This is a genomic window from Glycomyces halotolerans, from assembly GCF_054779575.1.
Window position 1 is genome coordinate 172010 of record NZ_BAAGXZ010000004.1, and the last position, 56307, is coordinate 228316.

Sequence of the window (56307 nt, forward strand, 5' to 3'; positions counted from 1 at the left end):
CTCGGGCCCCAACCTGGAGCTGCTGCGGAGCGTGTGCGAGGCGACCGACAAACCGGTCATCGCCTCCGGCGGGGTGTCGTCGCTGGACGATCTGCGCGCGTTGGCGGGCCTGACCGAGGCCGGTGTCGAAGGCGTGATCGTCGGCACGGCGCTGTATGAGCGTAACTTCACCGTCGCTGAAGCGTTGAACCTGCTGAAGGAGTCGTAGGCACAGGGGAGGCGCGCATGGCTCTGGTCCACAGGGTCGAGGAGTCGGGACCGTGGGCGCAGCTCTACGGCTATTCCAGGGCCGTGGCGGTCGGTCCGCTCGTGGTCACGAGCGCCTGCACCGCCGACGTCGACGGGCGGCCGAGTCTCATCGACGATCCCGGCGCGCAGGCGAAGGAGGCGTTCAGGACGGCGCTGGACGCGATGGTGCACGCCGGAGGGAGCGTGGCCGACGTGGTCCGCACCCGGCTGTACGTCACCGACCCGGCCCATGCCGACCCGGTCGGCCGGGTCCACGGCGAGTTCTTCGGGGTCGTGAAACCGGCCGCGACCGTGGTGACCGTCGCGCAGCTGTTCCACCCGGGTCAGCTGGTGGCCGTGGAGCTCGAGGCGTTCCGGGCCTGGCGCGAACTGTGACCGGCCGCCTCGCCCGCGTCGGGAACGCCGACCCGAGTGCGTTAGCCTCGGGTCCTTAACGCTCGTTCAGCCGCCGGGTAGGCTGGAGACCGGAGCGTTTTTCAGTCCGAACGCCGCGGCCGGACGAAGGTGCCGACGCGAGCTTCGCCGAAGACGATGATGAGGTGTCGACGTGGACCCTGAGGAGATCGCCGCAGCCCGCAAGCGCTGGCGGCAGCGCTACGAAGCCGCCCGCAAGCGGGACGCCGATTTCACCACCCTCTCCGGCATGGAGGTCGACCCGGTCTACGGGCCGCCTGATGGCACGGCCGATCCGCGCATGGAGCGCATCGGCTGGCCCGGCGAGTACCCGTTCACCCGCGGCCTCTACCCGACCGGATACCGGGGCCGGGCCTGGACGATCCGCCAGTTCTCCGGCTTCGGCAACGCCCGGCAGACCAACGAGCGCTACAAGATGCTCTTGGGCGCCGGCGGCGGCGGGCTCAGCGTCGCCTTCGACATGCCGACGCTCATGGGCCGCGACTCCGACGAGGACGCCTCGGCCGGCGAGGTCGGGCACTGCGGCGTGGCGATCGACTCCACCGCCGACATGGACCTGCTCTTCGACGGCATCGACCTGGGCGAGAACACCACCTCGATGACGATCTCGGGCCCGGCCGTGCCGATCTTCTGCATGTACCTGGCCGCCGCCGAGCGCCAGGGCGTCGACCTGTCGACCCTGGACGGCACCCTCCAGACCGACATCCACAAGGAGTACATCGCCCAGAAGGAGTGGCTCTTCCCGCCCGAGCCGCACCTGCGGCTCATCGGCGACCTCATGGAGTACTGCGAGGCCAACATCCCCCGCTACAAGCCCCTGTCGGTCTCCGGCTACCACATCCGTGAGGCCGGCTCGACCGCCGCGCAGGAGCTGGCCTTCACGCTCGCCGACGGCTTCTCGTACGTGGAGCTCGGGCGCTCCCGCGGCCTGGACGTCGACCGGTTCGCTCCGGGGCTGTCGTTCTTCTTCGACGCCCACATCGACTTCTTCGAGGAGGTCGCCAAGTTCCGGGCCGCGCGACGCATCTGGGCCAAGTGGATGCGCGACGTCTACGGCGCCGAGACCGAGCGCGCCCAGTGGCTGCGGTTCCACACCCAGACCGCCGGGGTCTCCCTGACCGCCCAGCAGCCCTACAACAACGTCGTTCGCACCGCCGTCGAAGCGCTGGCCGCGGTCCTCGGCGGCACGAACTCGCTGCACACCAACGCCTTGGACGAGACGCTCGCGCTGCCGTCCGACCAGGCCGCCGAGATCGCCCTGCGGACCCAGGCGGTCCTGCGGGACGAGACGGGCGTGACCAGCGTGGCCGACCCGCTGGGCGGCTCCTGGTACGTCGAGGCCCTGACCGACCAGATCGAGGCGGCCGCGGAGGAGCTGTTCCTCCAGATCCTCGCGCTGGGCGGCGAGGCGGGGCCGGCCGACGCTCCCGGTGGCGATGACCCGGCCGAGATCACCCGGGCGGCGCTGGCCGAACCGGGGCGGCACGAGATCGGGCCGGTCACCACCGGCATCCTGCGCGGTATCGAGGACGGCTGGTTCAACGCGCAGATCGCCGAGGCGGCGTTCGTCTATCAGCAGCAGCTCGAGGAGGGCGCCAAGCACATCGTGGGCGTCACCGAGCTGACCGAGACGATCACGCCCGAGCTGGAGATCCTGCGGATCTCGGGGGAGATCGAGCGGGAGCAGCGCCGGATCCTGGAGCGCCGCCGAGTCGAGCGCGACGACACCGCCGTGCGCCGTGCGCTGGAGGGCGTGGTGGCCGCCGCGCGAGGCACGGGGAACCTCATCGAGCCGATCCTGGAGGCCGCCCGCGCCGAGGCGACTCTCGGGGAGATCTGCGGTGCCCTGCGCGAGGAGTGGGGCGAGTACCGGGAACCGGCCCGAATTTAGGCTGTCCTTTCTTTCAGTGGTTATTCTAAGCGACCCCTCGCTCGTGCGCAGAATGAACACGAGAGTAATCGCTCTCTACTTCGAGATGTCTCCAATCGGATTTGTGGGGAATCGATGAATAGCCATTCGAATGGCCGTGGCGGTGTGGGCTCACGAGGTTGGAATTACGACGTTGACGCCAGTCCCGGTTGCTGATTCCCTTGTTATTCGCTGTTGCGGAAGTCCCCATACCTCGCCTGTTGTCCTTATTTGGGGCCAGCATGCTCCAAGGTGATTCCCAGCTTGTTCTCATATTAATAGTATTGTGATTGGGATCACTTTCGCTTCTCGAAAAAACCCGCCAAGGAATCCCCTGACAACCTGATCTTGCCGTAGTAGGCTGACTTCATCGCCGGGTGCCGAGTCACTATAGAGCTCGGACGACCGAACGGAACACAACTCGACGAACGCTCTTGTCCCCGGATATTCCCAATACGGCCGCGACAGCGGCCCGCCCACAAGGGCCGGCGACGCCGCCGGCGGTCAGCAGACAGTACGGGCAGGAAGGTGATCCCATGGCGGACAAAGAACCTGAGAAAGGGCGCCTGAGCTCGAACGAGTACGGCCACCTCGCGCCGTTGTTCGCCGAGCTGCAGAAGCTCGAAGGCGACGACCCGAGGCGGGCCGCGATCCGTGACGAGCTCGTCACCGGATACCTACCGCTCGCCGAGCACATCGCGCAGCGGTTCTCCGGCAAGGGCATAGCCAAGGACGACCTGGTCCAGGTCGCCTCGGTCGGCCTGATCCACGCGGTCGACCGATTCGACCCCGACCAAGGCGCCGACTTCCTCTCATACGCCGTTCCGACGGTCATGGGCGAGGTCCGACGCCATTTCCGCGACACCAGCTGGCCGATGCGCGTCCCGCGCAGGCTCCAAGAGCTGCGGCTGTCGCTCAACCAGGCCAACGGCGAACTCGCTCAGCGCCTCGGCCGTCCCCCCACGACCGCCGAACTGGCCGACCACCTCGACATCTCCGAACGGGAGGTCCAGGAGGGCTATGAGGCCCGCCAGGCCTACCGGGCCGTCTCGCTCGACGAGCCGCCCTTCGAGGACGACGAGCGGGCCCCGCTCGCCGAGTCGGTGGGGGAGGAGGACGCCGCGCTGGAGTTCATCGACAACCACGAGTCGCTGGTGCCGCTCATCCAGGAGCTGCCGCAGCGCGAACGCCGCATCCTGGCGCTGCGCTACTTCGGCGACATGACGCAGACGCAGATCGCCGAACAGGTCGGCATCTCGCAGATGCACGTCTCCAGGCTCCTCAACCGCATGCTCTCGGAGCTGCGGGAAGGTCTGACGAGCGCGTCGCCATTAGCGCTCGTCGTCGGCCGACGGACCGGACTTCGGCGGACGCCGCCGCTTCCGCTCGGCGCGTTCCTCGGCCCCGGTGGGCCGGCCGAAACCGGGCTCGTCGGAGGACTTGTACCCGACGTGAGGGTCGTCGTGGGCCCGTTCGTCGCCGTGGGTCCGCGGTCCCTCCGAGACCCAGCGGCGCACGAGGTCGGCGACCGCACTGAAGATCCGAGGCATGAAGCGGCTCCTTCCAAGAGGCGAGAGTGTGGAGTACCCGCCGCCGATCGCACTCATGCGGCGCCGAGCCGCCGCTTCACCGCGGCGGCTCCGAGACCGCTCACCACCCGCCGCTCGAACGCCCCTCACGACCCGGCAGGACCAGCCGGTGCTCCATGGTCGGCCCCAGCGTGCCGACGATCGGATCGCGATCGCCGTGGCGGTGGCGCAGTCTCGCGAACGCGTCCTGAACGAGTCCGAACAGCGCCGACAGCGGCCTCGCGGCGGCGTCGACGCCGATCTCACCGCCGGGCGACTTGACGCACGAGAGCACCGCCCTCGCGCCCCGCCGCGGATCGAGGACATGGTGCAGGGGAGCGAACTGGTCGTCCTCCACCTCGGTCTCGGGCGGCTCGACCGGGCCCGGCACGACGGTGCTCACCCGGATCCCCTCGACGTCGGCGACCTCGCTCCTGAGGCAGTACGTCACCGCCCGCATCGCATCCTTGCTGGCCGTGAACGCCGAGTGGAACGGCCTTCCCGAGCGGCTGAGGACCGACGGCACGTTGACGACCGTGCCCGAACCCTGCCCGCGCATGAACGGCAGCACCGGCCGGACGCCGTAGTAGGTCGCGAACAGCCGCTGCTCGAGCCGGCGGCGCCAAGCCGAGTCCGGGTAGCGCTCCGAAGTGGAGAGCATGTTCACCGACGCGGCGTTGACCCACACGTCGATGCGACCGAAGCGCTGATGCACATCGGCGGCGACCGCCTCCATCGCCGCGGGGTCGGTCGGGTCCGCCGGGCGCACGAGCACCGCGGTGGCGGTCTTGCGGCACTGCGCGGCCACGTGTTCGAGCGCGCCCTTGCGGCGCGCGACCAGTACTACCACGGCTCCCTTGTGCGCGAACGCGAGTGCGGCCTCACGCCCCACCCCGCTGGAAGCCCCGGTGACGGCTACGATGCGTCTTCTCGTCGTTCTCATAGGACGCTCGTACCCGTACACACGAGGAATATGCGCATCCTCGTGTGCCATTCGCTCCCATACCGCTCAGACGTTCCGACCGCTGAGCGCGTCCCGAATGTTGTCGATGAGACCGGCGCCGGGATCGAGGATGCGGTTCGCCGGGGGCTTGTCCGGGGCGCTCGGGTGCGGCCGGGTCGGGGCGTACGCCTTGGCGTAAAGGACCTTCTGTCCCAGCATCTGCAGCTGGTCGGTCGAGCACGCCTCCTGCAGCCGCGGCAGCAGGTCCGTCTCCTCCTCCTCGACGTGGTGCCTGACCGCCTCCATCAGCTCGCCGAGCAGCCGCTCGAAGTCCGGGTCGTCCGGGTCGAGCCCCTCGAGCCGCTTCATGATCTCCTCGGCCTCGGTGTGCTCCTCGATCTCATGGTCGGCCTCCTCGTCGCCGTCGGGCAGCAGGTCCCGCACCGCGGGGTACATGTGCTGCTCCTCGGCGACCGAATGCCGCACGAGCTCGGCGATCACATGGTCGACGAGGTCCTTGCGGGTCTGCGGGTCCAGCGTCCGGCTCTCCAACTCGGCGAAGACGGCCTCCACCTCGCGGTGGTCGTTGACGATGACGCTGATGAGATTGGTGCTCTCCTCGCTCGGCTGCATCGATCCCCCTGCGCTCGGCTGCATCGGTCCTCCTGGTGCGATCGCGCGATACGGACGGAACAGTGCATACCCCGGCCGCTCCCGGCGAAACCCGCGCCCGCCCCCGCGCGGCCGCGGCGATCGACGTGTCGCGACCGGCCCGGCCGGGTACCCGTGCGAGGCCGCCGCCGCGGCCGACCGAATCCCTACCGAGGAGCACGACGATGACGCCACGCCAACCGGGCGCCGAGCGGTGGGTGCCGCCGGAGGCCGACATCGACCGTCTCAGCGAGGCCGCCGAGACCTGCGAAGGGTGCGACCTGTTCCGTGACGCCACCCAGACCGTATTCGGCGACGGACCCGAAGACGCCCGCATCGTCTTCGTCGGCGAGCAGCCCGGGGACGACGAGGACCGCTCCGGAAGGCCCTTCACCGGCCCCGCCGGGGGACTGCTCGACAAGGCCCTGGAGCAGGCCGGCATCGACCGCTCCGAGGTCTACGTGACCAACGCGGTCAAGCACTTCAAGTTCGCCCAGCTCCAAAGCGGCGGGCGCCGCATCCACAAGAAGCCCACCCGCGGCGAGACCGTCGCCTGCAGGCCCTGGCTCATCGCCGAGCTCAACACCGTCCGTCCCGAACTCGTCGTCGCCCTCGGCGCGACCGCCGCCCAGTCGCTGATGGGCCCGGAGTTCCGGATCACGACCCACAGGGGAGTGGTCCAGGATCTGGTCTTCGACGGGCTCAAGGAGTCGACCCGCCTCATCGCCACCGTCCACCCCTCGGCCGTGCTGCGCCTGCGCGAAGCCGAGCGCAAGGACGCCTTCGCACAGCTCATCGTCGACCTCCGCAAGGCCGCCGAGGCCGTGCGCTCCGACCAGAGCCGCTGACGGACCCGCCCGGCACACGACGACGGGCGCCACGTCCCCTCCGCGCGGCGCCCGTTGGTCTCCGTCACCCGACCCGATGCGGCTCCTACGGCTGCGAGATCGACTCCACCAGGTCGCCGACCTTGTCCTCCGACATCCTCCGCGCCACGTCCGCGAGCGCGATGATGCCGACCAGCCGGCCCTCGTCGATCACCGGGACCCGGTGGATCTGGTGCTCCTTCATCTTCGCGATGGTGACCTCGGCGTCCTCGTTGGCATCGGCGAGGATCAGGTGATCCTGCGGCAGCCGGTCCACCGTGTACTCCTCGGGGTCCTTGCCCGTCGCCATCACGCCGACCACCAGGTCGCGGTCGGTGACCATGCCGTGGATCTTGTTGTCCTCGACCCCGCAGATCGGTAGGACGCCCACGTCCATCTCGGCCATCATCCGGGCCGCGTTCGCAGCGGTGTCGTCGCTGCGCACGCAGGTCACGCCCGGGTGCATCAGGTCTCTTGCCGTCGCCATACTCCATCAGCTCCTCTCGTCGCCCCGCTCGCGCCCGACTCGGGCGCCGAGCCGCTGCGATGGCGAAGTGCGGGTACCCACGGCCAGGGCATCTATGCGCTACGCCACAAGCTGCTGAGCCGCCTGGACGATCGCGTCGGCGTCGATGCCGGCGGCGGCCATCTGCTCGGCCGGGCTGGCCGAGGCCGGCATGCCGCGGACGCCGAGCTTGGTGAACCGCAGCTCCGGAAGCTGGCCCCCGACGACGTCGAGCACCGCGTCGCCGAGCCCGCCGACGGGCCAGTGGTCCTCGACGGTGAGCACCCGGCCGGTCTCGGCGGCGGCCTGCCGCAGCGTGGAGGCGTCGATCGGCTTGACCGAGTAGGCGTCGACGACCCTCGCGGGGATGCCGAGGTCCTCCAGCCGATCGGAGGCCTCGAGCGCCTCCGACACGGTGATGCCCGCGGCGACGATCGTGATCCGGTCGTGCGGGGAGGAGACCAGGGTCCGGCTGCCGCCGACCGGGAACAGCTCGTCGTGCCGGTAGATCACCGGCGTCTCGGCGCGGGTCGTGCGCAGGTAGCTGATGCCCGGCAGGTCGACCATGGTGGCGGTCAGGTGCGCTGCCTGGTTCGCGTCGCACGGGTAGAGCACGACGCTGCGCCAGAGCGGGCGCATCATCGCCATGTCCTCCAGACCCATCTGACTCGGTCCGTCGCGCCCGATCGAGACGCCGGCGTGGGAGCCGACGATGCGCAGATCCGCGTTGCTGATCGCGGCCATGCGCAGGAAGTCGTGGGCGCGGGTGAGGAACGCGGCGAAGGTGGACGCGTACGGCACCCAGCCGAGCGCCTGCATGCCCACGGCGTTCGCGATCATCTGCTGCTCGGCGATGTAGCACTCGAAGAACCGGTCCTCGTGCGCTCCGGCGAACTCCTTGGCCCGCGTGGAATCGGCGACCTCGCCGTCGAGCAAGACCACGTCGGGGCTCGCGTCGCCCACCGCGGCCATGCCCTTGCCGAAGCCGTCGCGCGTGGCGACCTTCGAGCCGACGTCGAACTGCGGCAACTGGACCGGCCTGCCGGGCTGCTCGGACCGGGAACCGCGGAACTCCGGCTCGGCCACCCGGACCCGCAGGTTCCTCGGGCCGCCGAGCTCGGCGAGCGCGTCGTCGGTGGCCGGCAGCGGCTTGCCGTGCGCGCCTTCGCGGTCTTCGACCGCGGCGACGCCCCGCCCCTTCTTGGTCCTGGCCAGGATCGCCGTCGGCCGGTCGGGCGTCTCGGCGGCCTGCGTGTAGGCGCGATCGATCTGCTCGGGGTCGTGGCCGTCGATCTCGACGGTGTTCCACCCGAAGGAGCGGATCTGCGCCGCGTAGGCCGCGGTGTCCCACCCGTACCGGGTGGGGCCGCGCTGGCCGAGGCGGTTGACGTCGATGACGGCGGTGAGGTTGTTGAGGCCCTCGTAGCCGGCGGCGGCGAAGGCCTCCCACATCGAGCCCTCGGCGATCTCGCCGTCGCCGCAGAGGACCCAGACGCGGTAGGGCACGCGGGAGAGGCGCCTGCCGGCGAGGGCCATGCCCGCGCCGATCGGCAGGCCCTGTCCGAGCGAGCCGGTGGCCACGTCGACCCACGGCAGGCGCGGCGTCGGGTGGCCCTCGAGGGCGCTGCCGAGCCTGCGGTAGGTGAGCAGCTCCTCCTCGTCGATGGCGCCGGCGGCCCGCAGCATCGCGTACAGCAGCGGCGAGGCGTGTCCTTTGGAGAAGATGAGCCGGTCGTTGCCGGGCAGTTCGGGGTCGGTGAAGTCGTACCTGAGGTGCTTGGCCAAGAGCACCGCCATCAAGTCGGCGGCGGACATCGAGGACGTGGGGTGGCCCGATTCGGCTCTCGCGGAGCAGCGCACCGCGTCCGCGCGCAGCTGCTGGGCCAGCTCGGCCAGATCGACGGTGCGGCTTTCCATGGTGGTCATGCCCGTCTCCTACGCGTGCAAACTTCGGCCTTGCGGCCCTGACTCGGGGGCTACCCGAGGCGGGGAGGGCGAAACTGATCCGGCCGACGCGAGCCGACGTGTCAGCTCGGCCGGCTCGGGTACTCCGGTGTCGACCGGGGCCGGGCCGTGTATCGCGGCCGGCCGGCAGCGCGCGCCATGAGGAGGGCACGACGATGACGAGGACTCCCGAATCCGGATTCCGACGCATGCGCGGGCAGGTCACCCCGGTGCAGGACGCGACGGTGATCGTGGCGCTGGGGTTCGTCGTGATCGGTGTGCTGGGCTTCCTCCCCGGCATCACGACGAACTACGACGGGATGGAGTTCGCCGGGCACGAGTCCACCGCGATGCTGCTGGGTCTGTTCCAGGTGTCGGTGCTGCACAACGTCTTCCACATCGTGCTGGGCCTGGTGGGCGCGTTCATGTCGTGGTTCCTGCGGGGCGCGCTCATGTTCCTGGCGGCGGGCGGCCTGCTGTACCTGCTGCTGGGCGTCTACGGGCTGTTCGTCAGCGGCGAGGACGCGGCGAACTTCCTGCCGATGAACACCGCCGACGACCTGCTGCACTTCGGTCTGGGCATCTTGATGCTGGTGCTGCTGTTCGTGATGCGCCGGACGCCGACCGCCCACAGCTCCCTCGGCGGCGACGCGTCTAGGGTTTGAGCACGACCTTGACGCAGCCGTCGTCCTTGTCGTTGAAGATCCGGTAGGCGCGTTCGGCCTCGGCCAGCGGCATCCGGTGCGAGGCGAGGTCCTCGGTGCCCAGCGGGTCCGAGTCGTTCAGCAGCGCCGGCCAGATCTCGTCGATCCACCGTTTGACGTTGCACTGGCCCATGCGGATGGTCAGTCCCTTGTCGAACAGATCCATCATCGGCATCGGGTCGGCCTGACCGCCGTACACGCCGACGATGGAGACGGTGCCGCCGCGGCGTACGGCGTCGAAGGCGGTCATCATGCCCTCGAGCCGGTCGGTGCCGACCGATTCGGCGACCTGGCTGCCGACCGGGTCGGGGAGCAGGTCGACGCGCTGCTGGAGCCATTCGCGCACCGGTGAGCCGTGCGCCTCCATGCCGACCGCGTCGATCACCGAGTCGGCGCCGCGTCCGTCGGTGAGGTCGCGGATCCGCTCGGCGACCTCCTCGGGCCGGTCGGTGTCGACGGCCTCGACGCCGTACCGCGCGGCGAGCGCCAGACGCTCGGGGACGGTGTCGACGCCGATGATCTTGCTCGCCCCGAAGTAGGCCGCGACGCGGCAGCAGAACTGGCCGACCGGTCCCAGTCCGACCACGGCGACGGTCCCGCCCTTCTCGACGTCCGCGTACCGTGCCGCCTGCCAGGCGGTCGGCAGGATGTCCGAGAGGAACAGGAAGCGTTCGTCGGTGTACTCGTCGGGGACGCCGATCGGCCCGAAGTGGGCCTGCGGGACGCGCAGGAGCTCGGCCTGGGCCCCGGGCACGGAGCCGTACAGGGAGGTGTAGCCGAACAGCTTGCCGCCCTTGCCGGCCTCGCGCATCTGCGTGGTCTCGCACTGGGAGGTCAGGCCGCGCTCGCACATCCAGCACGATCCGCAGGCGATGTTGAACGGGATCACGACCCGGTCACCGGGCTTGACGTGGGTGACTTCCGAACCGGTCTCCTCGACCACGCCCATGGCCTCGTGGCCGAGGATGTCGCCCGGCTCCATGTATTCGGCCAGGACGTTGTAGAGGTGCAGGTCCGACCCGCAGATGGCCGTCGAGGTCACCCGGACGATCGCGTCGGTCGGCTCGCGGAGTTCGGGATCGGGCACGTCGGCCACCCCGACGCTTTTGCGGCCCTTCCAGATCACTGCCTTCATGGGGTTTCCTCCCCGAATAGCGCCGCCGGCCCGGCGAGGCCTCCCCCCAGAGCCCGCGCCGAGCCGGCGGTCTTTCCCCGGTGTTGGTCTGTTCAGCCGGTCGGTTCGGAGACCGACTCGACGAGTTCGCCGACGACCGGCTCGGGCAGCTGCCGTGCCACGTCGGCCTGCGCGATGATGCCGACGACGCGCCCGTCCTCGACCACCGGCACACGCCGCACCTGCTCCTCGGACATGCGTCCCAGGACGGCGTCGGCGTCCTCGTCGGGTTCGGCGAGGATGAGGGTGTGCGACTGCGGCAGGTCGCCGATCTCGTAGCTTTCGGCGTCGAATCCGGCGGCCATGACCTGGACGGCGAGGTCCCGGTCGGTGCACATGCCGATCACCCGGTCTTCGGCGTCGCAGATGGGCAGTGCACCGATGTCGTTCTCGGCCATGAGCCGGGCGGCGTTGGCCGCCGTGTCATGGCTCTGTACGCAGATCGTGTTCGGATGCATGATGTCGCGTGCGGTTGCCATCAGCGCCAACTCCTCTCGGATCGAAGTGACGGCCCTTTCGGGGCGTCCGCGACCTGGCTACCCGCCGCGGGACGAATATATGCGCGTCGGCTCTGATTCCTCACGGGCCGCTCGGGGCCGGGACGAATTCGAGCCCGAAGGGGTCGAGCGTGGCCGGGACGGGCCGCGAGGAGTACAGCGGGCCGTCGGAGGCGAGCCGGTACTCGCGTCCGCGGAGGATCCGGGCCAGAGCGGTGCTGAGGCAGTACAGCACCAGGTTGCGGGCCGGGCAGCGGGCGGCGCCGCCGCTGAACGGCACGAGCGACGGCTCCTCCTGCGCGGTCCCGTCGGTCCACACCTCCGGGCGGAACTCGTCGGCGTAGTCGAGGCGTTCGCCGTCGCGGTGGAACAGGGGCGTGTAGATCATGAATCCGGTGCCGGCCGGCAGGGTGGCCCCGCCCCAGTCGGTCTCGGCGGTGCCGTCGCGCAGCAGCAGCGGCGTGGTCGGCCACAGCCGCAGCGTCTCGAGCACGCACGCTCGCAGGTACGGCAGCTCCTCGGGGCCCTCCTCGCCGGAGGAGGCCAGCTCGAGTTGAGCGGCCAGGCGGTGCCGGCGGTGGACCGCCAGGAGCGCGAGCGTGCGAGGGAGCGTGATGCCGGCGGCGTCGAAGGCGAACAGCCAGTGGGCCACCTGGTCCTCGGGGCGGTCCCGCGGTCCGTGCGCGGCCTCGGCGAGCGCCGAACCCAAGGTCCCGTCGCCGGCGTCGGCGATGTGGCGGCGCAGCCGCGCATGGAGCGCCTCGCGGGTCCGGGCGCGCCTGCGGGAGAGGAACAGCCAGTTGCCGCTGCGGCGCAGCGAGTCCAGCAGTCCGATGAGTTCGCGGTCGTCCCGTGCTTCGTCGCCGAAGACCACGCGGCGGACGATCCGCCACCACGTTCGCTCGAAGTCGCGCCAGGTGAGGGAGCCGCGCCGGTCCGCGGCCTCGGTCAGCTCGTCGCACTCCTGGAGGATCGGTGCGAGCATGTCGCCGGCCAGCCGGTGCAGCGGCCGGGGCTCGTCGAGGACCGCCTCGCTGTACCGGCGGCGCCGCTCCCGGTCCTCTCCCCGCGAGAGCAGCAGACCGTGCGGCTGGAACTTCGACAGCGCCGCGTGCTTCTCGAGCGTGTCGGTGGTGAACAGGTCGGGCGTGTCCTCCAACAGGCGTGCCACGTCGCCGCCGGACAGCGGCAGCGCCACCGTCCTGCCTCCGACGCGCAGTACCAGCGGACCCGGACCGTGCTTCGCGCGCAGGCGCTGCAGCAGCCGGATCGCCGAGCGGTCGACCTGGAACCGTTCGGCCAGCGCCATCGCCAGCGGCCGCCGCTTGATCACCCCGGCCGCCAACGTCGGGACCACCACCCGGCCGGCCACCTGGAGTGACTCGCTCAGGCTCGCTCGCGACGGGGCCGCCGTCCATCCGGGACGGTGCGTGGCCTCGGTCATGGTGACTCACCTCCGCCCGGGAGGTACCCGGCGGCGCGCCGAGGAAACCGACCGGCTCCGGCAAGCGCGGTTTCACCCCTGGTGAGCCCGGGTATCCGCCGCTTCCGCCGTGACCGCGACACACTGAGGAGTTCCGCCATGGCCCACGAACCCGCTCGCGACCCGAAGGACGAGCAGCTCGAGAACGCCAGAGTCCACGATGAGGAGACGGCGCTCACCACGCAGCAGGGGGTGCGGGTCGACCACACCGACGACTCGCTCGCGGCCGGCGAGCGCGGACCGACCCTCATGGAGGACTTCCACTTCCGTGAGAAGCTCACCCACTTCGACCACGAGCGCATTCCCGAGCGAGTGGTCCACGCCCGCGGCGCGGGCGCCTACGGCGAGTTCCAGCCGTACGACTCCTGGCTGGCCGACTACACGACCGCGCGGTTCCTGACCGATCCGGGCGTCGCCACGCCGACGTTCGTGCGGTTCTCCACCGTGGCCGGTTCCCGCGGCTCGGCCGACACCGTCCGCGACGTCCGCGGCTTCGCCACCAAGTTCTACACCGACCAGGGCAACTACGACCTGGTCGGCAACAACATGCCGGTGTTCTTCATCCAGGACGGGATCAAGTTCCCCGACTTCGTCCACGCGGTCAAACCGGAGCCGCACAACGAGATCCCGCAGGCCGCCTCGGCGCACGACACCTTGTGGGACTTCGTGTCCCTGCAGTCGGAGACCCTCCACATGATGATGTGGCTCATGTCCGACCGGGCGCTGCCGCGCAGTTACCGGATGATGCAGGGCTTCGGGGTCCACACCTTCCGCCTCGTGGACGCCGACGGCCGCGGCACGTTCGTCAAGTTCCACTGGACGCCGATGCTCGGCACCCATTCGCTGGTGTGGGACGAGACGCAGAAGATCGCCGGGAAGGACCCCGACTTCAACCGGCGCGACTTGTGGGACGCGATCGAGGAGGGCATGTATCCCGAGTACGAGCTCGGGGTGCAGCTGGTGCCCGAGGAGGACGAGTTCAAGTTCGACTTCGACCTGCTCGACGCCACCAAGCTCATCCCCGAAGAGGAGGTCCCCGTCCGACCGGTCGGGAAGATGACGCTGCACCGCAATCCCGACAACTTCTTCGCCGAGACCGAGCAGATCGCCTTCCACACCGCGAACGTGGTGCCCGGCATCGACTTCACCAACGACCCGCTGCTCCAGGCCCGGAACTTCTCTTACCTGGACACGCAGCTGATCCGGCTCGGCGGCCCGAACTTCGCGCAGATCCCGGTCAACGCGCCGGTCTGCCCGGTCCACCACGACCAGCGCGACGGATACGGCCAGCAGCGACTTCACACCGGGCGGGCCCCGTACTTCAAGAACAGCATCGACGGCGGCCATCCGGCCGCCGGCGAGCCGGGCTCCTACACGCACCACGCCGAGAAGGTCGAGGGCGCCAAGATCCGCAAGCGCTCCGAGAGCTTCAAGGACTTCTACAGCCAGGCGACCCTGTTCTGGAACTCGATGACCGAGCCGGAGGCCGAGCACATCGTCGCCGCGTTCCGCTTCGAACTCGGCAAGGTCACCGACAAGGCCATCAGGCGGCGGGTGGTCGAGGAACTGCGCCATGTCGACCTCGATCTCGCCGCCCGAGTCGCCGAGGGCATCGGCGTGAAGGTCCCCAGCGAGGCCGCGATCCCGAACCACGGTCGCTCCTCGCCGGCGCTGTCGATCCTGACCGACCCGGTCGAGACCGTCGCCACCCGCAAGGTCGCCGTGCTCGCCGCCGACGGCGTCGACGGCGCCGGCGTCCAGCGCCTGGTCGCGGACCTGCGCGAACGGGGCGCCGTGCCGGAGGTCCTCGCGCCGGCCGACGGCCTGGTCAAAGGCGTCGGCGGCAACGACGTGACCGCCGATCGGGCGCTGAACACCATGTCGTCGGTGCTCTACGACGCCGTCGTCGCCCCCTGCGGGCCCGACAGCGCCGCGACCCTCTCCCGCGACGGCTACGCGATGCACTTCATCACCGAGGCGTTCAAGCACGCCAAGGCCGTCGCCGGTTTCGGCGCGGGCCTGGACCTGCTGCGCGCCGCGGGGGTGACCGGCCGCTTCGCCGAGTCGGCCGGCCCGGTGACCGACAACGGCGTGGTCACCACCACCGCGTCCGGCGACCAGCTGCAGGGGGCGTTCTTCGACGCCTTCGCCGCCGAGGTCGCGAAGCACCGCTGCTGGAGCCGCGACACCGAGGACGTCCCGGCCTAGGGCCCGCCCGGCGCCAGGTTTCCGCCGCCGAGGGCGGGGAACCCGGGCACTGACGGGTCCACCGTGGAAGACCGACGACCGGACCCGCACGGAGGTGACTGACATGCCGCGGACCACTCCCAGAGACCAGTGGACGAAGAAGGAAGAGCGGCAGTACGAGCACATCAGGGACCAGGCCGAGGAGCGCGGCACCGGCGAGGGCCGGGCCGAGGAGATCGCCGCCCGCACCGTCAACAAGCAGCGGGCGCAGGCCGGCGAGACCAAGCAGGCCAGCAAGACCTCGACCGAGGACAAGTCCGCGTACGAGCGCGGCGGGAAGCGCTCGGGCAAGCGAATGGGCCCGCAGGGCCGCACCAGGGACCAGCTCTACGAAGACGCCAGACGCAAGGACGTCAAAGGCCGTTCCAAGATGAACAAGGACGAGCTCGCACGCGCCGTCGAGCGCAAGTGAGCCCGGCGGGAAGAGGTGAGGACATGGAGGTTCGACGCGATCCCGAGGGCATGACCTTCCGCAGCTCGGACCACGAGACCACCGGCACCGCGCGATGGGAGGAGCGCGACCGCTCGGTCGGGAACCTCGTCGGGGACCTGACCTCCCAGGTCGCCCACCTGGCCCGGGTCGAGGCCCGGCTCGCCGCCCGCGAGGTCGGTGAGAAGGCCAAGCGAGGCGCCGTCGGCGGCGGCATCGCCGCGTTCGCCGGGGTGCTCGCGTTCTACGGCGGCGCGGGGCTCGCCGCGGCCGCGGCGTTCGCCCTCGCCCTCGTCTGGCCGGCCTGGCTGGCGGCGCTGGCCGTCGGCGTCGCCCTGCTCATCTTGGCCGGGATCGCCGCGCTGATCGCGCGGGCGAGGCTGCGGCGCGCCGTGCCGCCGGTGCCCGAGGAGACCATGGACAGCGCCCGCGACGACGTGCGGGCCATGCAGGGAAGGATGGAGTCATGAGCGGGTGGAACACGCCGCCGAAGGCAGCGGTGCCTCCGCATCCCGGAGTCGAGCCGCCGCCCGGAGTGGGCATGTCCTCCGAGTCGCCGGAGGTCGAGCCGGAGGCCGAGCGCGCCGAGGAGCAGGCGCGCTGGGCCGAGGCCGCCAAGGAGGCCGACGAGCACCGCACGACCGAGGAACTCCGGCGCGACGCTGAGCACACGCGCGAGCGGATCAACTCCGACGTCGACCAGCTTCGCCACCGATTCGGCATCGACGACGAGTCCAGGGCCCGCCGGCAGTCGGCCACGGGCCCGTTCGCGCCGGCGAAGCGCCATCCGTTCACGGTCGCCATGGCCGGAGTCGGCGCCGCCTTCGCCGGTCTTTTCGCCTGGCGGATGTCGCGCAACCACCGCCGCAACGGGGGCCGGCGTCCTCGCAGCGGGACGCGCGTGCGCCGCATGGGCGACGCCAGGCGCGAGCTCATCGTGACGGCCGCGGACCTGGCGCCGCGCCGCCGCAAGGGCCTGCGGCGCCTGACCCACCGTTAGCGGCTATCCCGGCATCGTCTCGCCGCCCAACGGCGCGATGACCTCGCCGGTGTAGTACGAGGAGAGCCGCGGCGCGGCCATGAACACGAACGATGGGGCGATCTCGTCGGGCTCGGCGGGACGTCCCATCGGCGTCTGCTCGCCGAAGCCTTCGACGTGGCTCTCTTCGAGCGTCGACGGGATCAGCGGCGTCCACACCGGTCCCGGGGCGACGCAGTTGACTCGGATTCCTTTGGGCGCCAATGCCTGCGCCATCGAGTACGTCCAGGCGATGATCGCCCCCTTGGTCGCCGAGTAGTCGATGAGCTTCTTGTGTCCGCGCAGGCCGTTCACCGACGCGCAGTTGACGATCGCGCCGCCCTCGCCGAGATGCGCGAGCGCGGCGGTGGTCACGCGGTAGAAGCTGTGGATGTTCACGTCGAAGGTGCGCATCCACTGGTCTTCGCCGAGGTCCGCCGGGTCGTCCACCGGCGTCTGCGTGGCGGCGTTGTTGACCAGCAGGTCGAGGCCGCCGAGCGCCTGCACCGCCTGGTCGACCACGCTCCTGCAGTGGTCGCCGTCGCCGAGGTCGCCCGGGATGAGCGCGCAGCCGCGGCCTTGGGACTCGACCAGCTTCGCGGTCTTCTCGGCGTCCTCGTGCTCCTCGAGGTAGGCGATGGCCACGTCGGCGCCCTCCTTCGCGAAGGCGACCGCCACGGCCCGTCCGATGCCCGAGTCGCCGCCGGTGATCAGCGCGCGGCTGCCGCGCAGGAGTCCGCGCCCCTCGTAGTCCTCCATCGAATCGCGAGGCTCCGGACGCATGCGCTCGGTGCGTCCGGGCGGTTCCTGCCGCTGTCCGGGCTTGCTCATCGGCTCAGTCCTCTCAGGTCCGGGCCCGGCCGCGGGTCGGCCGGCGCCGTGAGCGCCCGAATACCCCTGGCCGTGGCGGCTAACCCTGCCCGGTCGTGAAGGCGTGTAGGCGCAACGGCGGCGGGTACCCGCCTCGCGTCAACGAAGGGGGAGCCATGAAACACGATCAGTTCATCGGGAAGGTGCAGGACCGCGCCCACCTGCCGAGTCGCGGCGCGGCCGAGGGCGCCACGAGGGCCACGCTGGAGACCCTGGGCGAGCGCATTCCCGACCACCTGGCGAACAAGCTGGCCTCGCAGCTGCCGCCGGAGATCGGCGAGCACCTGCGCCGGTCCATGGCCTCGGACCAGAGCGGCACCGGCCAGCACTTCGGATTCGACGAGTTCGTGCACCGGGTCGCCGAGCGCGAGCACACCGACGAGCCGGACGCGACCTACCACAGCCGCGTGGTGCTCGAGATGGTCTCGCAGGCGACCACCGGCGGAGTGATGGAGAAGGTCCACGACAGCCTGCCGGAGGACCTGCGCCCGCTCATCGACGCCGGCGCCTCCGGTCGGCTGCACGAGGCCGAGCCGGACGGGCGGTCGCAGAGCCAGGCCCCGCCCAGGGACTGGACCCCGCAGAATCCCGATTAGGTCCGCGCCGATCGGGTACACGGGCGCCATGAATGGCATGCGCATCGCCGTCACCGGCGCCACCGGCAACATCGGCACCAGCCTGGTCCGCGCCCTCTCCGGGGACGACCGGGTCGACTCGATACTGGGGATCGCCAGACGGGTGCCCGAGTGGTCGGTGCCCAAGACCGATTGGGCCGCCGCGGACCTGGCCGAGGACGACCTCGACGCCCTGTTCGCGGACCGGGACGCCGTGGTCCACCTCGGATGGCTGCTCCAGCCGATGCGCGACCCGGTCACCACGTGGCGCGCCAACGTGATCGGCAGCAAGCGGGTGTTCGAGGCGGTCGCGCGCGCCGGGGCCAAGTCGCTGGTCTACAGCTCGTCGATCGGCGCCTACTCGCCACGGGTCGACCACCGACCGGTCGACGAGTCGTGGCCGACCGACGGATGGCCGGGCGCCGCTTACACCCGCGAGAAAGCCTATGTGGAGCGGCTGCTCGACCTGTTCGAGTCGCGCCACACGGAGACCCGGACGGTCCGGATCCGCCCGGCGTTCGTCTTCAAACGCAAGGCGGCCGCCGAGCAGCGCCGCCTGTTCGCCGGCCCTTTCCTGCCCGGCCGGCTGGTGCGGTCCCGGACCGTTCCGGCAATGCCGGTGGTCGACGGCGTGCGGCTCCAGGCCGTCCACGCCGACGACCTCGCCGAGGTCTTCCGCTCGGCGCTGTTCGGCACCGCCTCCGGCGCCTTCAACGTCGCCGGGGAGTCGGAGATGGACATGCGCTCCATCGCCGCGCTGCTCGGCGCCAGGCCCGTCCCGATGCCGTTCGCCGCCGCGCGCGCCTCGCTGGCCGCCGCCTACCGGGCTCGGCTCGTGCCCGTCCCCCCGCAGCTGCTCGACGTGCTCGACCGCCTGCCGGTCATGGACACCTCGCGGGTCCGCGAGGAGCTGGGCTGGGTCTCGCACCACTCCGCCGACGAGGCCTTCCGGGAGTTCATCGAGGGTCTGCAGACCGGCGAGGGCATGGAGACCCCGCCGCTGCGCTCCAAGGTCGAGGGCGGCCGGCTCCGCGAGCTCGCCACGGGAGTCGGCAGGCGTTCCTGAGAGACCCTCATCACACTCCATGGGGCAACGGTGTTCCGATACGCGGGCGCCGGGCCTCCCGCCTGTGGTCTCACGGGCTCGAATGAGTTAGGTTGTGGGAGATTCACCAACGAGCAACGACCGGAACGCTGTCCGTTTTATGCCAGTGTTAACGGTCAACACGACCTGTGGACCACTCAAGGAGGCCTAATGACCGGCAGCGACCAGGATGCCGTTGCTATCGGGATTGACTTCGGAACCCTCTCCGGCCGAGTAGTGGTGGCCGCCGTCGCCGACGGGCGCGAGCTCGCCAGCGCCGAGCACGTCTACCGGCACGGCAGCATCGAGGAGACCCTCCCCGGGACCGATCTCCGCCTGCCCCGAAGCTGGGCCCTGCAATCCCCCGACGACTGGCGCGACGTCGTGCGGCACGCCGTCCCCGAGGCCCTCGCCGCCGCAGGCGTGAGCGCCGACCAGGTCATCGGAATCTCCACCGACTTCACCGCCTGCACCGTCCTGCCGACCACCGCCGACGGCACCCCCCTGTGCGAGATCGAGGAGTTCGCCGGCCGCCCCCACGCCTGGCCGAAGCTCTGGAAGCACCACGCGGCCCAGCCCCACGCCGACCGCATCAACGCGCTCGCCGCCGAGCGCGGCGACGACTGGCTGGCCCGCTACGGCGGCAAGATCTCCAGCGAATGGGAGTACGCCAAGGGCCTGCAGCTGCTCGAGGAGGACCCCGAGCTCTACGAGCGCGCCGAACGCTGGATCGAGGCGGCCGACTGGATCGTGTGGCAGCTGTGCGGCAAGGAGACCCGCAACATCTGCACCGCCGGATACAAAGGCATCTACCAGGACGGCAAGCGCCCCGGCCGGGACTTCCTCTCCGCGCTCAACCCCGACTTCGCCGACTTCACCGAGAAGCTCGAGCACCCGCTGTCGGCCCTCGGCGACCGCGCCGGCGGGCTGACCGCCGAGGCCGCGGCCTGGACGGGCCTCAACGAGGGCACCACCGTCGCGATCGGGAACGTCGACGCCCACGTCACCGCCGCTTCCGCCAAGGCCGTCGGCCCCGGCCAGTTCGTGGCGATCATGGGCACCAGCACCTGCCACGTCGTCAACGGCGAGAACCTGACCGAAGCCCCCGGCATGTGCGGAGTCGTGCGCGACGGCATCGTCCCGGGCCTGTGGGGCTACGAGGCCGGCCAGTCCGGCGTCGGCGACATCTTCGCCTGGTTCACCCGCAACTGCGTGCCCGGCTCCTACCAGGAGGCCGCCGCCGAACGCGGCATGTCGATCCACGAGCACCTGACCGAGCTGGCCGAGCGCCAGAGCGTCGGCGAGCACGGCCTGGTCGCCCTCGACTGGCACTCCGGCAACCGCTCGGTCCTGGTCGACCACGACCTCTCCGGCGTCGTGCTCGGCCTGACGCTGGCCACCAAGCCCGAGGAGATCTACCGGGCGCTGGTAGAGTCGACCGCCTTCGGCACCCGGATGATCGTCGAGACCCTCGTCGAGTCCGGCGTTCCGATCGAGGAGTTCATCGCCGCCGGCGGCCTGCTGAAGAACCGCTGGCTCATGCAGACCTACAGCGACGTCCTGCGCCGGCCGATCACGGTCCTCACCTCGGACCAGGGTCCGGCGCTCGGCTCGGCGATCCACGCCGCCGTCGCCGCCGGCGCCTACCCGGACATCCGCGCCGCCGCCGAGGCCATGGGCAAGGTCGAACGGCACGCCTACGAGCCCGACCCGGCCCGCGCCGACGCCTACGACGAACTCTACGCCGTCTACGCCGAGCTGCACGACCACTTCGGCCGCGGCGGCTCGGAGGCCCTGCACCGGCTGCACCGGATCGCCGACGAGGCCGCGAAGTGACCCGAACCCCGCAACTGGAAAGACCCGGCGCCTCGACGCCGTGCCCGCAACCGGAGTGAACCCTGATGAGTTTCAAGACCACCGAGGCCGTCGAGGCCATGAAGTCCGAGGTGTGCGCCCTGCACGCCGAGCTGCTCCGCTGGGGCCTGGTCACCTGGACCAGCGGCAACGTCTCCGGGCGAGTCCCGGGCACCGACATCGTCGTCATCAAGCCCAGCGGCGTGTCCTATGACGACATGCGCCCCGAGCTGATGGTCGTGACCGACCTCGACGGCGAGGTCCTCGACGGCGACCTCAAGCCGTCCAGCGACGCCGAGAGCCACTCGTACGTCTACCGCAACATGCCCGAGGTCGGAGGCGTGGTCCACACCCACAGCCCCTACGCGACCGCGTGGGCCGCCCGCGCCGAGCCGATCCCGTGCGTGCTCACGGCCATGGCCGACGAGTTCGGCGGTGAGATCCCGCTGGGGCCGTTCGCGCTCATCGGCTCCGACGACATCGGCCGGGGCATCGTCCAGACGCTGCGGGACCACCGCTCCCCGGCGGTGATCATGCAGAATCACGGGGTGTTCACCATCGGCGCGAACCCGAAGGCCGCGGTCAAGGCCGCGGTGATGGCCGAGGACGTGGCCCGCACCGTCCACCTCTCGAGGCAGCTCGGCGAACCGGTGCCGATCGCCCCGGAGCACATCGACAAACTCTACGACCGCTATCAGAACGTCTACGGCCAGCAGCCGGCACCCGGCGAGGAGAAGTAAGAAGCAATGGAAGCCAAGCAACTGTGGTTCGTCACCGGCAGCCAGCACCTCTACGGTGAGGAGGCCATCGAGCAGGTGGCGTCCAACGCCGCGGACATCGCGGCCGGCCTCGACGGGTCCGACGCCGTCCCGGTCCGGATCGTCGCCAAGCCGGTGCTGACCGGGCCGGACGCGATCCGCCAGGTCATGCTGGAGGCCAACTCCGACGACCGGTGCATCGGCGTGATCACCTGGATGCACACCTTCTCGCCGGCCAAGATGTGGATCGCCGGGCTGGGCGTGCTGCAGAAGCCCCTGCTGCACCTCCACACACAGCACAACGTCGACCTGCCCTGGGCCGACATCGACATGGACTTCATGAACCTGAACCAGGCCGCCCACGGCGACCGCGAGTTCGGCTACATGCTCACCCGGATGCGCAACCGCCGCAAGACCGTCGTCGGGCACTGGTCGGACCCGACCGTCCAGCGGCGCATCGGCGACTGGACGCGCGCGGCCCTCGGCTGGCACGAGGCCCAGCACCTCACGCTGGTCCGCTTCGGCGACAACATGCGCCAGGTCGGCGTCACCGAGGGCGACAAGGTCGAGGCCCAGATCAAGCTCGGCGTCCAGGTCAACACCTACGGCGTCAACGACCTGGCCGACCGCGTCGCCCAGGTCGACGACAAGGCGGTCAAGGGCCTGGTCGAGGAGTACGAGCAGCTCTACGACGTCGTCCCCGAGCTCCGCGCCGGAGGCGAGCGCCACGAGTCCTTGCGCGACGCCGCCCGCATCGAACTGGGCCTGCGCGGCTTCCTCGAGGAGCTCGGCGCGAAGGCCTTCACCGACACCTTCGAGGATCTCGGCGCGCTCAAGCAGCTGCCGGGCATCGCCGTGCAGCGGCTGATGGCCGACGGCTACGGCTTCGGCGGCGAGGGCGACTGGAAGACCGCGGTGATGGTGCGGCTGATGAAGGTCATGAGCACCGGCCTCGAAGGCGGCACCTCCTTCATGGAGGACTACACCTACAACCTCGGCGCCGAGTCCCCGCAGATCCTCGGGGCGCACATGCTCGAGGTGTGCCCCTCGATCGCCGCGGCGAAGCCGCGCTGCGAGATCCACCCGCTCGGCATCGGCGACCGCGAGGACCCGGTGCGCCTGGTGTTCACCGCCCCGCCCGGACCGGCGCTGGCGGTGGGTCTGATGGACCTGGGCACGCGGCTGCGCCTGGTGGCCAACGAGGTCGAGACGGTGGAGCCGGAGGAGGACCTGCCGAAGCTGCCGGTGGCGCGCGCGGTGTGGGAACCGAAGCCGGACCTGGCGACCTCGGCCGAGTCCTGGCTGACCGCGGGCGGACCGCACCACACCTCGTACACGATGGCCTTCGGCCGCGAGGTGATGGAGGACTTCGCCGAGATCGCCGGCATCGAGCTGGTGACCATCGGCGAGGGCACCACCGCCCGCGACTTCAAGCAGCAGCTGCGCTGGAACCAGGTCTACTACCACCTGGAGGGCGGCGTCTAGCGCGCGACTCATTGAGGGGGCGGGCGAAACGCGCCCGCCCCTTGCATCTGCGCCTCAAAGTCGTTCGCCGAGCCATTCGGCGGTCAGGACCGCGTCGAAGGCGACCTCGGCCGCGCCCCTGAGCGGTCCGATCTCGCCGACGGTCCCTTCGACGATGCGCGGGGGATCGGCGCGCCGGAACTCCATGAGCGCGGCCTCGCACCGCTCCTCGATCAGGCCGCGTCGCAGCCGGATCAGGTCGACGCCGAGCCCGGAGAGGCTGACGGCCTCCGGGTCGAGCGCGTTCGCCAGCGCCCCGAGGCCGGTGCCGAGGGCCGCGGCGTTCGCGTCGACGGCCTTGGCCGCCTCGGTCTCGCCGGCCGCGGCGCGGCGGAGCACCTCGCGTCCGAAGCCGCGCCCGGCCCCGAAGCCGGGCTCCTTCCCGAAGTGCCGCATGAGCGCGTTCGCTCCCACATCGAGGCTCCAGCATCCGCGGACGCCGCACATGCACCGCAGCGGTGACCCGGTCAGCGGCATGTGCCCGAACTCGCCGGCGATGTTGTGGGCGCCGCGCTGGGAGTCGCCGCCGAGGACGAGGGTGCCGCCGATGTCGAAGTCGATGTGGAAGTGCAGGGCCGTGCCGACCTCGCGCAGGACGCCTCGCCGGGCCTCGGCGAGGCCGGCCAGTCTGGCGTCGTTGGCGACCACGGTCGTCGGCCAGGCGGGTCCGATGTGGTCTTCCAGGTCGACTTCGTCCCAGCCCAGGTGGGAGATGTGGAGGCGGTGGCCGTCTCGGATCGGTCCGGCGATGGCGATGCCGAGCGCGGCGAGCCGCTCGTCCGCGTGGGCGGCCACGGCCTCGCGGATCTGTGCGAAGACGGCCGGGGTGCGGTCGTGGTCGCCGGTCTCCAGGACCGACAGCGCGCCGCCGAGTTCGATGCGGGCCAGCGTCCAGGAGTCCTCGCGGATGTCGGCGGCCAGTGCCACGGGGCCGTCGGGGTGGGGGAGCAGGAGGGTGGTGGGGCGGCCGCGTCCGCCCGCCTCGGCGGGGACTTCGTGGAGCAGGCCGGCGGCCTCGAGCTCGCCGACCATGGAGGCCGCGGTGTTGCGCCCGATGGCGAGTCTGCGTGCCGCCGAGGCCCGGGTGAGCGGCTCGGCGGCGTCATGGACCTCGCGGAGCAGCCGCACCTGGTTGTGGACGCGGAGGTCGGCGCTCGTCATCGTCGGCATGGCTGGCATTATGTCAGTCCCCATGTTATGTTCTCGCCGAGAACAAAAAATGTGATGCGAGGACGGACATGCACCCCGACACCACCACCCTGCGACGAGCCCGAATCGGCGTCTTCGGCGCCTTCGCGACCTCCGGGTTCGTCATGGGCGCCTGGGCCGCGGCCCTGCCCTCGGTCGACGCGCGCCTCGACCTCGGCGAGGCCCGTCTCGGCACCGCACTGCTGCTCATCCAGCTCGTCGCCGTCGCCACCATGTTCGCCGCCGGGAAACTGGCCGACCGGATCACCACCAGACGAATGCTCGAGCTCACCGGCCCGCTCACCCAGCTGGTCCTCATCGCCCCCGCCCTCGCCCCGAGCTACGAGACGCTCCTGCTCGCCGCCGTCGTCTACGGCGTCGGAGTCGGCTTCGTCGAAGTCGGCCTCAACGCCCACTCGGTCGAACTCGAACGCCACTACCGGCGCCCCATCGTCTCATCCTTCCACGGCTTCTGGAGCCTCGGCGGCGCCGCCGCCGGGGCCCTCACCTCCCTCGGCCTCACCGCCGGGCTCGGCAGCCAGTCCATGCTCGTGGCCACCGCGATCGCCTGCACGGCCCTGTTCGCCGTCTTCACCAGGCCGCTGCTGCCGCCGCCGGGCCGCCCGGCCGGTGGCGACGGCGCTCCGGCGAGAACCGTCCGCATCGGCCCGGTGCTGCTGGCCGCCATGTTCGTGCTCGGCCTCGGCAGCCACCTCATCGAGTCCGGCGCGATCGACTGGGCGGGCCTCCACGCCGCCCGTGTCCTCGACGCCGACCCCGCGCTCGCGCCCCTGTCCTACACCGTCTTCGCCTGCGCCATGACCGCCTTCCGCCTCGCCGGCGACCCGATCCGCTCCCGACTCGGCCCCGGCCGCGCCCTGCTGTGGTCCGGCGCCGCCGCCACCGCCGGCTACGCCCTCGTCCTCGTGTCGGGCGCGGCCGGCGGCCTCCCCCTCGCGTGGGCCGGCTGGCTGCTCGCCGGCTCCGGCATCGCCGTCCTCGTCCCCGTCCTCTTCAGCGCCATGGGCGAAGCCGGAGGATCGCCCTCCCACCTCGCCCTCATCTCCATGTCCGGCTCCACCGGACTCCTCCTCGGACCGGCCGCGATCGGCTACATCGCCGAAGCCACCGACCTCACCGTCGGCCTCCTGGTCCCTGCCGCCCTGGCCGTCTTCATCGCCGCGGCCGGCCCGGCGATCATGCGGCAACTCCTACCCGGGCGGCAACGCGCGTCACTTCCCGAACCGGCCGGTGCCACCCGCTCGGCGCCCTGACTGGAGGATGAGCTCCGATGGAAGCCTTCCTAGCCGCCGCGGCGCTCAGCTTCGGCGTCGTCTTCGTCGGTGAAATGGGCGACAAGAGCCAGCTCATGGCCCTGTCGTTCGCCGCCCGATACAAGCTCAGCAGCGTCGTCACCGGCCTGGTCATCGCCACCGCGCTGCTGTTCGGCGTCTCCGTCGGCATCGGCGCCACCGCCGGCAGCCTGCTGCCTACCGACTGGATCACCCTCGGCGCCGCCGTCCTGTTCATCGGCTTCGGACTCTGGAGCCTGCGCGGCGAAGACGACGACGGAGCCCACCGGATAAAAGAGCGCAAATCCGGAGTGCTCACCGTCATCGGCGCGATCGTCCTCGCCGAATTCGGCGACAAGACCATGCTGTTCGCCATCGGACTCGGCAGCCAGTACAACCCCTGGGGCGTCTGGCTCGGCGCCACCGCCGGCATGGTCGCCGCCGACCTCCTCGCCGTCTTCGCCGGCGCCTGGGTCTCCACGAAGATCGCCGAGAAGTACCTCCGCTGGGGCGCGGCCGCGATCTTCATCGTCCTCGGCCTGATCCTGGGCATCGAAGCCGTCCGAGCCCTCGCGGGATAGGCTTGCCATCATGCCGAAAACGGACGATTACGAAGACACCGCCGTCATCTACACCGACGGCGCCTGCGCAGGCAACCCCGGACCCGGAGGCTGGGGCGTGTACTTCAAATGGGGCGAGCACGAGAGGGAGCTCTACGGCTCCGAAGCGGTCACCACCAACAACCGCATGGAGCTCATGGCCGCCATCCAGGCCCTCGAGACCCTCAAACGCCCCATGAGAGTCCACATCTACACCGACTCCTCATACGTCCGCAACGGCATCACCGCCTGGATGACCAACTGGAAGCGCAACGGCTGGCTGAACTCCCAGAAGCAGCCGGTCAAGAACGCCGACCTGTGGCGCCGCCTCGACGAAGCCGCCGAACGGCACCACGTCGACTGGCACTGGGTCCGCGGACACGCCGGCGACCCCGGCAACGAGCGGGCCGACACGCTCGCCGTCAAAGGCCGCGACGAGGCCGCCGCCACCGCGCGGACCCGGCCCTGACCGGCGCCACACGGTCTTCAGCCCGAGTAGCAGGTGACCAACCGGAATGGAAGAATTGCGAGCATGAGCGACAACGTACCGTCACGATTCTCCGGCAGCGCCGTCGACCTGAGCGCCCTCGCCCAGCGGCAGCAGCAGCAGTCCGCCCCGGCCCGGCCCGCCCAGCAGCAGGCCCCCGCGGGCGCCGTCGGCGGTACACCCGCGGGCCCGGCCGCCGGCGGTCTCGTCGCCGTGGACATCACGGACGCGACCATCCAGAGCGAAGTCCTCGAACGGTCCCTGAACACGCTCGTCGTCGTCGTGTTCTGGGCCGAACAGTCGCCCGAGAGCGTCCAGCAGCGCGACCTGCTCCAGCAACTGGCCCAGGCCGACGCCGGCGCCTGGACTCTCGCCAGAGCGGACGTCCAGTCCAACCAGCAGCTCGCCGCCGCCCTCCAGCTCCAGTCGATCCCCGCCATGGTCGCCTTCGCCGGCGGACGCCCGGTCGACCTCGTCCAAGGCCACCAGACCGAGCAGGGACTGCGCCAGTGGATCGCCGGGCTCGCCAAGTCCGCCGGCGTCGACGTGCCCGAGCAGGTGGACCCCGAACTGGCCGCCGCCGAGGACCACCTGGTCAACGGCAACCTCGACGCCGCCGAGACCGCCTACGACAAGTACCTCAAGAACAACCCCGGCTCCGGGGAGGCCGAGGCCGGGCTCGCCCAGGTGCGCCTCCTCCGCCGCGCCGGGGCCCTGCCCGAGGACGCGATCCGCATCGCCGACGCGGACCCCGCCAACGTCGACGCCGCGCTGGCCGCCTCCGACCTCCAGATGCTCTCCGGCCAGGCCCAGGCCGCATACGAACGCCTGATCCAGCAGATCGCCCGACTCAGCGGAGACGAGCGCGAACGCGTTCGCAAACGCCTCGTCGAGCTCTTCTCCATCGCCGGACCGGACGATCCGGACGTCTCCAAAGCGCGCCGCAAGCTCAGCGCCGTCCTCTTCTAGGGCACCTTTCACAAGGCAAGTGACATATACCACGCCGCTCCTGGTGCCGAAGCGCCGGTTGTGATTAGCTGGCCTGGCGGTGCCGCGCCGACGAACGGCTCGACGGCACCGCCGTGCCCGGGAGGTGAGCGTCGGTGGTGACCAGATCCAAACGCGTCGCCGTCCTCGACGCGCCGTCCAACCTCGGACTGCGCCCTCCGACGCCCCACACCGTCCCCGGCTGCGCCAAAGCCCCCGGAGCACTGCGCGACCACCGCATCGTCCAGCGCCTCAACGCCATCGACGCCGGCTGCCTCACCCCGCCCCGGTTCGACGCCTCCGGGTGGCGGCCCGGCGACGGCGTCGGACAGGCCAAGGCGATCGCCGACTACACCAGGCAGCTCGCCGACCGCATCGAACGCCTGTGGCGCGAGCGGCGGTTCCCGCTCGTCCTCGGCGGCGACTGCTCGGTCCTCCTCGGCCCGGTCCTGGCCGCCCGGCGCCGCAGCGAACGCGACGGCAACAGCCGAGGACTCGTCTTCGTCGACGCGCACTCGGACTTCCGCCACCCCGGCAACTCCAAGTACGTCGGCGCGGCCGCGGCGGAGGAACTCGCGCTGGCCACCGGAAGAGGCCAGCCGGACCTCACCGACATCGGCGGCCTGCGTCCGTATGTGGATACCGACCACCTGGTGGTCCTCGGCCTGCGCGCCGACGACCCGCACCGGGTCGAGCTCGAGGCCACCGGCGTGTCGGTGAAGACGGTGCCGGGCCTGCGCGCCGGCGGCGTCGGCCGCTCAGCCGAGTGGTCGCTCGAGGCGGTCGGCGACGTGGCCACGTTCTGGCTGCACGTGGACGCCGACGTGCTCGACCCGTCGGTCATGCCCGCCGTGGACGGCCCGGCCCCCGGGGGCATCTCGATCGGCGAACTCGGCCAGATCATCGCCACCTGCGCCGCCGACGAACGCTGCGCCGGCATGGACCTGACGGTCTTCGACCCCGACTACGACCCCGACGGCGAATACGCCCGCTCCCTCGCCGACATGCTCGTAGAAGCGCTGCAGTAGGCCTACTGCTCACCTTTGCTAAACCGCCATCGTCGCATTGAGTCCCGGCTCGATGGGCGCCTCGAGCTTCATCGTGCGCGGCCTCGGCGACGAGGCGGCGTTCGAGCCGGCCTCCCACGGCGCTGGCCGCCGGAAGAGCCGGAGCGCGGCCAGGAAGCGGTTCACCGCCGAAGGCCTCGTCGCCCAGACCGAAGGAGTCGAATGCCGCAAGGACGGCGGCGTGGTCGACGAGATTCCGGCCGCCTAAGGGCTGAGTCGCCGCTCCGATCGGGCTCCCGCGGGGCCCGACCGGAGGACGCGTTTGCCGCCGGGCCGGACCGGGAAGTCGTAGTGTCCAGCCGGAACGACTCGGACAGGAAGCGACCGATGGAAGAGCGAATCCCGATCCTCCCCGAGGGCTACACGACCGTCACCCCGTGGATCATCGTTCGCGGCGCGGCCGACTTCCTCGATTTCATCACCGGCACGCTCGGCGCAGAGGAGACCGGGCGGGTGAACAACGAGGACGGGACGGTCGCGCACGCCGAGGCGCGGATCGGCGACGCGGTCGTGATGGTCTTCGACTCCGAGGAGGACTGGCCGGTCACACCCGCGTATCTGCGGCTCTACGTCGAGGACTGCCAGGCCACCATGGACGACATGCTCGAGGCCGGATGCGAGCCGGTCACCGAGCCGACGCTGCTGGCCTGGGGCGACAAGGTCGCGAGGGTCGCCGACCCGTGGGGCAACATCTGGTGGATCCAGGAGCGCGTCGAAGAGGTCGACGAGCAGGAGGCCGTCCGGCGCTGGGACGAGCCCTCGTACCGGGAGGCGACGACCTACGTCCAGGACTCCCTGCGCGACGAGATGCGCCGTCGCGGCGCGAAACTCGTCAAGCCTTCAGAAGACTGATCAGCGGGCCCGGTTCTGCAGCGACCACAGCGTCTGCTTGAGGTGCTGCACCTCCTCGGCCCTGCCCGATCCGGTGCCGATCCTCTTCTGCGAGCCGTCCTGGCGCACGCGCATGACCTCGCCGCCGTCGAAGTAGAGCCGCTCGCCCTTCGCCGCGCCGTAGGTGCGGACCTTGTTGCCGAGGGGGCCGTGCATGTACAGGTTGCCCTGGGTGACATCGAAGGTCAGAAAGGGATTGAACAGCGAGAGGATGCCCGCCACCAGCAGGAACGGGCCGACGATCAGCCAGACGGGCGAGAACGTGTTCTGGACCAGGGCGAGCAGCCCGCTCCCGGTCATGAGCGCGGCGGCGGCGATGTACAGCACGCCGACGTAGGGCTTGTAGCGGACCTTGATGATGCCGGCCGGCTGCGAGGGTCGGGCGGGGTTCATGAACGCTCCTATGGTTCGTGGGCCTCGGGTGAGGTGGTCATCGGTCCATCGTTCGAATCGACCGTCCGATCAGTAATGGCGCCACTCGCTCCGCACGTGGTCGAGGATGACCGGATGCATCAGCGTCGACGGCTCCATGTCCATTCTGGCCCGATCCGGCGCGAAGACCTGGGCCGCCTGCAGCAGTTCCGGCGTCAGGGACCGGAACGGCCCGACGGAGTCGTCCAGCGACAGGTCCGGGGCCGTCCCGTCGGCCGCGACGGCGTGGAACCCCCAGTCGCCGAACGACGGCACCGACACCTGGTACGGCGTCGGCTCGTAACCTGCCTCCTCCAGTGTCGCCGCCACCGTCCAGTACGTCTTCGGCGCGAAGTACGGGGAGCCGCCCTGGACGACCATCCGTCCGGTGGCGTTCAGGCGGTCGGTCGCCATCGAGTAGAACTCGACCGAGTACAGCTTGGCCGTCTCGGTGGCGTCGGGGTCGGGCATGTCCACCACGATCACGTCGTACCGCGCCGCCCGCTCCCGCAGCCAGGTGAAGGCGTCCTCGTTCACCACCCGCACCCTCGGGTCGCCCAAGGCGTCGCCGTTGAGCTCCACCAGGTCGTCGAATTCGCGCGCCAGCTCGGTCACCGCCGGGTCCAGGTCCACGAGAGTCACCGAACCGACGTCGTCGTACCGCAGGATCTCGCGCAGCCCGAGCGCGTCGCCGCCGCCCAGCACCAGGACGTCCTTCCTCGGTCCGTTCATCACCGGATGGACCAGCGCCTCGTGGTAGCGGTATTCGTCTACAGAGGAGAATTGTAGGTCGCCGTTGAGGTACAGCCTGAAATCGGTCTCCCCGAACGGCGACATCGATTCGGTCATGACGATCTGCTGGTAGCGGGTGTCCTCGCTGTAGACGATCGGAGACGAGTAGAGCGCCTGGCGGGCCATCACCTCGAACCGGTCGGTGTACACGAAACCCGCCCCCAGGAGGACGGCGATCGCCCCGGCCGAGAGGGCCACCAGGATCCGGTGCATCCTGGTCAGGTCCCCCCGGAAGACCACGAGCACCAGCACCACGCCGGCGACGGCGTTCACCGCGCCCACCAGGAGCGCCCCCCGGATCTGCCCGAACACCGGCAGCAGCAGGAACGGGAACGCGAGCCCGCCGAGGAGGCCGCCGAGGTAGTCGGCGGCGTTCAGGTCCGCCACGGCCGAACCGGCCGCCTGCTCGCGGATGCGCTGCAGCAGTTCCATCAACAGTGGGATCTCGGCGCCCACCAGCAGTCCGATCGCGGCGGCGACGGCCACCAGCGGGAGGTTGTACAACGGAGTCCACGCGAACGCCGCGTAGAGCAGCAGGACGCTGAAGCCCCCGAGCAGCGCCAGCGCGAGTTCGATGACCGCGAACGACAGGGCCGGGCGCCGCTGCAGCGGTTTCGCCGCCAGGGCGCCCAGGCCCATCGCGAAGACCATGACGCTCAGCACGATCGACGCCTGGGTCGCGGTGTTCCCGACGAGGTAGGCGCCGAGGGTGATGAGCGCGAGCTCGTACACCAGGCCGCACGCGGCCACCACGAAGACCGTCGCCAGCAGCCCGGCCCGGGCCGTCCGGACCCGCCGAGACGCGGGCCGCGTCGGTTCGAGGGCGGCCTGGGAGGTCACTTCGGAACCGTCATGACAGGGCCATGGCGATGACGCCGCCGATCGCGAGGTGCATCGCCGAGTTGACCCAGACGGCAGGTTGGAAGTCCTCGGAGGCGACGATCTCGCCGAGCCTTCCGGGGGTGAGGAAGTCGAGGACCATGAAGGAGACGGCCATCGCCGCCAGGCCGATCACCCCGTACACGAGGGTGGAGACGACGCCTTCGAGGAGCCGGCCTTCGGAGGCCCAGATCGCGCCGACGACGATGAGGCCGACGCCGAGGCTGTTGGAGGCCAGCAGCAGGGCGGCGTTCCGGTTGCGATCGGTCCAGATGAGCTTGCCGAGTCTGCCGGGCGTCAGGAGCTCGACGAGGAAGAAGCCGAGAACCATCAGCACGATGCCGACGGCGCTGTACGCGAGGGCGCCTGCCACGGCGCTGCCGAAGTCTTCGAACATGGGGGGCTGCCTTTCGGGTCGGTCTGGGGGATTCTACTTGCCGGAACCGGGGCCGCCGCCTCGGAACGAGGACGGCGGCGACGCCGACCACCCCCAGGTCCGAACGATGGCGGAGTGGCGGCGGTACCCGTCCTCGTAGTCGTCGAGGAGGATCTTCGAGCCGCCCCGGTACGGGAAGATCGCCACGATGTCGTCGCTGTACTGCAGGTAGTGGTCGTCGCCGTGCCTGCGTTCGTCGAGCGGTTCGGCGGCGTCCGAGATGTCGTCGGCCACGACGCTCGGAGGCGAGTTCGAGGTGTAGGCCCAGCCGTCGCCGACGTCGAGGTCGGAGGCGCGTTCGAACTTGTCGCGGATCGTGTCGGACGGATCGATGTAGCTGGCGCAGGACGCGAGCACGCCGCTCAGACAGAGCAGGACGGTCATCGAGGCGAATCGCCGCATGGGCTTCGCGGCGCCGCCGAGCGTCTCACGGACGTTCAAGGGGGGATCTCCTTGTTCTCCGAGGGGTTCTGGGGCCGGTTCAGCGTAATGAGGCGGTGCAAACGCGAGTACGAATCGGTCTCGGAGGGACGCCGGTCGAGCCGCCTACGACAGGGCCATGGCGATGACGCCGCCGATCGCGAGGTGCATCGCCGAGTTGACCCAGACGGCAGGTTGGAAGTCCTCGGAGGCGACGATCTTGCCGAGCCTTCCGGGGGTGAGGAAGTCGAGGACCATGAAGGAGACGGCCATCGCCGCCAGGCCGATCACGCCGAACACGAGCGTCGAGACGACGCCTTCGAGGAGCCGGCCTTCGGAGGCCCAGATCGCGCCGACGACGATGAGGCCGACGCCGAGGCTGTTGGAGGCCAGCAGCAGGGCGGCGTTCCGGTTGCGATCGGTCCAGATGAGCTTGCCGAGTCTGCCGGGCGTCAGGAGCTCGACGAGGAAGAAGCCGAGAACCATCAGCACGATGCCGACGGCGCTGTAGAGAATCGCACCGGACACGGCGCTGCCGAAGTCTTCGAACATGGAGGGTGCCTTTCATATTGGGCCGGCGAATCGGGCTGGTCGGGCTGTCACTTGCCGCTGCCGGGACCTCCGCCCCGGAACGGCGACGGAGGGGAGGAGGACCATCCCCAGAGGATGAAGATCGAGGAGTGGCGCTGGTAGCCGTCCCTGTAGCCGTCCAAGAGGATCTTGGAGCCGCCGCGGTAAGGCGAGACTTCGACGATGTGCTTGGTGTACTGGAGGTAGTACGATCCGCCCGAGCTGCGTTCGTCGACCGGCTCGGCCTCGTCCTCGATCCGGTCGGCCACGATGCTCGGCGGCGACGCCGAGGTGTAGGCCCGGCCGTTGCCCTCGTCGAGGTTCGAGGCCCGCTGGTAGTTGCTCTGGATCGTCCCGGTGGGATTGCTGAAGTTCGAGTTCGCCGCCACCAGGCCGCCGCAGCACAGCACCGCCACTATGCCGATCGCCAGCCAGTGCTTCCAGTTCATGCCGTTCCCGGGTCGTCCGCCGGGCTGCCGCGTCTGGTGCTGGTTGTACATCAGGGTCGTCCTTCGGGGCTCGTTCAGCCTATGGGCTCCACGGCGGAGGTCGTGGTGACGATCTCGCCGTGCTGGGGGTAGGTGTGGACGGTCCGCCACTGCAGCGGGGCGGCGCCGCTGATCTCCAGCGCCGTGACCGCGTCGGCGTCGTCGCCGAAGACGCCGATGAGCAGGTCTTCCTCGTCGCCGCGCTCGCGCAGGGCGCGGACCCGCGCCCGCAGTTCGGGGACGGCCAGGCGGTCGACGCGGCACCGGTAGCGGTGCCGCCAGGTGCCGACCCGCCGGCTGAACGCCTCCGGCAGGTCTGGGGCGAGGTCGTCGCGGTAGGCGAGGGTCTCGGCGATGAGGCCGTCGGGGGTGGCGACCACGGCTTGGTGGCTCGCGCCGAGCAGGCGCAGCGACAGCCGCAGCGGACCGGCGTCGCGGTCCATCTGGTCGAGGACGGGCATGGAGGGGGCGTCGGGCCTGAACGTCAGCGACTCCGCCGAGACGTCGACGTACGGCACCTCTAGTGAAGTGATCAAGATTCGTTCTGGTGGTAGATGGTGATCTGGTTGCGGTCCAAGGTGAGTCCCTTCGCCAACTCCCATTTGCCGCCGTCGCCGAAGGCCTCGAAGGAGAGCTTCTGGCCGTCGGGGCCCTCGTAGTCGTGGTAGCGGACCGTGCCGGTCGGGTCCAGACCCGTGGTCGCCTCGCTGGTGTAGCGGGCGGTGCCCCGCTCGTCGGAGCGGTAGGACACCCCTTCGAGGCTCAGTTCCTTGGGTCCCGGCTGCAGGTCGGAGCCGGTGACCTCCTCCCACAGCACCAGCTCGAGGTCGGGGTCGGCCTCGACCGACAACCAGCGCTTGACGCCCGTTCCGGTGTCCAGGAAGTGCTCGGCCCACGAGTAGCCGCCCTCGTTCAGCCGGAGCGATCCGCGCACCGCGAGGGTCTTGCCGTAGGCCTCGACGAGGTCGCCGGCCTTGACGCGCCTGGGGTCGCCTCGCAGCACGTCGGCGTCGGCGTCCGCGAACGGGTCGGTCGGAACGGGGGGTGCGACGTTCTCCTCGCGCGTGTCCCTGCCTCGCTTCCACATCCGCCAGGCGACGAACGCGACGACGGCGAGCAGCACGATCAGCAGGACCGCGAGCATGGATGCCACCTTAGGGTTCGGGGGACGGGTTCCTCGATCACTCTAGTCGGCTCCGGCACGTTCGTGTAACCCCGGAGACGCATGGGGACCGTAGGATCTACGGTGGAGGCGGCTCACAACGTGGTGGGCCGAGTCGATTCGAGCTGGAGACAAGACGTGTTGGCGTTCATCGGTGACGAAGAGTTCCGCGAAACCCTCCCCGATCGGGGGGAACTCCTGAACGAAGCGGCCGGCCTCGCCGGCTCGGACACCTCACTGGCCGGACTGGTAGAGCTCTACTGGGGCCTGGTCGCCGACGACGACATCGTCGGCCGCAGCGCCGCCGAGCTGTTCGAGACCACCGCCCGCCACCGCCGTCTCGCCGAGACCCGCCGCCCCGGCGAGGTCCGCCTCGAAGTCGACTGCCCCGAGGACCGCGACGGCCCCGACGCCGCCGCGAACACCCGCGTGGACGTCGTCTGCGACGACTCGCCGTTCCTGGTCGACTCGCTGATGGGCCTGTTCACAGGCCACGGCATCGACATCAACGTGTTCGTGCACCCGATCGTGCCGGTCGAGCGCGACGGGGAGGGCCGGCTGCTCCGGGCCCCGGCAGAGGGCGGCCGCCACGAGTCCTGGATGCACATCGAACTGCAGCGCGTGGCCGACCCGGAGTTCCTCTCGCTGCTCGAGTCGGAGATCATCGCGGTCCTCGACGACGTCCGGGCCTGCGTCTCGGACTGGAAGCCGATGCGCGCCAAGGCCCTCCAGATCGCCGACGACCTCGAGCGGAACCCGGCGCCGCCGGTGCCGGACAAGGACGTCAGCGACACCGTGGAACTGCTGCGCTGGCTGGCCGACGACAAGTTCACCTTCCTCGGATTCCGGCAGTACAAGCTCTCCGGCGAAGGCGCCGACGCCGCGCTGGTGCCGCTGGAGGAGACCGGTCTGGGCCTGCTGGCCAAGGCCCCGGTCGCCCCCCGGCTGCTCTCGACGTTCAACGCCGACGCGCGCGGCCAGATCGGCACCAAGCGGCTGCTGGTGATCACCAAGTCGAACGCCCGCTCGACGGTCCACCGGACCTCCTTCATGGACTACATCGGCGTCAAGACCTTCGACGCCGACGGCGAACCGGACGGCGAGCTGCGGTTCCTGGGCCTGTTCACCTCCGCGGCGTACCTGTCGTCGGTGACCGAGCTGCCGGTGGTGCGGCGCAAGGTCGAGGAGGTCCTGGAGCGATCCGGGGTGACCCCGTCCTCGCACTCCGGCAAGGACCTGGTCACGGCCCTGGAGACCTACCCGCGCGACGAGCTGTTCCAGGCCCGTACCGACGACCTCTTCCACACCGCCATGGGCGTGCTCCGGCTCGCCGGCCGGCGGCGCCTGCGGCTGTTCCTGCGCCGCGACGTCTACGGGCGCTTCTACTCGTGCCTGGTGTATTTGCCGCGCGACCGGTTCAACACCGACAACCGCATCAAGATCCAGGAGATCCTCTACCGCCGACTCGGCGGCATCGGCGTCGACTACGACACCCGGGTCACCGAGTCGGTCCTGGCCAGGCTGCATTTCGTCATCCGCATCGACCCGTACGCCGAGACCGAGCCGGTCGACGTCGACGCCGTCCAGGCCGAACTGGCCGAGGCCACGCGGTCGTGGGACGCCGACCTGTCGCTGCAGCTCGACCACCACGTCGGCGAGGGGCAGGCCCGGGCCCTGTACCGGGCCTATGTCGACGCCTACCCGGCCGCCTACAAGGCCGAGCACTCGCCGATCGACGCCGCCAAGGACATCGCCAAGCTCGAGATGCTCCGCGAGAGCGGCGACATGGAACTGCAGCTGTTCCGCCGCGGCGGCGACGACGCCGACGTCCACTTCAAGATCTACTCGTTCGAGGAGCCGGTGGGCCTCTCGGAGGCGCTGCCGGTGCTCAAGCACCTCGGCGTCACCGTGGGGGAGGAGCGGCCGTACCACATCAGCCGCGCCGACGGCATCGTCTACCTGCACGACTTCAAACTCGTCCTGCCCGGAGAGGCCGCCCAGTTGGTGCCGAAGCTGCGGGTCCGCTTCGAGAACGCCTTCCGCGCCGCCTGGACCGGCGAGGCCCAGTCCGACCAGTTCAACGAGCTGGTCATCACCGCGGGCCTCACCTGGCGGCAGGTCGTCATCCTGCGGGCCCTGTCGAAGTACATGCGCCAGTGCGGCTTCGTGTTCTCCCAGGACTTCATCGCCAGCACGCTCGTCGCCCACCCGGAGATCGCCTCCTCGCTGGTGAAGCTGTTCGAGGCCCGCTTCGACCCGCGCGTCGGCGACGACCGCGACACCGCCGTCGACCGGATCGACCGGTCGCTGGCCGAGCAGCTCGACGCGGTCCCGAGCCTGGACGCCGACCGGATCCTGCGGGCCTTCCTGACGCTCATCCGCGCGACGCTGCGGACCTCGTACTTCCAGAAGGCCGCCTCGGGACGACCCAAGGAGTACGTCTCGTTCAAGTTCAACGCCCGCGAGATCGACTTCCTGCCGCGGCCGCGCCCGATGTTCGAGGTGTTCGTCTACTCCCCGCACTTCGAGGGCGTCCACATGCGATACGGAAAGGTCGCGCGCGGCGGCCTGCGCTGGTCGGACCGGCGCGAGGACTTCCGCACCGAGATCCTCGGACTGGTCAAAGCCCAGGAGGTCAAGAACACCGTCATCTCGCCGGTAGGCGCGAAGGGCGGATTCGTGCTCAAGCGCACCGGTTTCCCCGACCGGGCCGCGTTCCAGGCCGAAGGCGTGAAGCGGTACCGCGAGTTCATCTCCGCGCTGCTGGACATCACCGACAACCGCGACGTCGACAACGCCGTCGTGCCGCCGCCCGGCGTCGTCCGCCACGACGGCGACGACCCGTACCTCGTCGTCGCCGCCGACAAGGGCACCGCGACGTTCTCCGACATCGCCAACGAGGTCGCCGCCTCCTACGGCTTCTGGCTCGGCGACGCCTTCGCCTCCGGCGGCTCGGTCGGCTACGACCACAAGAAGATGGGCATCACCGCCCGCGGCGCCTGGGAGTCGGTGAAGCGGCACTTCAGAGCCATGGACGTGAACACCCAGACGCAGGACTTCACCGTCGTCGGCATCGGCGACATGTCCGGCGACGTGTTCGGCAACGGGATGCTCCTGTCCGAGCACATCCGCCTCGTGGCCGCGTTCAACCACCTGCACATCTTCATCGACCCGAACCCGGACGCCGCGGTCTCCTTCGCCGAGCGGCGCCGCCTTTTCGAACTGCCCCGCTCCACCTGGGCCGACTACGATCCGGCGCTCATCTCCGAAGGCGGCGGCGTGTGGGAACGCTCGGTCAAGTCCGTCCCGGTCTCGCCCGAGGTCCGCGCCGCGCTCGGCCTCGACGACGACGTCAAGGACATGACCCCGCCCGAGCTGATCCGCGCCATCCTCAAAGCTCCCGTCGACCTGCTGTGGAACGGCGGCATCGGCACCTATGTGAAGGCCGGCTCGGAACCGCAGGCCGCCGCCGGCGACAAGGCCAACGACGCCGTCCGCGTCGACGGATCCGACCTCCGCTGCAAGGTCGTCGGCGAGGGCGGCAACCTCGGCTTCACGCAGCTGGGCCGCATCGAGTACGCCCACACCGGCGGGCCCGACGGATCGGGCGGGCGGATCAACACCGACTTCATCGACAACTCCGCCGGCGTCGACACCTCCGACCACGAAGTCAACATCAAGATCCTGCTGCGCTCGGCGGCGCTCGCCGGACGGATCGACCCCGAGCGCCGCGACAAGCTGTTCATGGACATGGCCGACACCGTCGCCGACATGGTCCTGGCCGACAACTACGGCCAGAACATCGCCCTGGCCAGCGCCGCGCACCTCAACGTGCGGCTCCTGCCGGTCCACGTGCGCCTCATGAAATACCTCGAGCAGCACGTCGGACTCGACCGCGAGATCGAGGGACTGCCCGGCGACAAGCAGCTCAAGGAGCGCAGCTCCGCCGGACAGGGACTGACCGGCCCCGAGCTGTCGGTGCTGCTGTCCTACGTCAAGATCTGGGCCAAGCGCGCCGTCCTCGACTCGGAACTGCCCGACGAGCGGTGGACCGAGCCGATCCTGCGCGAGTACTTCCCCGAACCGCTGCGCCGCGACTACGCCGATCTGATGGCCGCGCACCCGCTGCGCCGCGAGATCGTCACGACCGCGGTGGTCGGCGAGGCGGTCAACCGCGGCGGCACCAGCTTCCTGTTCCGCATCTCCGACGAGACCAACGCCGACGTCGTCGACGTCGTGCGCGCCTATGTGGTCATCCGCGACGCCTTCGGCCTGCCGGAGCTGTGGCGGCGCATCGAGGAGCTCGACAACCGGGTCCCGCAAGCCGCGCAGATCTCGGCGCTGCTGGTCATCCGCCGGCTGCTCGACCGGGGCGTGCGCTGGATCCTCCAGCACCGCCGCGGCCCGCTCGACGTCGCCGGCGAGATCGCGCGGCTCCGGCCCGGACTGGCCGTGCTCCAGCCGAAGCTGCCCGAACTGCTCGTCGACTCCGAGGCGGTCGGCTTCGAACGGTTCTGCACCGAGCTGGCCGAGAAGGGCATGCCCGCCGGTCTCGCGGTCGACGCCTCGGCGCCGATCTTCGGGTTCGGCCTGGTCGACGTCGTCGAGTGCTCGCGCCTGATGGGCACGAACCCGTTCGAGACCGCGCAGGTCTACTACGGCATCGCCGCCAGGCTCCACACCGACGAGGTCCTCAACCAGATCTCGGCGCTGCCGAGGCGCAACCGCTGGCAGACGCTGGCCCGCTCGGCGCTCCGCTACGACATGTACAGCGCGATGGCGGCGCTGACGACCAGCGCCGTCCAAGCCAAGCCGGGCCTGAGCCCCCAGGAGGCGGTCGAGGCCTGGTACGAGCGCAACCACGACGAGGTCGAGCGCATCCACGCCGCCGTCGAGGAGGCCGGGCACTCGAGCGAGAAGCTCGCGGTGCTGTCGGTCGCGCTGCGCCAGATCCGCGGTCTGGTCGAGACCGAATCGGATTGAGTCCGATCCCCGCGCGCGCACCTGGCGTGAGCGCGACGTGCACGCCTAGGCGGTGTTCGAGGACCCCTGACGGCCGCTATCCGGCCGATTTGCCCGCTCGCCGCGTTGTCGGCCTTGCGAGCGAACGAATCGACTCGGATACCGACTCGCCGGGGGTCCTCAAACACCGCCTAGTGGATAATGTTGGCTCGGAGGAGCTGATCGAATGCCGAAGAGCCACACCCCAGGGGTGCCCAAGCTGCTGCGGGTCCTCAACGACCAGGCGGCGCTCAAGCTGCTGCTCGACGAGGGGCCGCAGACCCGGGCGCAGCTCGCGGAGCGGACCTCGATGTCGAAGGTCACCGCCTCGCAGATGATGGAGCGGCTCCAGAGCCGGGGACTGGTCGAGGTCGTCGGCTCCAAGTCGGGCGGCCGCGGCCCCAACGCGTCGCTGTACGCGGCGGTGCCGTCGTTCGCCTACATCGTGGGCGTCGAAATCGGACCGTCCAGTGCGAACGGCGCCTGCGCCGACTTCACCGGCCGGATCGTCGGCCGCGCCCAGGCGACGGTGGAGGGCTCGACCGATCCGGTCGCGGTGGTGCGCAGGGTCGTCCTCGACGCGGTCGAGGCCGCCGGCGTCGAGATGGGCAAGGTCGCCCGCATCGTCCTGGGGACCCCGGGAGTCATCGACCCGGCCACCGGCGAGATCGGGTTCTCCTGGGACCTGCCCGCCTGGCACCGCGGTCTGCTCACCGCGTTGAACGAGGAGCTCCCCCCCGAGGTCACGATCGAGAACGACGTGAACCTCGCCACCGTCGCCGAGCAGCGCTCGGGCGCCGCCGGAGGCGCCTCCGACTTCGTCTACGCCTGGTACGGCCGCGGTCTCGGCCTGGGCGTCATCCTCGGCGGCCAGCTGCACCGCGGCGCGACCGGCGCCGCCGGCGAGATCGGCTTCCTGCCCGTCCCCGGGGGCGAACTGCCCACCGGCGGGGTCGTCACTCGGCTCTCCCAAGGCTCCTATCAGCGCGTCATCGGCGGCGCGGCCGTGCTGGAGGTCGGCGCCAAGCACGGCTTCGAAGGCGCCGAGCCGGCCGACGTGGTCGCCGCGGCCGTCGCCGCCGGCGAAGCCGGAGCGGCCTGCCTCGACGAGGTCGCCAAAGGCATCGCCCTGGGCATCGTCGCCTCCTGCGTGCTGCTCGATCCGACCGTCGTCGTCCTCGGCGGGCCGGTCGGCTACGCCGGCGGGCTGGACCTGGCCGGGCGCGTGGCCGCCCAGACCGTCCAGCTCGCGCCGGTCAACCCGAGCGTGGTGGCCGGCACGGTCGCCGACGAGCCCGTGATCCGAGGAGCGATCCTCCTGGGACTGGACGCCGTCCGCGCCGGCCTCTTCGAGTGAGTCAGCCGACGTCGCGTCTGGCGAACGCGACCGTCGCCAGGGCCGCGAACACTGCGACGATCGAGCCCAGCAGCAGGCCGGCGTCCGTCGCCGTCAGCGTCATCGTCTCCTCGACCTGACCGCTCCAGTCGTGCAGCGTCGTGCTGCCCTGCAGCCAGGCGTCCACCCACGTGTAGAGCGAGAACCGGTCGGGGAACTTGACTTGGAGCGCGAAGCCCGCCAGGCGCACCAGCAGGTCGCCGATGATGAGGTATCCGGCGATGACGCCGCCGGCGATCGCGGTGTGGCGGCCGAGCATCGCCAGGGACGCCCCCAGCAACGTCATGCCCAGCGAGAGCGCCAGCGCCCGCGTGAACTGCGCGAGCGTTGCCTGCCACCAGTTCGCGTCGAGTGTTCCGACCTCGCCTCGGAGGGCCGCGGTCAGGTACAGCAGCCCGAACCCGATCACCAGCGTCGCCACGACCGCGGCGGCGCAGACGCTGAACGCCGCGGCGAGCTTCGCGCCCCACACGCGCATCCGGGCCGGGTGCCACACCAGCAGGTTCGCCATGCCGCCGCTCGACCACTCCGCGCCGATCAGCGAGGAGGCCAGCAGCATCGTGAGCAGTCCCGCGACGACCGCGAAGGCGGTGAGCATCCCGACCGCCTCGGTGTCGAACTCGAAGGTGTAGATGTAGACGAAGTCCTCGGCCCGGGCGTCGGACCAGAAGAACTCCGCGCACAGGTCCTCATGCGACATGTCCCCGAGCATCGGGTCGTCCTCGACCCAGGACCACTCGGGATCGTCCGCGAAGTAGTCCTCGTCGGCGACGCAGGCGCTGTACTCGGCGTTGATCTGGTCGGCCTGCGCCTGGCCGGCGGCCAAGTCGGCCTCGGTGGGGGCGGTCTTGGAGTTGACGAACATCAAGACGGTGAACAGCAGCAGCCCGGCGAACGCGCAGATCCCGAAGATCAGCGTCAGGCGGCGGCGGAGGAATCGGTGGAGCTCGGCCTGGTACAGGTTCACTGGTCGCCTCCGGTGGGCACGTTGATCTCGGCAGGGGCCGCCGCGTTCGGGGCCGGCTGTCCGACCTGGACGGGCTGGCCGGCCTGCGGGGCGGTGCCGGTCAGCTCCAGGAACACCGACTCGAGGTTCTTCGTCTCGGTGGTCAGCTCCGTGAGGTAGAGCTCCTCGTCGGCCAGGGTCTTGGTGACCCAGGCCGCGTCGGGCGCGCCGGCCACCAGGAGCCGGTCGGCCTCGGCGGTGACCGAGACGCCGTCGCCGGCGGCGACGATGGCCTCGACGGCGGGCGTGATCTGCGCCGGGTCGGCGAAGCGGACGCTCAGCTGGGCCCCGGAGTGGCCGGCGATGATGTCGGCGACCTTGCCGTCGACGATGCGCCGTCCTCGGGAGACGATCGTCATGGTGTCGCACAGCTGCTGCACCTCGGAGAGGAGGTGCGAGGAGACGACGACGGTGACGCCCTGCTCGTGGGCCAGCCACTGGAGCAGCGCCCGCATGTGGTGGATCCCGGCCGGGTCGAGGCCGTTGGCCGGCTCGTCGAGGATCAGGAGCTCGGGCTGCTTCAGGAGCGCCTGCCCGACCGCCAGGCGCTGGCGCATGCCGAGCGAGTAGCCCTTGACCGACTGCCGCGCCTGATCGCGCAGGCCGACCTGTTCGAGGACCTCGTCGACGCGCTGCCTGCTCACGCCGACGCTCTCGGCGAGCAGCTGCAGGGTCAGGCGTCCGGAGAAGTGCTTGAAGAACTGCGGGGACTCCACGACCGCGCCGATGCGGGAGACGACGTGGGGGAGTCGCGCGGGGGTCTCCTCGCCGAAGATCCGCATCGTGCCGCCGTCGGTGCCGATGAGCCCGAGGAGTGCGCGAAGTGTGGTGGTCTTTCCCGAACCGTTGGGTCCCAGGAATCCGTGGACCTCGCCGGTGGACACCTCCATGTCGAGGCCGTCCAAGGCGTTGTGGGGCTGGCGCAAGCGTTTCCGATAGGTCTTGCGCAGCCCCGATATCTCGATGACTGGGGCCATGGGCTCACTTTCTCAACAGGAACACCCTGAGTAGAGGAATACCGGGAGTATACGGGGTATAGTGTCGTGCCTCCGGCCGGTACGGCCGGAGGCGAACCCCCAGATCGCGCCGTGGTTTCATTGATCCCGTGGCACAGTCAGAACGCGTCCTCGACCTGTCCGGCGTCACCGTCCGGCGCGGCGGCAACCAGCTTCTCGACAAGGTCGATTGGCAAGTCGACGCCGACCAGCGGTGGGTCGTCCTCGGCCCCAACGGCGCCGGAAAGACGACCCTGCTCAACCTAGCGGCGGCCCGCAACCATCCGACCTCGGGAACGGTCGAGATCCTCGGCGAGCGTCTCGGTGCGGTCGACGTGTTCGAACTGCGTCCGCGCATCGGGCTGACCACCACCGCGATCGCCGAGTCGATCCCCGGCGGGGAGACGGCCGTCGACGTCGTCCGCACAGCCGCCTGGGCCCGCGTCGGACGCTGGCGCGAGGACTACGACGAGATCGACGACGAGCGCGCCCACTCGCTGCTGCGCTGGCTCGGCATCGCGGGGATGGCCGACCGGCGGTACGCGACCCTCTCCGAAGGAGAGCGCAAGCGCGTCCTGATCGCCCGCGCCCTCATGACCGACCCCGAACTGCTCATGCTCGACGAACCCGCCGCCGGACTCGACCTCGGCGCCCGCGAGGCCCTGGTCGCGACCCTCTCCGGACTGGCCTCGGACCCGGACTCGCCGGCGCTGATCCTGGTCACCCACCACGTCGAGGAGATCCCGCCGGGGTTCACCCACGCGCTGGTCCTCTCGGCCGGCGGCGTCGTCGCCGCCGGACCCATCGGCGAGGCGCTGACCGCCGAGACCCTCTCCAAGGCATTCGGTCTCCCGCTCACCCTCAGCGCCAACGGCAGTCGCTATACCGCCGTCGCGGCATAACGACAGGACCGCTCGCATTCGGTCCGGGCCTCGGCTACGCTGTTGCCCGTGAGACTCCGGTGGTGGCGTGCATCCAGCCTGTTCGCGGCCGCGTCGATGGCACTGGTGTACGTGGCCGGCATCACTCAACTCGGGGAGGCAGAGGCCGAACCCGTCCAGGCCGTCCCCGTGCTCGCCGGCGACGTCAGCGATGAATTGGCGGCCCTGGAGGCCGCGGCGCCCCTGTCCGCCGACGACCCCGGCGCCGTCTTCGAAGCCGCCGTCAGCGATCCCGAGCTGGCGGCCGGGCTGGTCGCGGCCCGGCCCGATCCCGACGCGGGCGAGCTGCCGTCGGCGCTGGCCGAGCTCGCCGACGGCATCGGCCGCTTCGACCCGGTCGAAGTGGGGGAGTTCTTCGCCGACCTCGGCGAAGAGACCACCGCGTGGCTCTCGGTCGTGTACCCCTCGGTGATCGGCGACCTCCCGGGCGCGCCGTTCGAGGCCCGCATGACCGCCAACCGGATCGTCCTCGAAGCCTCCACCGCCGACTCGACCGAGTTCGACAGTCCCGAGCGGCCGTGGAACGCCGGCGTGGAGCGCCCGCCCCGCGCCGAGCTCGAGGCGCTGCTCGACTCGGATCGGCGGTTCGTCCACCTTGACCCCTACAACAACGCCGGCGAGGGCTCATGGATCGAGGTCGTCGGCGACCTGGAGACGGCCGAGACGGTGACCGTCCTGGTCCCCGGCGGATCGGCGGTGCTCTCCAGCGCCAACTTCGGCCTCTACCACCGCCGCGCCGAGAGCTTCGTCGAAGCGGCCGACGGCGAGTTGGCGATCGTGGTCTGGGCCGGCGCCTCCTGGCCGTCCGGATGGATCGAGGAGTCGTGGGCCTCATGGGCGGCGGTCGCCGCCGACAGCCTGGCCTCGTTCACCTTCGACCTGCGCGCACAGATCGGCGACGACGTGCCGATCACCCTCGCCGGGCACTCCTACGGCGGCGCGGTCATCGGCCTGGCCGAGACCGACGAGCTCGACGTCGACCGGGTCCTGCACATCGCCTCGGCCGGCATGGGCAACGACGTCTACGAAGTCGACGCGCTCAGCGACCCGTGCCGTCCGCGCTACTCGATCACCGCTCCGGGCGACCCGATCTCGTGGGTGCAGGGCATGCCGTACGTGCCGCTGCTGGGCCACGGCGCCGACCCGGACGACTTCCCCGGCGTCAAGAACCTGTACCCCGGCCACCTGCCGGACGCCGCGGACGCGGTCGACGACTACGGGGTCCGGCTGGTCGAGCGCGGCATCTCCGGCAAGGCGGTGGAGGGCGTCCACTCCCACTCGGAGGTCTTCTACCCGGGGTCGGACGCCTGGGAGAACATCCTCGCGGTCATGCTCGGCCGCGAACCGGCACTGGCCGACGAGCAGCCCGACCCGATCGCGTCCTGTTAATCCTCGAGCAGCAGCGGCAGGTGCTTCTCGACCACGGGGACGACCTCCTCGACGGTGACCTCGCGGCCCAGCTCGGACGAGAGGCTGGTGACCTCGGCGTCGGTGATCGCGCACGGCGCGATCCGGTCCCAGGCGGTCATGTCCGGGTTGCAGTTCAGCGCGAAGCCGTGCATCGTCGTCGCCCAGCGCACCCGCACGCCGATCGCGCAGATCTTGCGCTCGGGGCCCGAGTCGTCGGCCGGGAGCCACACGCCGGTGCGGTCGCGCAGCCTCCCGCGCGCCGAGTCGACGCCGAACTCCCTGCAGACCGCGACGATCACGTCCTCGAGGCGCCGCACGTAGCCGACCACGTCGACCTTCTTGCGCATCTTGATGATCGGGTAGCCGACCAGTTGCCCCGGCCCGTGCCAGGTGATCTGGCCGCCGCGGTCGACGGTGACCACCGGGGTGCCGTCCTGCGGCAGCGCCCAGGTCTCGGTGCGCCTCCCGGCGGTGTAGACGCTAGGGTGCTGGAGCAGGAGCACCGTGTCGCCGATCTCGTCGTCGATGCGCCGCTGCTGCAGCTCCTTCTGGTAGTCCCAGGCCTCCTGGTACTCGACCAGTCCTCGCTTCTCGACGGTGATCCCCGGAGTCTCCACTGACGCGGTCATGCCTTAGACATTAATGCGCGCCCGGTGGGGGTACAACGATTGCTGTGCAACTCACCGATGTCCGGCGAAAGTCGCCCGCGTTGGCAACATAACGGTTCGGCTACTATGTGGCGTCATCACGGTGTGTACGCCTGTTGTTGTGGATGTGGCGTCGTAGAGTGCTTTCATCCCCCACGGCGTGGCAGGGCCGCGCCTCGCGAACTCGAGTGAGGCGGGCTCGCAAGCCGGAAATCTGCACGGCCAGTGCCCGCTGCGATGCGGTGCATACGTATTTCAATGAACGGAGAATGAGATGCTGAGGAGGATCGCCCGCTTCGTCGCGCCGATCGCCGCTACGGCTCTCCTGGCGACCGCGTGCGGCGTCGGGTCTGACGGCGGCGACGAGGGCGGCGACGCCAGCGAGCCGATGTCGGACATGGTGCTCGGCACCGGTTCGGTCGGAGGCACCTACTATCCGCTCGGCGGCGCCATCGCTCAGATGTGGAGCAGCGAGGTCGAGGACCTGCGCGTCTCGACGATCTCCACCGGCGCCTCGGTCGAGAACATCCGCCTGCTCCAGTCCGGTGACATCAACCTCGCCATGGCCGTCAACGGCACCGCCACCCAGGCGGTCAACGGCGAAGGCGAGTTCGCCGACGGCGACGAGATCGAACTGGCCATGCTCGGCAACATCTACCCGGAGGTCATGCAGATCGTCGCGAGGGCCGACTCCGGCATCGAGACGATCGCCGACCTCGAGGGCATGCGCGTCGCGATCGGCCCCGACGGCTCCGGAACCCAGGGCCTGACGCAGCAGATCCTCGACGCCGCCGGCGTCACGCCCGGCGAGACCTTCGCCGACTCCTTCGGGGACGCGGCCGCGAAGCTGCGCGACGGCCAGGTCGACGCGGCCTTCGGCATCCTGGCGCTGCCGGCCTCCTCGATCTCCGAGGCGGCCCAGGGCACCGACCTGACCATGGTCTCGATCCCCGACGACGTCACCCAGGCGCTCACCGGCGACGACCCGACCCTGTCGTCCCTGGAGATCCCGGGCGGCACCTACGACGGCATCGACGCGCCGGCCACGACGGTCACCGGCTGGGCCACGCTGTACGCCCTGCCGAGTCTGAACGACGACCAGGTCTACGAGCTGGTCAAGACCATGTACGAGAACGCGGACTCCATCGACCACTCGGTGGCGTCCTCGATCTCGATCGACACCGCGCTGGACGGCCAGGTCGACGTCGAACTGCACCCGGGCGCGGAGCGGTACTTCGAGGAGCAGGGCCTGCTGTAGGCACTACCCGAGAGTACGCTTCAATGTAAGCGAGAACACACTTGGCGGCGAGTCGGCCGAACGCCGGCTCGCCGCTCCCGTCCATCTGCCCGCCCGCGGTCACCGCCAGCCCCTGAGGTCGACATCCCGAAAGGCACCAGAACCCGATGAGCGCCGAAGCAGCCCGCTCCGACACCGCGGCGGCGTACGACGCCGAACAAGCCGCCGCCGACATCAAGGCCATGCGCGAGGCCGAACCGATCACGGCCGTGGTCGGCCCGGTGCGCAGCGAGCTCCACCCCGTCTGGAAATGGATCATCTCCGGACTGGCCGTCGCGATGTCGGTCTTCCACCTCTACACCGCCTGGCAGGGCACCCTGGCGACGCCCCGGCAGCAGGTCGTCCACCTGGCCTTCGGCCTGTCGCTGATCTTCCTGATGTACAACGGCAAGCGCCGGCCCGGGAAGGAGGCCCGCAACGGCCTGATCTGGACCGGCGCCGGCCTGGCGATCATGGGCTACCTCTACGCCGTCGGCGTCACCGACCCGGCCATCATGCTCCCGGCACTGGCCGTCCTGGTCCTGGTCCAGATCACCCGCTACATCAAGCTCGACGTCGGCGGCATGCCGCTGTCCGACGTCGTCCTCGCGGCGATGGGCGTGTGGGCCACCTGGTGGGTCTACGCCAACGCCGGGGACTTCAACGAGTACGTCGGCGCCACCTGGCCGGCCGCCGGCATCGCCGCCGCCGCGATCGGCACCCTGCTGGTGCTCGTGGCCGCCGCCCGCGCGGTCGGCATGGCGCTCACCGTCGTGTGCGTCGTGATGATCGCCTACATGCTGTACGGCTCGTACATGCCCGGGTTCCTGTGGTTCCGCGGCCTCGACCCGGACCGGATCCTCACCGACGCCTGGCTCGGCACCAAAGGCGTCTTCGGCATCCCGCTGGGGGTCTCCTCGACCTTCATCTTCCTGTTCATGATCTTCGCGGCCCTGCTGCAGCGCACCGGCATGGAGCGCTTCTTCACCAACCTGGCCCTCGGCATGGCCGGCGGCCGCGTCGGCGGCACCGCCAAGGTCGGCGTCATCACCTCGGTCTTCTCCGGCACGATCACCGGCTCGTCGGTGGCCAACACGGTCTCCAACGGCGCGTTCACCATCCCGATGATGAAACGCTCCGGCTACAAGCGGGAGTTCGCCGGAGCGGTCGAGGCCGCCTCCTCGACCGGAGGGCAGATCATGCCGCCGGTCATGGGCGCGGCGGCGTTCATCATGCTCGAGACGATCGGCAAGGAGATCGGCTACGTCAACATCATGCTGGCCGCGCTCATCCCCGCGATCCTGTTCTTCGGTTCGCAGTACATGGTGGTCCACTTCGTCTCGCGCCGTGAGGGCATCCTGGGACTGCCCAAATCGGAGCTGCCGAAGCTCGGCCCGCTCCTGGTCTCCAAGGGCTACCTGCTGCTGCCGTTGATCGTCATCTTCGTGCTCCTGTCGATCGGACTGACGCCGATGACCGCGGCGTTCTACGCCGTGCTGGCCACGGTCGGCCTCAACATCCTGGCCCAGCTGCTCTTCCTGGCGTTCAAGGGCGTCGACGGCTGGAAGGCCATGTCCGACAAGCTCACGCCCTCGGCCCTCGGCGCGAGCCTGGTCGACGCCGCCAAGATGGCCCTGCCGATCGTCGCGGCCACCGCCGCGGCCGGCATCATCTCCGGGGCGATCAACAACACCGGCCTGGGCCTGAAGATCGCCGACGGGCTCATCAACCTCGGCACCAACCTCTCGGCGTTCCTGCCGTTCGAGCGCGCCGAGCTGTTCATGGTCATGTTCTTCACCATGATCGCCTGCCTCATCCTCGGCATCGGGCTGCCGACGACCGCGAACTACGTGGTCATGGCCGTCGTCGCCGCTCCGGCGATCATCGCCCTCATCGACGGCACCTACACCGGCATCGGCCTGCCGGAGGCCGGCGGCTACCTCGGCCAGCCGACCTGGGAGTACACGCTCATCGCGCACATGTTCGTGCTGTACTTCGGCGTCCTGGCGGACATCACGCCGCCGGTGTGCCTGGCGGCCTTCGCGGCCTCGGGCATCTCGGGCGGCAACCCGATCATGACCGGCGTCCAGTCGGTGCGGTTGGCGATCTCCGGCTTCATCGTGCCCTACGCCTTCGTGTTCGCCCCGCAGCTGCTGCTGCTCGGCGACGACTGGTTCGGCACGATCCTCGCCTGCGCGTCGGCGATCCTGGCGGCCTTCCTCCTCGGCGGCTCCGTGGCCGGGCAGCTGCAAGCGCGCCTGTACTGGTGGGAGCGGATCGGCCTGTTCGCCGCCGCGCTGCTGCTGCTGAGCGCCGACATCCTGACCGACGTCATCGGCCTCGCGCTGGCCGCGGCCATCGTCGTCTTCCAGTACACGCGGCGCGACCGCGAGACGCTCCCGGCCGAGCCCCAGGAGAGCACCGAGGCGGTCGCCGCCGCCGATTAGCGTGCCTCCGAGTCCGCAGCGGCCCCGTCCTCGTGGTGAGGACGGGGCCGCTTTCCATATGCGGTGCATTCACATTCGAGGCCTGCTACTCTCCTCTTGAAATCAACAATCATTATCAACAAGCGGAGAGAAGTTCCACCAATGAAACTGGCCTTCGTCGGCAAGGGCGGCTCGGGCAAGACCACCATGGCCTCGCTGTTCGCCCGCCGCGCCGCCTCGCTCGGTCACCCGGTCATGGCCATCGACGCCGACATCAACCAGCACCTCGCCGCCGCCCTCGGACTCGACGCCGAGGCCGCCGCGATGGGACCGGTCCTCGGCGAGCGCCTGCCGCTCATCAAGGACCACCTGCGGGGGAGCAACCCGCTCATCCCGTCGGCCGACCTGATGCTCAAGACCACCCCGCCCGGACCGGGCTCCCGGCTCCTCACCGTCACCGAGTCGAACCCGATCTACGAAGAGGTCTTCACCGAAGTGGACGGCATCCGCTTCGCCGCCACCGGCGGCTTCGTCGACGACGACCTCGGCGTCTCCTGCTACCACTCCAAGGTCGGCGCCGTCGAGCTCCTGCTCAACCACCTGATCGACACGAGAGGCGAATTCATCGTCGTCGACATGGTCGCGGGCGCCGAAGCCTTCGCCTCCGGCATGTTCACCCGCTTCGACCACACCTTCCTGGTCTGCGAGCCGACCCTGCGCAGCGTCGGCGTCTACAAGCAGTACGCGGGCTACGCCGCCGACTACGACGTCGACATCGCCGTGATCGGCAACAAGATCGACGACGAGGACGACGTCGACTTCCTGCGCTCGCACGTCGGCGACGCCCTCATCGGCTGGTGCGGCAGGTCCCGCTACGTCAAGGCCGCCGAGCGCGGCAGCGTCGGGCCCATCGGCGAGCTGGAGGACGAGAACCTCGCCGTGATCGACGAGGCCCGCAGGCTCGCGGTCACGGCCGGCAAGGACTGGGAGAAGTTCACCCGCCAGGCCCACGAGTTCCACCGCAAGGCCGCCGCGGCCTGGGGCAGCGAACGGGCCGGCGTCGACCTGTCCGAGCAGATCGTGCCCGGGTTCGTTCTCGGCGAGCACCTGCTCGAACGGCAGTTCGTCTAGACGGATCGCACCCGAAACCTGTCTGCGTCGACTACCCGACAGCAGAGAGTGACCGATGTCGAAAAGATGGTTCGGATTCGAACCGAGAGGAGAACAGCATGTCCCTTGACGTCTCAGAGGACCTGCTCGCCAAAGCCGAAAGAGGCGAGGTGGGCGACACCGAGTTCATCGACTGCGTGAAGCACTCGCTGCCTTACGCCTGGGAGCTCGTCAGCAAGGTCGTGGCCGACCTCAAGAGCGGGGTGGCCGCCTCGACCGGATCCACCCGGTTCGCCGACAACACGACCCCGCCGCCGGACGAGGAGGCGCGCGGGCAGCTGCTGCGCGCGCTGGCCTCGGACTCGATGCGGAGCGCCCTGGAGCGGCACTTCGGAGTGAAGCTGGCCTTCCAGAACTGCCACCGCGTGGCGGCCTTCCCGCCTTCGGAGGTCGACTCCGACACCTACCGCAAGTTCATCTCGCCTCGAGGGCAGCTGCTCAACCAGTCGCCCGAACTGCGGGACTGCTGAGGCGGGCCATCGAAGACGCCGGTGGGGCGGAACTCGGCAATGTTGCCCGCCCCACCGGTCCCCTTACGAAGCGGGCCAGACCGACTCGGCTTCAATGCTCTCGCTCGCCCCGGACGGTGCGTGGGCGCCGCTCGGCTTCCGCCCTCTGCCGCGCGACGCGAACGGCCTGCTCCTCGAGCGCGGACCGGGCGATGTCGGTGATCGCGACACCGTCACGCCGCGCGGCCTCCTCCAACTGCTGATGGGCGCGGGCCGAGATACTCACCGTTACGGTCTTCACGATACGAATCCAATCAGGAGGTCGACGGGACCCTCAACGGGGCCTGCGGGTGATCAGGAAGTCCCTGACCAGCTCCTCGCCCTGCTTCACCAAGGGCCGCAGCACCTTCAGTCGCGACAGCGCCACTACCCGCGCTACCAGCGGGGCCGTCCTGCGGGCCAGCTCCTTGGACTTCTCCTGCCCCTCGGAGTCATCATAGACCCAGTACAGGACCACCACCATCTGGTGGAGCCACAGCATCTCCGGCAGGATGTCGGCCAGGTCCTTCGGCACCTTGGTCTTCGAGCCCTCCAGCACCTCCCGGTAGAGCGCGATGTCGCGCTCCCGGCTCTCGGCGGACTCCTCCGAGAACGGACTGAGCGGGCTGTTCGGATCGGCCGCGTTCCGGAAGAACTGGCCGGCGAAGTCATGGTACGGCCCGGCGATCTCCAGCCACGCCAGGAGCGCCGCCTCGATGCGCTCGGCGAGGGTCTCCTTGCCTCCCAGCGCCTTCGGCGCCAACTCGGCGTGCCGCATCGTCGCCTGCTCGTAGAAGCCCTGGATCAGGTGCTCCTTGGATTTGAAGTAGTAGTAGGCATTGCCCACGGACACACCGGCCTCGGCGGCGATCGCCCGCATCGTCGTCCCGTCGTACCCGCGCTCGGCGAACATCTCGAGCGCGACGTCGATGATGCGCCGGCGCGTCCGCTCGGCCTTGGTGCCGGTCCGCTTCGCGCCGGTGCGTGCGGGTGAATCGTCCGAAGCCGGTGTGGTCACGTGCGCGATCCTACTGCGGACGCGGCCCGTGCTCGTGCCGCGGCTGCGGCGGTTCGAGCGTGGCCAGCGTCCGGGCGTCCACGTGCGCGTGCTTGCGGAAGGCGTTGAGCACGATCACGTTGACCACGTGGAGCACGCCCAGCACGAGCAGGACCGCGCCGATCTTCAGCGCCACCGTCTCGAAGACGCCGCGTGCGTCGTAGATCGGCTGAGCGGTGCGCAGCCACAGGGCGACGAAACCGAAGTTCAGCAGGTAGAAGCCGACCTGGAGCAGCTTGTTGACGGCTTGGGCGAGCTGTTCGTCTCCGGCGAAGACGTCCTTGATGAAGTGGTAGCCGTTGGCGCCCAGCGTGCGGGCGACCCATACCGTCAGCGGGATGGCGACGAGGAGGTAGGCGGTGTAACCGATGACTGCCATGTCCATGACAGCACTCCGTTCTGTTCGGGGGACCAGCTGAGTTGAACATGTTCAACTTTCGGTGGCGACGCTACTCCAAATATTCTGAACATGTTCAGAAATGGCGGGAACTATGGCGGACGACACGGCCCTCCGCGCCTTGTAGGCTTGCCGCGTGAGTCTTTCGGTGCGTGTGATCCCCTGCCTCGACGTCGACGCCGGGCGCGTCGTCAAGGGCGTCAACTTCGAGAACCTCCGCGACGCCGGCGACCCGGTCGAGCTCGCCGCCGCCTACGACCGGGCCGGAGCCGACGAGCTCACCTTCCTCGACGTCAGCGCCTCCTCCGACGGGCGCGCCACCATGTACGACGTGGTCGCCCGCACCGCCGAGCAGGTCTTCATCCCGCTGACCGTCGGCGGCGGCGTGCGCACCCCCGACGACGTCGACCGGCTCCTGCGCGCCGGCGCCGACAAGGTCGGCGTCAACACCGCCGCCATCGCCCGCCCCGAGGTCATATCGGAGATCGCCGACCGCTTCGGCAACCAGGTCCTCGTCCTCTCCGCCGACGTCGCCGCCACCGGCGCCACCGACACCGGCTGGGAGGTCACCACCCACGGCGGACAGAAGCGCCCCACCGGCCTCGACGCCGTCGAATGGTGCGCCCGCGCAGCCTCGCTCGGCGCCGGCGAGATCCTGCTCAACTCGATCGACGCCGACGGCACCAAGGCCGGCTTCGACCTCGAGCTCATCGCGGCCGTCCGCGCCGCGGTCGACATCCCCGTGATCGCCTCCGGCGGGGCCGGCAAGGCCGAGCACTTCCCGCCCGCCGTCGAAGCCGGCGCCGACGCCGTCCTCGCCGCCTCCATCCTCCACTTCGGCGAAGTCACCGTCGCCGAGATCAAGCAGGGCCTCGCCGACGCGGGCCACCCCGTGCGCCTGCCACTGCCCGCCTGACCGGCCCTCAGAGGCATCGCTCACCCCGAAACCGTGAGAAATTCACGATTAATCGGTGACAAACCGGTCTATCGGGGACGCCGCCCAACCGCCAGGATGAGATCCAGACCTTCTGGACTCGATGGGAGCGGCAATGGGCGACCACTACGAGAAATACAGCATGGCGGACCGGACCTTCTACGACGCCATGCACTCGGTGAGCTCCGCCGGCCGCTCCTTCGCCATCGCCGAGCGACCGGTCCCCGACGGCTGGGTACGCGCCGAGCAGGACGACTGGATCACCCTCCGCACCGGACGGCCCCTGCCCGCCCAGGGCTGGAAGATCCACGCCTCGGCCGCCGCCCAGAGCGCCGAACGCGTCCTGGAGACGGCCTGGGACTACTGCCTCGAACACGGCGCCCAGTTCAAGTTCCTCCGCTCGCCCAACGCCCTGACCTCCAGGCTCTCCAAATACGCGGCGCGCGACTCCAGCGGCAAACTGGTCACGATCTACCCGACCGACGAGGACGACTGCGAGCGGATCCTCAACGAACTCGGCGCCCTCCTCGAAGGCGTGCCGAACCCGTACATCCTCAGCGACCTCCGCTGGGGCACCGGCCCGCTCCACGTCCGCTACGGGGCCTTCGACGACCGCTACACCGTCACCGACTCCGGCGACGTGGTCCCCGCGATCACCGACCCCGACGGCCGCCTCGTCCCCGACATCAGGGAACCGGTCTTCCGGACCCCCGAGTGGGTCCCCGTACCCGAATTCCTCACCCCGCACCTCAAGGCCCGCAACGAAGTCACCGTCGCCGACCTGCCCTACGCGATCGAACGCGTCCTGCACTTCTCCAACGGCGGCGGCATCTACCTCGCCCGCGACGAGCGCACCGGCGACCCCGTGGTCCTCAAAGAGGGCCGCCCGCACGCCGGCCTCGACGCCCGCGGCAACGACGCCGTCCACCGCGTCGAGCACGAACACGACATCCTGCGCCGCCTCGACGGCATCGACGGCGTGCCCCGCGCCCACGAGCTGTTCTGGATCGGCGAGCACCGGTTCCTGGCGATGGAGCACGTCGACGGCGAGGTCCTCAGCTCCGCCCTCGTCGACCGCTACCCGCTGGCCGACCCCACCGCGACCGACGAGGACTACCGCGACTTCACCGACTGGGCGCTGCGGATCCACGAACGCGTCGCGCACATCCTCGACCAGATCCACCGGTGCGGCATCGCCTACGGCGACCTGCACCTGTTCAACGTCATCGAACGCATCGACGGCGGCATCTGCCTGCTCGACTTCGAAGTCGCCGGACCGGCCGACGCCACGCGCCCGGCGGGCCTGGGCAACCAGGGCTTCGCCGCCCCGCGATCGATGGCCGGAGCCGAAGCCGACCGCTACTCGCTGGCGTGCCTCAAGCTCTCCCTGTTCCTGCCGCTGACGAACCTGTTCGGCCTCCACCGCTCCAAAGCCCGGCATCTGGTCGAGATCATCCAGGAGCACTTCCCGGTGCCGGCCGGCTACCTCGACGACGCGGTCGAGCGCGTCGCACCACCCGACCTCCCGGCCGCGCCCGACCTGAGCATCGAACCCGACGCCGCGCGCTGGCCGGCCCTGCGCGACCGGATCGCCCGCTCGATCGTGGCCAGCGCCACCCCCGAACGCGACGACCGGCTCTTCCCCGGCGACATCCGCCAGTTCACCACCGGCGGCCTCGGGCTCGCCTTCGGCGCGTCCGGCGTGCTCTACGCGCTGGAGGCCACCGGCGCCGGCCGCTGGGAGCGCTTCGAACGCTGGCTGATCGACCACGCCCTCGCCCCGCACTCGGGCACCAGGCTCGGCCTCTACGACGGCCTGCACGGCGCGGCGTTCACCCTCGACCACCTCGGCTACCGCCAGGCGGCACTCGACATCGTCGACGTGTTCCTCTCCGAGCGCTGGGAGGCCTTGAGCGCCGACCTCGCCGGGGGCCTGGCCGGGGCGGGCCTGAACCTGCTGCACCTGGCGCGCACGGCCGACGCCGACGCCGCCGAGCTGCGCACGACCGGCCTGCGCTGCGCCGACCTGGTCGCCGAGCGGGCGCCGTTCGAGACGATCGGGGACGTCAGCGGCGGCGCCGGCCCGTACGCGGGCCTCATGCGCGGCGGCTCGGGACAGGCGCTGCTGCTCATGCGCGCCTTCGACGAGACCGGCGACGGGTCCTACCTCGACGCCGCCGAGTCCGCC

The 56307-nt window shown here is 70.2% G+C and carries 52 protein-coding genes and 3 pseudogenes (2 of these 55 only partly in view); 32 read left to right on the forward strand and 23 right to left on the reverse strand.

Annotated elements, in window-relative coordinates:
• The 4 genes and pseudogenes from priA to ACYVL2_RS05665 all read left to right on the forward strand — a co-directional run.
• A protein-coding gene (gene priA, locus ACYVL2_RS05650; RefSeq protein WP_460541060.1) for a bifunctional 1-(5-phosphoribosyl)-5-((5-phosphoribosylamino)methylideneamino)imidazole-4-carboxamide isomerase/phosphoribosylanthranilate isomerase PriA crosses the window boundary here: on the forward strand, positions 1–208 show its final stretch. 524 nt of this gene lie to the left of the window's left edge; only the last 208 of its 732 coding nucleotides appear in the window; its start codon lies beyond the left edge, outside the window; the stop codon is at positions 206–208.
• A gap of 17 nt (positions 209–225) precedes the next feature.
• The gene (locus ACYVL2_RS05655) at positions 226–624 is read left to right on the forward strand and encodes a RidA family protein (RefSeq protein ID WP_460541062.1); all 399 of its coding nucleotides are present in this window, start codon (positions 226–228) and stop codon (positions 622–624) included.
• Positions 625–796: 172 nt separating this feature from the next.
• Positions 797–2554 carry an acyl-CoA mutase large subunit family protein gene (locus ACYVL2_RS05660; RefSeq protein WP_460541064.1) on the forward strand — a complete coding sequence of 586 codons (1758 nt, stop codon included), beginning with the start codon at positions 797–799 and terminating at the stop codon, positions 2552–2554.
• A gap of 554 nt (positions 2555–3108) precedes the next feature.
• A pseudogene (locus tag ACYVL2_RS05665) lies at positions 3109–3891 on the forward strand (RNA polymerase sigma factor SigF); the annotation flags it as partial.
• A 331-nt stretch (positions 3892–4222) separates the two neighbouring features.
• Here the strand turns inward: ACYVL2_RS05665 and ACYVL2_RS05670 are convergent.
• Together ACYVL2_RS05670 and ACYVL2_RS05675 are read right to left on the reverse strand one after the other, a co-directional pair.
• Entirely contained in the window at positions 4223–5083 is an 861-nt protein-coding gene (locus ACYVL2_RS05670) for an SDR family NAD(P)-dependent oxidoreductase (RefSeq protein WP_460541066.1), read from the reverse strand.
• Positions 5084–5149: 66 nt separating this feature from the next.
• Positions 5150–5740, reverse strand: coding sequence for a hemerythrin domain-containing protein (locus ACYVL2_RS05675; RefSeq protein WP_460541068.1), 591 nt, complete (start codon positions 5738–5740; stop codon positions 5150–5152).
• Between the two features lie 179 nt (positions 5741–5919).
• Between ACYVL2_RS05675 and ACYVL2_RS05680 the strand changes: the two genes are divergently transcribed.
• On the forward strand, positions 5920–6582 hold the full coding sequence (locus ACYVL2_RS05680; protein ID WP_460541070.1) for a uracil-DNA glycosylase family protein: 663 nt from the start codon (positions 5920–5922) through the stop codon (positions 6580–6582).
• Between the two features lie 85 nt (positions 6583–6667).
• On the opposite strand, the gene ACYVL2_RS05685 is transcribed toward ACYVL2_RS05680, so the two are convergent.
• Together ACYVL2_RS05685 and ACYVL2_RS05690 are read right to left on the reverse strand one after the other, a co-directional pair.
• Positions 6668–7087: a CBS domain-containing protein gene (locus ACYVL2_RS05685; RefSeq protein WP_460541072.1), complete on the reverse strand. Its 420-nt coding sequence runs from the start codon at positions 7085–7087 to the stop codon at positions 6668–6670.
• Between the two features lie 99 nt (positions 7088–7186).
• On the reverse strand, positions 7187–9022 hold the full coding sequence (locus tag ACYVL2_RS05690) for a transketolase (RefSeq protein WP_460541224.1): 1836 nt from the start codon (positions 9020–9022) through the stop codon (positions 7187–7189).
• A 203-nt stretch (positions 9023–9225) separates the two neighbouring features.
• Here ACYVL2_RS05690 and ACYVL2_RS05695 point away from each other — a divergent pair, with 203 nt between their 5' ends.
• Positions 9226–9714, forward strand: a complete 489-nt coding sequence (locus ACYVL2_RS05695; RefSeq protein ID WP_460541074.1) for a DUF4383 domain-containing protein — start codon at positions 9226–9228, stop codon at positions 9712–9714.
• Here the strand turns inward: ACYVL2_RS05695 and ACYVL2_RS05700 are convergent.
• From ACYVL2_RS05700 to ACYVL2_RS05710, 3 genes are all read right to left on the reverse strand, one after another.
• Positions 9704–10888: a zinc-dependent alcohol dehydrogenase gene (locus ACYVL2_RS05700; protein ID WP_460541076.1), complete on the reverse strand. Its 1185-nt coding sequence runs from the start codon at positions 10886–10888 to the stop codon at positions 9704–9706. The two genes, ACYVL2_RS05695 and ACYVL2_RS05700, sit on opposite strands and share 11 nt — an antisense overlap.
• A 92-nt stretch (positions 10889–10980) precedes the next feature.
• The gene (locus ACYVL2_RS05705) at positions 10981–11406 is read right to left on the reverse strand and encodes a CBS domain-containing protein (RefSeq protein ID WP_460541078.1); all 426 of its coding nucleotides are present in this window, start codon (positions 11404–11406) and stop codon (positions 10981–10983) included.
• A gap of 100 nt (positions 11407–11506) precedes the next feature.
• Positions 11507–12868, reverse strand: coding sequence for a cytochrome P450 family protein (locus ACYVL2_RS05710; RefSeq protein ID WP_460541080.1), 1362 nt, complete (start codon positions 12866–12868; stop codon positions 11507–11509).
• A gap of 138 nt (positions 12869–13006) precedes the next feature.
• On the opposite strand from ACYVL2_RS05710, the gene ACYVL2_RS05715 reads away from it, so the two are divergent.
• The 4 genes from ACYVL2_RS05715 (at position 13007) to ACYVL2_RS05730 (ending at position 16584) form a co-directional block, all read left to right on the forward strand.
• Complete coding sequence (locus ACYVL2_RS05715) at positions 13007–15115, forward strand: catalase (protein WP_460541082.1); 2109 nt, start codon at positions 13007–13009, stop codon at positions 15113–15115.
• Between the two features lie 103 nt (positions 15116–15218).
• Complete coding sequence (locus tag ACYVL2_RS05720; RefSeq protein ID WP_460541084.1) at positions 15219–15566, forward strand: plasmid stabilization protein; 348 nt, start codon at positions 15219–15221, stop codon at positions 15564–15566.
• 23 nt (positions 15567–15589) lie between these two features.
• Positions 15590–16054 carry a phage holin family protein gene (locus tag ACYVL2_RS05725; RefSeq protein ID WP_460541086.1) on the forward strand — a complete coding sequence of 155 codons (465 nt, stop codon included), beginning with the start codon at positions 15590–15592 and terminating at the stop codon, positions 16052–16054.
• Entirely contained in the window at positions 16051–16584 is a 534-nt protein-coding gene (locus ACYVL2_RS05730; RefSeq protein ID WP_460541088.1) for a DUF3618 domain-containing protein, read from the forward strand. Before ACYVL2_RS05725 ends, ACYVL2_RS05730 begins: the two co-directional genes overlap by 4 nt.
• A 3-nt stretch (positions 16585–16587) precedes the next feature.
• Here ACYVL2_RS05730 and ACYVL2_RS05735 read toward each other — a convergent pair whose 3' ends face one another.
• Positions 16588–17433, reverse strand: coding sequence for a Rossmann-fold NAD(P)-binding domain-containing protein (locus ACYVL2_RS05735; protein WP_460541090.1), 846 nt, complete (start codon positions 17431–17433; stop codon positions 16588–16590).
• A gap of 155 nt (positions 17434–17588) precedes the next feature.
• Here ACYVL2_RS05735 and ACYVL2_RS05740 point away from each other — a divergent pair.
• The 5 genes and pseudogenes from ACYVL2_RS05740 to araA all read left to right on the forward strand — a co-directional run.
• Positions 17589–17996: pseudogene (locus tag ACYVL2_RS05740) on the forward strand (DUF2267 domain-containing protein); the annotation flags it as partial.
• A 100-nt stretch (positions 17997–18096) separates the two neighbouring features.
• The gene (locus ACYVL2_RS05745; protein WP_460541092.1) at positions 18097–19152 is read left to right on the forward strand and encodes an NAD-dependent epimerase/dehydratase family protein; all 1056 of its coding nucleotides are present in this window, start codon (positions 18097–18099) and stop codon (positions 19150–19152) included.
• Between the two features lie 189 nt (positions 19153–19341).
• Entirely contained in the window at positions 19342–21006 is a 1665-nt protein-coding gene (gene araB, locus ACYVL2_RS05750; protein WP_460541094.1) for a ribulokinase, read from the forward strand.
• 65 nt (positions 21007–21071) lie between these two features.
• Positions 21072–21764 carry an L-ribulose-5-phosphate 4-epimerase gene (locus ACYVL2_RS05755; protein WP_460541096.1) on the forward strand — a complete coding sequence of 231 codons (693 nt, stop codon included), beginning with the start codon at positions 21072–21074 and terminating at the stop codon, positions 21762–21764.
• 6 nt (positions 21765–21770) lie between these two features.
• The gene (araA, locus tag ACYVL2_RS05760) at positions 21771–23267 is read left to right on the forward strand and encodes an L-arabinose isomerase (protein ID WP_460541098.1); all 1497 of its coding nucleotides are present in this window, start codon (positions 21771–21773) and stop codon (positions 23265–23267) included.
• Between the two features lie 54 nt (positions 23268–23321).
• Here araA and ACYVL2_RS05765 read toward each other — a convergent pair whose 3' ends face one another.
• Positions 23322–24476 carry an ROK family protein gene (locus tag ACYVL2_RS05765; RefSeq protein ID WP_460541100.1) on the reverse strand — a complete coding sequence of 385 codons (1155 nt, stop codon included), beginning with the start codon at positions 24474–24476 and terminating at the stop codon, positions 23322–23324.
• A 68-nt stretch (positions 24477–24544) separates the two neighbouring features.
• Here ACYVL2_RS05765 and ACYVL2_RS05770 point away from each other — a divergent pair, with 68 nt between their 5' ends.
• From ACYVL2_RS05770 to ACYVL2_RS05800, 7 genes and pseudogenes are all read left to right on the forward strand, one after another.
• A complete protein-coding gene (locus ACYVL2_RS05770; protein WP_460541102.1) occupies positions 24545–25768 on the forward strand; it encodes an MFS transporter in 1224 nt (407 codons plus the stop codon).
• A gap of 17 nt (positions 25769–25785) precedes the next feature.
• A complete protein-coding gene (locus tag ACYVL2_RS05775) occupies positions 25786–26367 on the forward strand; it encodes a TMEM165/GDT1 family protein (RefSeq protein WP_460541105.1) in 582 nt (193 codons plus the stop codon).
• 10 nt (positions 26368–26377) lie between these two features.
• Positions 26378–26854, forward strand: coding sequence for a ribonuclease H family protein (rnhA, locus tag ACYVL2_RS05780; RefSeq protein WP_460541107.1), 477 nt, complete (start codon positions 26378–26380; stop codon positions 26852–26854).
• 63 nt (positions 26855–26917) lie between these two features.
• Positions 26918–27841 carry a co-chaperone YbbN gene (locus tag ACYVL2_RS05785; RefSeq protein WP_460541109.1) on the forward strand — a complete coding sequence of 308 codons (924 nt, stop codon included), beginning with the start codon at positions 26918–26920 and terminating at the stop codon, positions 27839–27841.
• Positions 27842–27978: 137 nt separating this feature from the next.
• Entirely contained in the window at positions 27979–28887 is a 909-nt protein-coding gene (locus ACYVL2_RS05790; RefSeq protein ID WP_460541111.1) for an arginase family protein, read from the forward strand.
• A 31-nt stretch (positions 28888–28918) separates the two neighbouring features.
• Positions 28919–29131, forward strand: a pseudogene (locus ACYVL2_RS05795) (RtcB family protein); the annotation flags it as partial.
• A 122-nt stretch (positions 29132–29253) separates the two neighbouring features.
• Positions 29254–29778 (forward strand): VOC family protein, encoded by a 525-nt coding sequence (locus ACYVL2_RS05800; RefSeq protein WP_460541113.1) that lies wholly within the window; start codon positions 29254–29256, stop codon positions 29776–29778.
• On the opposite strand, the gene ACYVL2_RS05805 is transcribed toward ACYVL2_RS05800, so the two are convergent.
• The 8 genes from ACYVL2_RS05805 to ACYVL2_RS05840 form a co-directional block, all read right to left on the reverse strand.
• Positions 29779–30210, reverse strand: a complete 432-nt coding sequence (locus ACYVL2_RS05805; protein WP_460541115.1) for a hypothetical protein — start codon at positions 30208–30210, stop codon at positions 29779–29781. It lies immediately after the preceding gene.
• Between the two features lie 69 nt (positions 30211–30279).
• On the reverse strand, positions 30280–31860 hold the full coding sequence (locus tag ACYVL2_RS05810) for a spermidine synthase (protein ID WP_460541117.1): 1581 nt from the start codon (positions 31858–31860) through the stop codon (positions 30280–30282).
• A 10-nt stretch (positions 31861–31870) separates the two neighbouring features.
• A complete protein-coding gene (locus ACYVL2_RS05815) occupies positions 31871–32296 on the reverse strand; it encodes a DUF350 domain-containing protein (protein ID WP_460541119.1) in 426 nt (141 codons plus the stop codon).
• Between the two features lie 33 nt (positions 32297–32329).
• Positions 32330–32776: a DUF4247 domain-containing protein gene (locus tag ACYVL2_RS05820; RefSeq protein ID WP_460541121.1), complete on the reverse strand. Its 447-nt coding sequence runs from the start codon at positions 32774–32776 to the stop codon at positions 32330–32332.
• A gap of 105 nt (positions 32777–32881) precedes the next feature.
• Positions 32882–33307 (reverse strand): DUF350 domain-containing protein, encoded by a 426-nt coding sequence (locus ACYVL2_RS05825; RefSeq protein WP_460541123.1) that lies wholly within the window; start codon positions 33305–33307, stop codon positions 32882–32884.
• A gap of 47 nt (positions 33308–33354) precedes the next feature.
• Entirely contained in the window at positions 33355–33825 is a 471-nt protein-coding gene (locus tag ACYVL2_RS05830; RefSeq protein WP_460541125.1) for a DUF4247 domain-containing protein, read from the reverse strand.
• 23 nt (positions 33826–33848) lie between these two features.
• Positions 33849–34349, reverse strand: coding sequence for a DUF2617 family protein (locus ACYVL2_RS05835; protein ID WP_460541127.1), 501 nt, complete (start codon positions 34347–34349; stop codon positions 33849–33851).
• Entirely contained in the window at positions 34346–34957 is a 612-nt protein-coding gene (locus ACYVL2_RS05840; protein ID WP_460541129.1) for a DUF4178 domain-containing protein, read from the reverse strand. The genes ACYVL2_RS05835 and ACYVL2_RS05840 overlap by 4 nt, the downstream gene beginning before the upstream one ends.
• A 156-nt stretch (positions 34958–35113) precedes the next feature.
• Here ACYVL2_RS05840 and ACYVL2_RS05845 point away from each other — a divergent pair, with 156 nt between their 5' ends.
• Together ACYVL2_RS05845 and ACYVL2_RS05850 are read left to right on the forward strand one after the other, a co-directional pair.
• The gene (locus tag ACYVL2_RS05845) at positions 35114–39958 is read left to right on the forward strand and encodes an NAD-glutamate dehydrogenase (protein ID WP_460541131.1); all 4845 of its coding nucleotides are present in this window, start codon (positions 35114–35116) and stop codon (positions 39956–39958) included.
• 205 nt (positions 39959–40163) lie between these two features.
• Complete coding sequence (locus ACYVL2_RS05850; protein ID WP_460541133.1) at positions 40164–41333, forward strand: ROK family transcriptional regulator; 1170 nt, start codon at positions 40164–40166, stop codon at positions 41331–41333.
• 1 nt (position 41334) lies between these two features.
• On the opposite strand, the gene ACYVL2_RS05855 is transcribed toward ACYVL2_RS05850, so the two are convergent.
• A complete protein-coding gene (locus ACYVL2_RS05855) occupies positions 41335–42339 on the reverse strand; it encodes an ABC-2 transporter permease (protein WP_460541135.1) in 1005 nt (334 codons plus the stop codon).
• On the reverse strand, positions 42336–43355 hold the full coding sequence (locus ACYVL2_RS05860; protein ID WP_460541137.1) for an ABC transporter ATP-binding protein: 1020 nt from the start codon (positions 43353–43355) through the stop codon (positions 42336–42338). Before ACYVL2_RS05860 ends, ACYVL2_RS05855 begins: the two co-directional genes overlap by 4 nt.
• A gap of 128 nt (positions 43356–43483) precedes the next feature.
• Here ACYVL2_RS05860 and ACYVL2_RS05865 point away from each other — a divergent pair, with 128 nt between their 5' ends.
• Complete coding sequence (locus ACYVL2_RS05865; RefSeq protein ID WP_460541139.1) at positions 43484–44275, forward strand: ABC transporter ATP-binding protein; 792 nt, start codon at positions 43484–43486, stop codon at positions 44273–44275.
• Positions 44276–44323: 48 nt separating this feature from the next.
• On the forward strand, positions 44324–45703 hold the full coding sequence (locus tag ACYVL2_RS05870; RefSeq protein ID WP_460541141.1) for an alpha/beta hydrolase: 1380 nt from the start codon (positions 44324–44326) through the stop codon (positions 45701–45703).
• Here the strand turns inward: ACYVL2_RS05870 and lipB are convergent.
• Positions 45700–46353 (reverse strand): lipoyl(octanoyl) transferase LipB, encoded by a 654-nt coding sequence (gene lipB / locus ACYVL2_RS05875; RefSeq protein WP_460541143.1) that lies wholly within the window; start codon positions 46351–46353, stop codon positions 45700–45702. The genes ACYVL2_RS05870 and lipB overlap by 4 nt on opposite strands.
• A 292-nt stretch (positions 46354–46645) precedes the next feature.
• Between lipB and ACYVL2_RS05880 the strand changes: the two genes are divergently transcribed.
• From ACYVL2_RS05880 to ACYVL2_RS05895, 4 genes are all read left to right on the forward strand, one after another.
• Complete coding sequence (locus ACYVL2_RS05880) at positions 46646–47629, forward strand: TAXI family TRAP transporter solute-binding subunit (RefSeq protein WP_460541145.1); 984 nt, start codon at positions 46646–46648, stop codon at positions 47627–47629.
• 146 nt (positions 47630–47775) lie between these two features.
• A complete protein-coding gene (locus ACYVL2_RS05885; protein WP_460541147.1) occupies positions 47776–50094 on the forward strand; it encodes a TRAP transporter permease in 2319 nt (772 codons plus the stop codon).
• Positions 50095–50235: 141 nt separating this feature from the next.
• On the forward strand, positions 50236–51204 hold the full coding sequence (locus ACYVL2_RS05890; RefSeq protein ID WP_460541149.1) for an ATP-binding protein: 969 nt from the start codon (positions 50236–50238) through the stop codon (positions 51202–51204).
• A 98-nt stretch (positions 51205–51302) separates the two neighbouring features.
• Positions 51303–51713 (forward strand): SCO5389 family protein, encoded by a 411-nt coding sequence (locus tag ACYVL2_RS05895; RefSeq protein ID WP_460541151.1) that lies wholly within the window; start codon positions 51303–51305, stop codon positions 51711–51713.
• Between the two features lie 91 nt (positions 51714–51804).
• Here ACYVL2_RS05895 and ACYVL2_RS05900 read toward each other — a convergent pair whose 3' ends face one another.
• The 3 genes from ACYVL2_RS05900 to ACYVL2_RS05910 are packed head-to-tail and all read right to left on the reverse strand — an operon-like array spanning position 51805 to position 53173.
• Positions 51805–51993, reverse strand: coding sequence for a hypothetical protein (locus ACYVL2_RS05900; RefSeq protein ID WP_460541153.1), 189 nt, complete (start codon positions 51991–51993; stop codon positions 51805–51807).
• A 33-nt stretch (positions 51994–52026) separates the two neighbouring features.
• Complete coding sequence (locus ACYVL2_RS05905; protein WP_460541155.1) at positions 52027–52749, reverse strand: TetR/AcrR family transcriptional regulator; 723 nt, start codon at positions 52747–52749, stop codon at positions 52027–52029.
• A 10-nt stretch (positions 52750–52759) separates the two neighbouring features.
• Positions 52760–53173 carry a hypothetical protein gene (locus ACYVL2_RS05910; RefSeq protein WP_460541157.1) on the reverse strand — a complete coding sequence of 138 codons (414 nt, stop codon included), beginning with the start codon at positions 53171–53173 and terminating at the stop codon, positions 52760–52762.
• A gap of 148 nt (positions 53174–53321) precedes the next feature.
• Between ACYVL2_RS05910 and hisF the strand changes: the two genes are divergently transcribed.
• Positions 53322–54101, forward strand: a complete 780-nt coding sequence (hisF, locus tag ACYVL2_RS05915; protein WP_460541160.1) for an imidazole glycerol phosphate synthase subunit HisF — start codon at positions 53322–53324, stop codon at positions 54099–54101.
• Between the two features lie 133 nt (positions 54102–54234).
• Positions 54235–56307, forward strand: the 5' portion of a protein-coding gene (lanKC, locus tag ACYVL2_RS05920; RefSeq protein ID WP_460541162.1) for a class III lanthionine synthetase LanKC. It continues 528 nt past the right edge of the window; the window shows 2073 of its 2601 coding nt (coding positions 1–2073); it begins with the start codon at positions 54235–54237; the stop codon falls past the right edge of the window.

Coding starts and splice junctions, on each gene's coding strand:
- ACYVL2_RS05655 (WP_460541062.1), top strand. CDS start 226: ATGGCTCTGGTCCACAGGGTCGAGGAGTCGGGACCGTGGGCGCAGCTC.
- ACYVL2_RS05670 (WP_460541066.1), bottom strand. CDS start 5,083: ATGAGAACGACGAGAAGACGCATCGTAGCCGTCACCGGGGCTTCCAGC.
- ACYVL2_RS05675 (WP_460541068.1), bottom strand. CDS start 5,740: ATGCAGCCGAGCGCAGGGGGATCGATGCAGCCGAGCGAGGAGAGCACC.
- ACYVL2_RS05680 (WP_460541070.1), top strand. CDS start 5,920: ATGACGCCACGCCAACCGGGCGCCGAGCGGTGGGTGCCGCCGGAGGCC.
- ACYVL2_RS05685 (WP_460541072.1), bottom strand. CDS start 7,087: ATGGCGACGGCAAGAGACCTGATGCACCCGGGCGTGACCTGCGTGCGC.
- ACYVL2_RS05690 (WP_460541224.1), bottom strand. CDS start 9,022: ATGGAAAGCCGCACCGTCGATCTGGCCGAGCTGGCCCAGCAGCTGCGC.
- ACYVL2_RS05695 (WP_460541074.1), top strand. CDS start 9,226: ATGACGAGGACTCCCGAATCCGGATTCCGACGCATGCGCGGGCAGGTC.
- ACYVL2_RS05700 (WP_460541076.1), bottom strand. CDS start 10,888: ATGAAGGCAGTGATCTGGAAGGGCCGCAAAAGCGTCGGGGTGGCCGAC.
- ACYVL2_RS05705 (WP_460541078.1), bottom strand. CDS start 11,406: ATGGCAACCGCACGCGACATCATGCATCCGAACACGATCTGCGTACAG.
- ACYVL2_RS05710 (WP_460541080.1), bottom strand. CDS start 12,868: ATGACCGAGGCCACGCACCGTCCCGGATGGACGGCGGCCCCGTCGCGA.
- ACYVL2_RS05715 (WP_460541082.1), top strand. CDS start 13,007: ATGGCCCACGAACCCGCTCGCGACCCGAAGGACGAGCAGCTCGAGAAC.
- ACYVL2_RS05720 (WP_460541084.1), top strand. CDS start 15,219: ATGCCGCGGACCACTCCCAGAGACCAGTGGACGAAGAAGGAAGAGCGG.
- ACYVL2_RS05725 (WP_460541086.1), top strand. CDS start 15,590: ATGGAGGTTCGACGCGATCCCGAGGGCATGACCTTCCGCAGCTCGGAC.
- ACYVL2_RS05730 (WP_460541088.1), top strand. CDS start 16,051: ATGAGCGGGTGGAACACGCCGCCGAAGGCAGCGGTGCCTCCGCATCCC.
- ACYVL2_RS05735 (WP_460541090.1), bottom strand. CDS start 17,433: ATGAGCAAGCCCGGACAGCGGCAGGAACCGCCCGGACGCACCGAGCGC.
- ACYVL2_RS05745 (WP_460541092.1), top strand. CDS start 18,097: ATGAATGGCATGCGCATCGCCGTCACCGGCGCCACCGGCAACATCGGC.
- araB (WP_460541094.1), top strand. CDS start 19,342: ATGACCGGCAGCGACCAGGATGCCGTTGCTATCGGGATTGACTTCGGA.
- ACYVL2_RS05755 (WP_460541096.1), top strand. CDS start 21,072: ATGAGTTTCAAGACCACCGAGGCCGTCGAGGCCATGAAGTCCGAGGTG.
- araA (WP_460541098.1), top strand. CDS start 21,771: ATGGAAGCCAAGCAACTGTGGTTCGTCACCGGCAGCCAGCACCTCTAC.
- ACYVL2_RS05765 (WP_460541100.1), bottom strand. CDS start 24,476: ATGCCGACGATGACGAGCGCCGACCTCCGCGTCCACAACCAGGTGCGG.
- ACYVL2_RS05770 (WP_460541102.1), top strand. CDS start 24,545: ATGCACCCCGACACCACCACCCTGCGACGAGCCCGAATCGGCGTCTTC.
- ACYVL2_RS05775 (WP_460541105.1), top strand. CDS start 25,786: ATGGAAGCCTTCCTAGCCGCCGCGGCGCTCAGCTTCGGCGTCGTCTTC.
- rnhA (WP_460541107.1), top strand. CDS start 26,378: ATGCCGAAAACGGACGATTACGAAGACACCGCCGTCATCTACACCGAC.
- ACYVL2_RS05785 (WP_460541109.1), top strand. CDS start 26,918: ATGAGCGACAACGTACCGTCACGATTCTCCGGCAGCGCCGTCGACCTG.
- ACYVL2_RS05800 (WP_460541113.1), top strand. CDS start 29,254: ATGGAAGAGCGAATCCCGATCCTCCCCGAGGGCTACACGACCGTCACC.
- ACYVL2_RS05805 (WP_460541115.1), bottom strand. CDS start 30,210: ATGAACCCCGCCCGACCCTCGCAGCCGGCCGGCATCATCAAGGTCCGC.
- ACYVL2_RS05815 (WP_460541119.1), bottom strand. CDS start 32,296: ATGTTCGAAGACTTCGGCAGCGCCGTGGCAGGCGCCCTCGCGTACAGC.
- ACYVL2_RS05825 (WP_460541123.1), bottom strand. CDS start 33,307: ATGTTCGAAGACTTCGGCAGCGCCGTGTCCGGTGCGATTCTCTACAGC.
- ACYVL2_RS05830 (WP_460541125.1), bottom strand. CDS start 33,825: ATGTACAACCAGCACCAGACGCGGCAGCCCGGCGGACGACCCGGGAAC.
- ACYVL2_RS05840 (WP_460541129.1), bottom strand. CDS start 34,957: ATGCTCGCGGTCCTGCTGATCGTGCTGCTCGCCGTCGTCGCGTTCGTC.
- ACYVL2_RS05850 (WP_460541133.1), top strand. CDS start 40,164: ATGCCGAAGAGCCACACCCCAGGGGTGCCCAAGCTGCTGCGGGTCCTC.
- ACYVL2_RS05860 (WP_460541137.1), bottom strand. CDS start 43,355: ATGGCCCCAGTCATCGAGATATCGGGGCTGCGCAAGACCTATCGGAAA.
- lipB (WP_460541143.1), bottom strand. CDS start 46,353: ATGACCGCGTCAGTGGAGACTCCGGGGATCACCGTCGAGAAGCGAGGA.
- ACYVL2_RS05880 (WP_460541145.1), top strand. CDS start 46,646: ATGCTGAGGAGGATCGCCCGCTTCGTCGCGCCGATCGCCGCTACGGCT.
- ACYVL2_RS05885 (WP_460541147.1), top strand. CDS start 47,776: ATGAGCGCCGAAGCAGCCCGCTCCGACACCGCGGCGGCGTACGACGCC.
- ACYVL2_RS05890 (WP_460541149.1), top strand. CDS start 50,236: ATGAAACTGGCCTTCGTCGGCAAGGGCGGCTCGGGCAAGACCACCATG.
- ACYVL2_RS05895 (WP_460541151.1), top strand. CDS start 51,303: ATGTCCCTTGACGTCTCAGAGGACCTGCTCGCCAAAGCCGAAAGAGGC.
- ACYVL2_RS05910 (WP_460541157.1), bottom strand. CDS start 53,173: ATGGACATGGCAGTCATCGGTTACACCGCCTACCTCCTCGTCGCCATC.